Source organism: Rhizobium azibense (genome assembly GCF_004342325.1).
Lineage (GTDB): Bacteria > Pseudomonadota > Alphaproteobacteria > Rhizobiales > Rhizobiaceae > Rhizobium > Rhizobium etli_B.
In genome coordinates, this window is record NZ_SMBJ01000005.1 from 1 (window position 1) to 54,414 (window position 54,414).

55 protein-coding genes and 1 pseudogene (1 of these 56 only partly in view) are annotated in these 54,414 nt (G+C 60.4%); 22 read left to right on the top strand and 34 right to left on the bottom strand.

Going from position 1 to position 54,414, the window contains the following annotated elements:
• Positions 1–273 precede the first annotated feature (273 nt).
• From EV130_RS13210 to EV130_RS34220, 3 genes and pseudogenes are all read left to right on the top strand, one after another.
• Complete coding sequence (locus tag EV130_RS13210; RefSeq protein WP_074061880.1) at positions 274–1,458, top strand: benzoate/H(+) symporter BenE family transporter; 1,185 nt, start codon at positions 274–276, stop codon at positions 1,456–1,458.
• A gap of 322 nt (positions 1,459–1,780) precedes the next feature.
• Positions 1,781–3,496: a 2-isopropylmalate synthase gene (gene leuA, locus EV130_RS13215; protein ID WP_074061879.1), complete on the top strand. Its 1,716-nt coding sequence runs from the start codon at positions 1,781–1,783 to the stop codon at positions 3,494–3,496.
• A gap of 257 nt (positions 3,497–3,753) precedes the next feature.
• A pseudogene (locus EV130_RS34220) lies at positions 3,754–3,878 on the top strand (zinc-binding alcohol dehydrogenase family protein); the annotation flags it as partial.
• Between the two features lie 61 nt (positions 3,879–3,939).
• On the opposite strand, the gene EV130_RS13230 reads toward EV130_RS34220, so the two are convergent.
• The 4 genes from EV130_RS13230 to EV130_RS13245 all read right to left on the bottom strand — a co-directional run bounded on the left by EV130_RS13230 (position 3,940) and on the right by EV130_RS13245 (position 7,077).
• Entirely contained in the window at positions 3,940–4,785 is an 846-nt protein-coding gene (locus EV130_RS13230) for an anti-sigma factor family protein (protein WP_074061878.1), read from the bottom strand.
• 3 nt (positions 4,786–4,788) lie between these two features.
• On the bottom strand, positions 4,789–5,295 hold the full coding sequence (locus EV130_RS13235) for an RNA polymerase sigma factor (RefSeq protein ID WP_132660524.1): 507 nt from the start codon (positions 5,293–5,295) through the stop codon (positions 4,789–4,791).
• 168 nt (positions 5,296–5,463) lie between these two features.
• Positions 5,464–6,024 (bottom strand): tetratricopeptide repeat protein, encoded by a 561-nt coding sequence (locus EV130_RS13240; protein WP_132550564.1) that lies wholly within the window; start codon positions 6,022–6,024, stop codon positions 5,464–5,466.
• A gap of 144 nt (positions 6,025–6,168) precedes the next feature.
• On the bottom strand, positions 6,169–7,077 hold the full coding sequence (locus tag EV130_RS13245; protein ID WP_132660526.1) for a metallophosphoesterase family protein: 909 nt from the start codon (positions 7,075–7,077) through the stop codon (positions 6,169–6,171).
• Between the two features lie 71 nt (positions 7,078–7,148).
• Here EV130_RS13245 and EV130_RS13250 point away from each other — a divergent pair, with 71 nt between their 5' ends.
• Positions 7,149–7,628, top strand: a complete 480-nt coding sequence (locus EV130_RS13250; RefSeq protein ID WP_074061874.1) for an NUDIX domain-containing protein — start codon at positions 7,149–7,151, stop codon at positions 7,626–7,628.
• Between the two features lie 3 nt (positions 7,629–7,631).
• On the opposite strand, the gene EV130_RS13255 is transcribed toward EV130_RS13250, so the two are convergent.
• Complete coding sequence (locus tag EV130_RS13255; protein ID WP_132660528.1) at positions 7,632–8,621, bottom strand: glutathione S-transferase family protein; 990 nt, start codon at positions 8,619–8,621, stop codon at positions 7,632–7,634.
• A 276-nt stretch (positions 8,622–8,897) separates the two neighbouring features.
• Between EV130_RS13255 and EV130_RS13260 the strand changes: the two genes are divergently transcribed.
• Positions 8,898–9,398 (top strand): GNAT family N-acetyltransferase, encoded by a 501-nt coding sequence (locus EV130_RS13260; RefSeq protein ID WP_074061872.1) that lies wholly within the window; start codon positions 8,898–8,900, stop codon positions 9,396–9,398.
• Positions 9,399–9,627: 229 nt separating this feature from the next.
• Here the strand turns inward: EV130_RS13260 and EV130_RS13265 are convergent, their stop codons facing one another.
• From EV130_RS13265 to EV130_RS13280, 4 genes are read right to left on the bottom strand one after another with little or no spacing between them, the layout of a single operon-like run.
• Positions 9,628–11,697, bottom strand: a complete 2,070-nt coding sequence (locus EV130_RS13265) for a hypothetical protein (RefSeq protein ID WP_074061871.1) — start codon at positions 11,695–11,697, stop codon at positions 9,628–9,630.
• A 1-nt stretch (position 11,698) separates the two neighbouring features.
• On the bottom strand, positions 11,699–14,512 hold the full coding sequence (locus EV130_RS13270; protein WP_132660530.1) for a DUF4159 domain-containing protein: 2,814 nt from the start codon (positions 14,510–14,512) through the stop codon (positions 11,699–11,701).
• Positions 14,509–15,429: a DUF58 domain-containing protein gene (locus tag EV130_RS13275; RefSeq protein WP_074061869.1), complete on the bottom strand. Its 921-nt coding sequence runs from the start codon at positions 15,427–15,429 to the stop codon at positions 14,509–14,511. Before EV130_RS13275 ends, EV130_RS13270 begins: the two co-directional genes overlap by 4 nt.
• A 13-nt stretch (positions 15,430–15,442) precedes the next feature.
• The gene (locus EV130_RS13280) at positions 15,443–16,453 is read right to left on the bottom strand and encodes an AAA family ATPase (RefSeq protein ID WP_074061868.1); all 1,011 of its coding nucleotides are present in this window, start codon (positions 16,451–16,453) and stop codon (positions 15,443–15,445) included.
• A 158-nt stretch (positions 16,454–16,611) separates the two neighbouring features.
• Here EV130_RS13280 and EV130_RS13285 point away from each other — a divergent pair, with 158 nt between their 5' ends.
• From EV130_RS13285 to EV130_RS13295, 3 genes are read left to right on the top strand one after another with little or no spacing between them, the layout of a single operon-like run.
• Positions 16,612–17,235, top strand: a complete 624-nt coding sequence (locus EV130_RS13285) for a DUF1285 domain-containing protein (RefSeq protein ID WP_074061867.1) — start codon at positions 16,612–16,614, stop codon at positions 17,233–17,235.
• On the top strand, positions 17,232–17,882 hold the full coding sequence (locus EV130_RS13290; RefSeq protein ID WP_074061866.1) for a CoA pyrophosphatase: 651 nt from the start codon (positions 17,232–17,234) through the stop codon (positions 17,880–17,882). The genes EV130_RS13285 and EV130_RS13290 overlap by 4 nt, the downstream gene beginning before the upstream one ends.
• Complete coding sequence (locus EV130_RS13295; protein WP_074061865.1) at positions 17,879–19,132, top strand: CCA tRNA nucleotidyltransferase; 1,254 nt, start codon at positions 17,879–17,881, stop codon at positions 19,130–19,132. The genes EV130_RS13290 and EV130_RS13295 overlap by 4 nt, the downstream gene beginning before the upstream one ends.
• Here the strand turns inward: EV130_RS13295 and EV130_RS13300 are convergent, their stop codons facing one another.
• The 3 genes from EV130_RS13300 to hemF all read right to left on the bottom strand — a co-directional run bounded on the left by EV130_RS13300 (position 19,133) and on the right by hemF (position 20,742).
• Entirely contained in the window at positions 19,133–19,318 is a 186-nt protein-coding gene (locus tag EV130_RS13300) for a DUF1059 domain-containing protein (RefSeq protein ID WP_074061864.1), read from the bottom strand. It abuts the gene before it with no gap.
• Positions 19,319–19,429: 111 nt separating this feature from the next.
• On the bottom strand, positions 19,430–19,711 hold the full coding sequence (locus tag EV130_RS13305) for a hypothetical protein (RefSeq protein WP_074061863.1): 282 nt from the start codon (positions 19,709–19,711) through the stop codon (positions 19,430–19,432).
• 116 nt (positions 19,712–19,827) lie between these two features.
• Positions 19,828–20,742, bottom strand: a complete 915-nt coding sequence (hemF, locus tag EV130_RS13310) for an oxygen-dependent coproporphyrinogen oxidase (protein ID WP_074063245.1) — start codon at positions 20,740–20,742, stop codon at positions 19,828–19,830.
• 178 nt (positions 20,743–20,920) lie between these two features.
• Here hemF and EV130_RS13315 point away from each other — a divergent pair, with 178 nt between their 5' ends.
• Positions 20,921–21,181 (top strand): hypothetical protein, encoded by a 261-nt coding sequence (locus tag EV130_RS13315; RefSeq protein ID WP_022714201.1) that lies wholly within the window; start codon positions 20,921–20,923, stop codon positions 21,179–21,181.
• A gap of 3 nt (positions 21,182–21,184) precedes the next feature.
• On the opposite strand, the gene EV130_RS13320 is transcribed toward EV130_RS13315, so the two are convergent.
• Positions 21,185–22,831, bottom strand: coding sequence for a Na/Pi cotransporter family protein (locus tag EV130_RS13320; RefSeq protein ID WP_074061862.1), 1,647 nt, complete (start codon positions 22,829–22,831; stop codon positions 21,185–21,187).
• 188 nt (positions 22,832–23,019) lie between these two features.
• Complete coding sequence (locus EV130_RS13325) at positions 23,020–23,481, bottom strand: tRNA (cytidine(34)-2'-O)-methyltransferase (protein WP_074061861.1); 462 nt, start codon at positions 23,479–23,481, stop codon at positions 23,020–23,022.
• Positions 23,482–23,862: 381 nt separating this feature from the next.
• Between EV130_RS13325 and EV130_RS13330 the strand changes: the two genes are divergently transcribed.
• Complete coding sequence (locus EV130_RS13330) at positions 23,863–25,719, top strand: ABC transporter ATP-binding protein (protein ID WP_132660532.1); 1,857 nt, start codon at positions 23,863–23,865, stop codon at positions 25,717–25,719.
• 160 nt (positions 25,720–25,879) lie between these two features.
• Here the strand turns inward: EV130_RS13330 and EV130_RS13335 are convergent, their stop codons facing one another.
• Positions 25,880–26,104, bottom strand: coding sequence for a ribbon-helix-helix domain-containing protein (locus tag EV130_RS13335; protein ID WP_074061859.1), 225 nt, complete (start codon positions 26,102–26,104; stop codon positions 25,880–25,882).
• Between the two features lie 163 nt (positions 26,105–26,267).
• Here EV130_RS13335 and EV130_RS13340 point away from each other — a divergent pair, with 163 nt between their 5' ends.
• The 5 genes from EV130_RS13340 to EV130_RS13360 all read left to right on the top strand — a co-directional run bounded on the left by EV130_RS13340 (position 26,268) and on the right by EV130_RS13360 (position 31,829).
• A complete protein-coding gene (locus EV130_RS13340) occupies positions 26,268–28,157 on the top strand; it encodes an ABC transporter ATP-binding protein (protein ID WP_132660774.1) in 1,890 nt (629 codons plus the stop codon).
• 241 nt (positions 28,158–28,398) lie between these two features.
• Complete coding sequence (petA, locus tag EV130_RS13345; RefSeq protein WP_074061858.1) at positions 28,399–28,977, top strand: ubiquinol-cytochrome c reductase iron-sulfur subunit; 579 nt, start codon at positions 28,399–28,401, stop codon at positions 28,975–28,977.
• Positions 28,978–28,991: 14 nt separating this feature from the next.
• Positions 28,992–30,263: a cytochrome b gene (locus tag EV130_RS13350; protein WP_074061857.1), complete on the top strand. Its 1,272-nt coding sequence runs from the start codon at positions 28,992–28,994 to the stop codon at positions 30,261–30,263.
• 21 nt (positions 30,264–30,284) lie between these two features.
• Complete coding sequence (locus EV130_RS13355; protein ID WP_074063243.1) at positions 30,285–31,169, top strand: cytochrome c1; 885 nt, start codon at positions 30,285–30,287, stop codon at positions 31,167–31,169.
• A gap of 117 nt (positions 31,170–31,286) precedes the next feature.
• Complete coding sequence (locus EV130_RS13360) at positions 31,287–31,829, top strand: adenine phosphoribosyltransferase (protein ID WP_074061856.1); 543 nt, start codon at positions 31,287–31,289, stop codon at positions 31,827–31,829.
• Positions 31,830–31,838: 9 nt separating this feature from the next.
• Here the strand turns inward: EV130_RS13360 and EV130_RS13365 are convergent, their stop codons facing one another.
• From EV130_RS13365 to ychF, 3 genes are read right to left on the bottom strand one after another with little or no spacing between them, the layout of a single operon-like run.
• Positions 31,839–32,306: a MaoC family dehydratase gene (locus EV130_RS13365; protein WP_132660534.1), complete on the bottom strand. Its 468-nt coding sequence runs from the start codon at positions 32,304–32,306 to the stop codon at positions 31,839–31,841.
• Complete coding sequence (locus tag EV130_RS13370; RefSeq protein ID WP_074061854.1) at positions 32,303–32,764, bottom strand: MaoC family dehydratase; 462 nt, start codon at positions 32,762–32,764, stop codon at positions 32,303–32,305. The genes EV130_RS13365 and EV130_RS13370 overlap by 4 nt, the downstream gene beginning before the upstream one ends.
• A gap of 33 nt (positions 32,765–32,797) precedes the next feature.
• Positions 32,798–33,901, bottom strand: a complete 1,104-nt coding sequence (ychF, locus tag EV130_RS13375) for a redox-regulated ATPase YchF (protein ID WP_074061853.1) — start codon at positions 33,899–33,901, stop codon at positions 32,798–32,800.
• 341 nt (positions 33,902–34,242) lie between these two features.
• On the opposite strand from ychF, the gene clpS reads away from it, so the two are divergent.
• Together clpS and EV130_RS13385 are read left to right on the top strand one after the other, a co-directional pair.
• On the top strand, positions 34,243–34,554 hold the full coding sequence (gene clpS, locus EV130_RS13380) for an ATP-dependent Clp protease adapter ClpS (RefSeq protein ID WP_074061852.1): 312 nt from the start codon (positions 34,243–34,245) through the stop codon (positions 34,552–34,554).
• A 74-nt stretch (positions 34,555–34,628) separates the two neighbouring features.
• The gene (locus tag EV130_RS13385) at positions 34,629–35,027 is read left to right on the top strand and encodes a hypothetical protein (protein WP_132660536.1); all 399 of its coding nucleotides are present in this window, start codon (positions 34,629–34,631) and stop codon (positions 35,025–35,027) included.
• Here the strand turns inward: EV130_RS13385 and EV130_RS13390 are convergent.
• The 5 genes from EV130_RS13390 to EV130_RS13410 all read right to left on the bottom strand — a co-directional run bounded on the left by EV130_RS13390 (position 35,011) and on the right by EV130_RS13410 (position 40,176).
• Positions 35,011–35,466 carry a GNAT family N-acetyltransferase gene (locus EV130_RS13390; RefSeq protein WP_074061850.1) on the bottom strand — a complete coding sequence of 152 codons (456 nt, stop codon included), beginning with the start codon at positions 35,464–35,466 and terminating at the stop codon, positions 35,011–35,013. The genes EV130_RS13385 and EV130_RS13390 overlap by 17 nt on opposite strands.
• A gap of 5 nt (positions 35,467–35,471) precedes the next feature.
• On the bottom strand, positions 35,472–36,188 hold the full coding sequence (gene pth, locus EV130_RS13395) for an aminoacyl-tRNA hydrolase (protein ID WP_074061849.1): 717 nt from the start codon (positions 36,186–36,188) through the stop codon (positions 35,472–35,474).
• Positions 36,189–36,273: 85 nt separating this feature from the next.
• A complete protein-coding gene (locus EV130_RS13400) occupies positions 36,274–36,993 on the bottom strand; it encodes a substrate-binding periplasmic protein (protein ID WP_074061848.1) in 720 nt (239 codons plus the stop codon).
• 24 nt (positions 36,994–37,017) lie between these two features.
• On the bottom strand, positions 37,018–39,375 hold the full coding sequence (locus EV130_RS13405; RefSeq protein ID WP_132550549.1) for an EAL domain-containing protein: 2,358 nt from the start codon (positions 39,373–39,375) through the stop codon (positions 37,018–37,020).
• 186 nt (positions 39,376–39,561) lie between these two features.
• Positions 39,562–40,176: a 50S ribosomal protein L25/general stress protein Ctc gene (locus tag EV130_RS13410; RefSeq protein ID WP_074061846.1), complete on the bottom strand. Its 615-nt coding sequence runs from the start codon at positions 40,174–40,176 to the stop codon at positions 39,562–39,564.
• Between the two features lie 372 nt (positions 40,177–40,548).
• On the opposite strand from EV130_RS13410, the gene EV130_RS13415 reads away from it, so the two are divergent.
• Complete coding sequence (locus EV130_RS13415) at positions 40,549–42,018, top strand: hypothetical protein (RefSeq protein WP_132660538.1); 1,470 nt, start codon at positions 40,549–40,551, stop codon at positions 42,016–42,018.
• A 132-nt stretch (positions 42,019–42,150) separates the two neighbouring features.
• Here EV130_RS13415 and EV130_RS13420 read toward each other — a convergent pair whose 3' ends face one another.
• From EV130_RS13420 to lgt, 7 genes are all read right to left on the bottom strand, one after another.
• Entirely contained in the window at positions 42,151–42,639 is a 489-nt protein-coding gene (locus tag EV130_RS13420) for a Kazal-type serine protease inhibitor domain-containing protein (protein WP_081377081.1), read from the bottom strand.
• Between the two features lie 103 nt (positions 42,640–42,742).
• The gene (locus EV130_RS13425; RefSeq protein ID WP_074061844.1) at positions 42,743–43,675 is read right to left on the bottom strand and encodes a ribose-phosphate pyrophosphokinase; all 933 of its coding nucleotides are present in this window, start codon (positions 43,673–43,675) and stop codon (positions 42,743–42,745) included.
• Positions 43,676–43,780: 105 nt separating this feature from the next.
• The gene (locus tag EV130_RS13430; RefSeq protein ID WP_074061843.1) at positions 43,781–44,602 is read right to left on the bottom strand and encodes a hypothetical protein; all 822 of its coding nucleotides are present in this window, start codon (positions 44,600–44,602) and stop codon (positions 43,781–43,783) included.
• A 98-nt stretch (positions 44,603–44,700) separates the two neighbouring features.
• Positions 44,701–45,852 carry a M24 family metallopeptidase gene (locus EV130_RS13435; RefSeq protein WP_132660540.1) on the bottom strand — a complete coding sequence of 384 codons (1,152 nt, stop codon included), beginning with the start codon at positions 45,850–45,852 and terminating at the stop codon, positions 44,701–44,703.
• Positions 45,853–45,856: 4 nt separating this feature from the next.
• Positions 45,857–46,651: a peptidoglycan editing factor PgeF gene (pgeF, locus tag EV130_RS13440; protein ID WP_132660542.1), complete on the bottom strand. Its 795-nt coding sequence runs from the start codon at positions 46,649–46,651 to the stop codon at positions 45,857–45,859.
• Between the two features lie 99 nt (positions 46,652–46,750).
• Positions 46,751–47,851, bottom strand: a complete 1,101-nt coding sequence (locus tag EV130_RS13445) for a class I SAM-dependent methyltransferase (protein ID WP_132660544.1) — start codon at positions 47,849–47,851, stop codon at positions 46,751–46,753.
• Positions 47,852–47,872: 21 nt separating this feature from the next.
• Complete coding sequence (gene lgt / locus EV130_RS13450) at positions 47,873–48,721, bottom strand: prolipoprotein diacylglyceryl transferase (RefSeq protein WP_132660546.1); 849 nt, start codon at positions 48,719–48,721, stop codon at positions 47,873–47,875.
• Positions 48,722–48,915: 194 nt separating this feature from the next.
• Here lgt and EV130_RS13455 point away from each other — a divergent pair, with 194 nt between their 5' ends.
• The 4 genes from EV130_RS13455 to EV130_RS13470 all read left to right on the top strand — a co-directional run bounded on the left by EV130_RS13455 (position 48,916) and on the right by EV130_RS13470 (position 51,240).
• Complete coding sequence (locus tag EV130_RS13455; RefSeq protein WP_022714228.1) at positions 48,916–49,176, top strand: accessory factor UbiK family protein; 261 nt, start codon at positions 48,916–48,918, stop codon at positions 49,174–49,176.
• 392 nt (positions 49,177–49,568) lie between these two features.
• Positions 49,569–50,069, top strand: coding sequence for a type III secretion system chaperone family protein (locus EV130_RS13460; RefSeq protein WP_022714229.1), 501 nt, complete (start codon positions 49,569–49,571; stop codon positions 50,067–50,069).
• A 1-nt stretch (position 50,070) separates the two neighbouring features.
• Entirely contained in the window at positions 50,071–50,889 is an 819-nt protein-coding gene (gene proC / locus EV130_RS13465; protein WP_132550541.1) for a pyrroline-5-carboxylate reductase, read from the top strand.
• Between the two features lie 9 nt (positions 50,890–50,898).
• A complete protein-coding gene (locus EV130_RS13470) occupies positions 50,899–51,240 on the top strand; it encodes a tRNA-binding protein (RefSeq protein ID WP_132550539.1) in 342 nt (113 codons plus the stop codon).
• 43 nt (positions 51,241–51,283) lie between these two features.
• On the opposite strand, the gene EV130_RS13475 is transcribed toward EV130_RS13470, so the two are convergent.
• The 4 genes in view from EV130_RS13475 to EV130_RS13490 are tightly spaced (at most 28 nt apart) and all read right to left on the bottom strand, a layout consistent with a single transcriptional unit that may run on beyond the window.
• The gene (locus EV130_RS13475; protein ID WP_074061837.1) at positions 51,284–51,865 is read right to left on the bottom strand and encodes a DUF1349 domain-containing protein; all 582 of its coding nucleotides are present in this window, start codon (positions 51,863–51,865) and stop codon (positions 51,284–51,286) included.
• 7 nt (positions 51,866–51,872) lie between these two features.
• Complete coding sequence (locus EV130_RS13480; RefSeq protein ID WP_074061836.1) at positions 51,873–53,249, bottom strand: ATP-binding protein; 1,377 nt, start codon at positions 53,247–53,249, stop codon at positions 51,873–51,875.
• Between the two features lie 28 nt (positions 53,250–53,277).
• On the bottom strand, positions 53,278–53,976 hold the full coding sequence (locus tag EV130_RS13485) for a response regulator (protein WP_074061835.1): 699 nt from the start codon (positions 53,974–53,976) through the stop codon (positions 53,278–53,280).
• Positions 53,977–54,414 carry the 3' portion of a MarR family winged helix-turn-helix transcriptional regulator gene (locus tag EV130_RS13490; protein ID WP_074061834.1) on the bottom strand. 6 nt of this gene lie beyond the right edge of the window, so only the last 438 of its 444 coding nucleotides appear in the window; its start codon lies beyond the right edge, outside the window; the stop codon is at positions 53,977–53,979. It lies immediately after the preceding gene.

The window sequence follows — 54,414 nt, forward strand, 5'->3', positions numbered from 1 at the left end:
CAAGGCCGCATAACCAGCCGAACCGCCCTGTACGGACCCGTACGCAGGGTGGTGTGGGAGGGGCGGAACCGCAAGGCTCCCCCCTATCCCGATTGGTAGCAGCTGGTGTTTGCGACAAGTTCAAAGATCGTCGGCTAGGGCGGCCGCGCTCACGTGCCCTGACGAGCATCTTCTCTTCTAGGGCAAATGAGGGAACCGTAAGGCGGACACCTGGACTTGCGCGACCCCATTCGATGGGGCTCCATGCGGTCGTTCAGTCATCCGAGACTCACCATGCTCAAAGACTTTTCCATCCAGGCGCTGTTCATGGGCGTCCTCACAGCCTTTGTCGGCTTTGCCAGTTCCTTTGCCGTCGTGCTGCAAGGATTGCAGGCAATGGGCGCAACGGATGGGCAGGCAGCCTCGGGTCTTATGGCGCTGTCGATCTCGATGGGCATCTGCGGTATCGTGCTGAGCGCAATAACACGGCTTCCGATCAGCATCGCCTGGTCGACGCCGGGTGCAGCACTTCTTGCCAGTACCGGAGCGATCGAGGGTGGGTACAATGGCGCAGTAGGTGCCTTTGTGATGTGCGCGGCGCTGATCATCGTCGCCGGCCTCTTCAAGCCGCTTGGCCGCGCAGTCGCCGCGATTCCGGCGCCGCTTGCCAATGCCATGCTTGCCGGCGTGCTGCTCGGCCTCTGCTTCGCGCCGGTGAAGGCAATCGCCTTCGATCCGCTTCTCGGGCTGCCCATCGTTCTCGCCTGGATCGTCGTCGGCGCCTTCAGGCGTCTCTGGGCGGTCCCTGCCGCCCTCGGCGTCTTCGCGCTGGTTTTGACATTCGGCGTCGATATTGCGGACGGAGCGCTGGCCTCTATCGGGCGGTCGCTGGTGCCGACAATCGAGATCGTCCGTCCGGCGATCAATCTTGAGGGCCTCGTTTCGGTCGCGCTTCCGCTCTTCATCGTCACCATGGCATCGCAGAACATTCCGGGAATCGCGGTGCTGAAGGTCAATCTTTATGATCCAAAGCCGGGGCCGCTCTTTGCCGTCACCGGCTTCTTCTCAGTTCTTTCCGCGCCTTTCGGCGGTCATGCCGTCAATCTGGCGGCGATCACGGCGGCGATGTGTGCGGGCCAGGACGCGCATCCAGATCCGAAGCGCCGCTATTGGGCCGCGTTGATCTCTGGCGCCGGCTATGTGGTGTTCGGCCTGCTTGCCGGTGTCGTGACAGCCTTTGTGGCGCTGGCGCCGCCGATCCTGATCCAGGCGGTCGCAGGGCTGGCCCTCGTGGGCGCCTTCTCCGGATCGGCGATGGCCGCCTTCCAGGCGCCAGAATCGCGCGAGGCTGCGGCGATCACCTTTCTGGTGACGGCATCCGGCGTTTCCTTGGCCGGTATTTCCGGAGCGTTCTGGGGACTGGCCGCCGGCGGGCTGATGCTTGCTCTATCGCGTATCGTTCAGGTGGCAAGAAAATAGGGGGGGTTGCCGTTTTTTTGTTCGGCAGCTATAAGCGCGGGCATGAAGACCACTGGCGCAAAGATTTCCGACTCGATTGTCCGCGGCCGCGTTGCCCTGCGTGACAATACGCGCGCCCTGACGTCGCTTCTTCTCCTCGGCCTTACACGCGGTTGCCGGGTCCTTTGAGGAGCGCCCGGCGGCCGAAAGCCGCTGGCCCATCGCTCCTCGCGACGAATTCCCTGAATTCCAACATAGACCAACAAGGTCCGCATTTGCTGTCGCCAAGCCCGTTATGTTGGGCTAAGACGCGGGGTAAATTGCCGGGACGAGGAAGAAGACAATGGACGCGAAGACGCAAAATCCCGCAAAAGGCATGCAATCCGCAGGCGTGAAATACCGCCCGTACCCGCAGGTGAACCTTCCCGACCGCACCTGGCCCACGAAGACGATCAGCAAGGCGCCAGTCTGGTGCTCTGTCGATCTTCGCGACGGTAATCAGGCGCTGGTGGACCCGATGGGCCACGACCGCAAGGCTCGCATGTTCCACCTGCTGCTCGACATGGGCTTCAAGGAAATCGAGATCGGCTTTCCATCCGCCTCGCAAACGGACTTCGATTTTGCGCGCTGGTGCATCGAGGAAGGAAATGTGGCGGCCGACGTTTCGCTGCAGGTCCTGGTTCAGTGCCGCCCTGAGCTGATTACCCGTACCTTCGAGGCGCTGCAGGGTGCCAACAGGCCGATCGTGCATTTCTACAATTCGACGAGTGAGCTGCAGCGTCGCGTGGTTTTTGCCAAGGACGTGACGGGCATCAAGCAGATCGCCGTCGATGCGGCGAAGATGATAACCGACATGGCGGCGAGAGCCGGCGGTGGCTACCGCTTCGAATATTCGCCCGAAAGCTTCACAGGTACCGAGCTCGAAGTGGCCCTGGAAATTTGCAATGCCGTCATCGACGTGATGAAGCCGACGTCCGACAACAAGCTGATCATCAACCTGCCGTCCACCGTCGAGATGGCGACGCCGAACATCTATGCCGACCAGATCGAATGGATGTGCCGCAATCTCGACAATCGCGAGAACCTGATCGTCTCGCTGCATCCGCATAACGACCGCGGCACCGGCATTGCGGCAGCCGAACTCGGTCTGCTGGCCGGCGCCGACCGCGTCGAGGGCACGCTCTTCGGTAACGGCGAGCGCACGGGCAATGTCGATGTGGTGACGATGGCGCTCAACATGTTCACGCAGGGCGTCGATCCGCAGATCGACTGCTCCGATATCGAGCGCATCAAGAGCGTCTTCGAATATTCGAACCAGATGACGATCGGCGAGCGCCACCCTTATGTCGGCGAACTGGTCTATACGGCCTTTTCCGGCTCGCATCAGGATGCGATCAACAAGGGTATGAAGGCGATCAAGGTTGCCAACCATCCGCTGTGGGAAGTGCCCTATCTGCCGATCGACCCGCAGGATGTCGGCCGCTCGTACGAGGCGATCATCCGCATCAACTCGCAGTCCGGAAAGGGCGGTATCGCCTATATCCTGCAGCAGGACTATGGGCTCAATCTGCCGCGCAATCTCCAGGTCGAGTTCCGCGAGGACATCCAGCGCATCACCGACGAGGAAGGAAAGGAACTGCCGTCGCGCCGCATCTATGACCGCTTCATCGAGCGCTATGTGACGCAGCCCGAGGGCCGCATCAAGTTCGTCGATCATCACACCTTCGCCGATCCAGAACGCAAGGGAGTGCGTGTCGTGGCCGCGGAGATTACCGACAATGGCAAGACGAAGCGCATCGAAGGCCGCGGCAACGGCCCGATCGACGGCTTCATCAACGCGCTCTCGCACTATCTCGGCATCGAGATGTCGGTCGAAGACTACTCCGAGCACTCCCTGCAGCACGGCTCGAATGCGGCCGCCATTTCCTACGTCGAGACCGCTTATCCCGGCGGCAAGCTCTTCGGTGCCGGCATCAGCACCAATATCGTCGGCGCCTCGCTCGAAGCGATCGTCTCGGCGGCCAACCGCGTGCTGGATGTGAGAGCCGGGAAGAACTGATCGAATTGCGCAGCCGGCTTCGCGTTTCGTCTCAGGCGGCGAAAGATGCCTTGCGCGGGTGGACCATATAGTCGGCAATGTCAGCGATTGCATTGTGCGCCTCGGCGTGGCGCTGGACCCATTGGCAGAGCGCCAGCAGCACCGGTGGCCAAGCCCAAGCTCCGTTGGCGGCAGGCGAGGGAGTTGATCGCGCTTTCATCGGTGCATGCGTTGCCGTTCGGCTTTTCGCGCCCGGGGCGGTGTGAAGGCTATGCGCAGTGGTGCAAGGCCTGACGGCGCTACATATGGTGCGGCTTCTCCGCTCGGTAAAACCATTATTGTCCACGCAGCGGCCGGGGGCGTTGGTTCGCTGCTGGTGCATCTGGCCAAGCGCGAGGGCGCATGCCCATCGCGCCATCGAAAGCCGGGGCGTCAGCGGCAAGGTCGTGCTGGTGCCGTAAGGCTCAGATCGCGGTTGCGACTTCCATGGCGATCTGGCTGAGCGAGGCTTCGGCGGAAGGGCCGGCCAGAACGTAGGAGGTGCCGGCATTGTGCCAGGTGATCAGGCCGATTTCGTCCCTGATCGTTTCCTTGAAGTCTTCGGACTCGGGTGGCTGGGCATCCTTGCGAAAGCAGATGGAGATGAGATCGCCGTCCGTGCTCGTATAGACAAGTTGGCCGACCGGTTTTCCGTCGCCAAGAAGCACGCGGGCGCCCTGGAAGGCCCAGCCGTCGGCCGACAAATCGGGCACACGGAATGCAACGCCGACCGTGGACGTCAACCAGTTGGATATCTCCTCGGCCTGGGTAGAGGGTACTTCGACGATATGCCGCGGCTGGCGGATCATCAGGCGCTGGTAGGCGGTGATGTCGTTAAGCCAGTTGTTGCTGCCGGCATTGTCGTCCACGATCTGTGCCGTGCCATTGACAGTGGGAGCGCCAGGGCTCGTGCCGGCGAGATAGCCGATGCCGCAGCCGACGACAAAAAGGATGATCGCTGCGGCCAGCGCCTGCGTGCCGCTCGGCGCGAGCTTCATCGACGGGCGGGTGGTTCGTGGCGCGATCGGCGCCTTGGGTGGCTGGACGCTCTTGATCGAGCGTACGAGCGCCAGCGGAACCGGCTCCTTAAGGATATCGTCCAGACGGTGGCGGCCGAAATCTGTGCCGTGCCGCAGCTTGTCGTAAAGCCGGCGCGCACCTTCGTCGGTAGCGAGGCGCTGCTCCAGCTCATGCTTCTGTTCCGGCGTCGCTTCGCCGTCGAGGAGGGCAGTCAGCTGGGCGTCAAGCGATAGTTTCTTGAAATCGGACAAAGTTCAGTACCTGTGAGGATGATCGTCGGCGAGGCTTGCAAAGTGCAGCCGCGCCGCGGCAAGCTGCGCGGGCACGCTACTGGCCGATATGCCCATGATGTCGGCGGCCTGCTGATAGCTATGTCCTTCGACGGCGACGAGCAGGAAGAGGCTCGAAATGCCTTCGGGCATCTGGGCGAGCATGCGATGTATGGCATCGGTATCGGCAGCGGTTGCGCGGTCGCGCACCGCATCGCGGATATCCGTGACGTTGCTCTTGGAAGCCGGCCGCACCTTGCGTCTGCGGCCATCGTCGCTCCACTGTCGGCGGGCGAGCGCGTAAATCCAGCTTTCGAGCCGGCCTTCGCTGCTCCACTTTTGGCTCTTTGCCACCGCACGTTGACAGACCGCCTGCACCAGATCGTCGGCAGCGGCCGCATCGCCTGCAAGCGTCATCGCGAAGCGCCGCAGCCGAGGGAGCAGGCCCACCAGGTCGCGTCGGATATCGATGGTCGTTACAGGCTGACGCATAGTCTCATTTCATGAAAGTGTTGGGCGAAGCACCCGATGTGGGTCGAGCTTTTTTATATCGTGGAAGTGACCTTTATGAAACAATTTTGCACTGCCGCGCAAGAAGAAGACGGCGCGGTCGAAGAATTCCCAAAGGTTTCTCTCTCAGTGGCCGGAGCTGACCCCGCTTCAATAGGTCCGGTAGCCGTTCAGGCTCTGCAACAGCGCCTTGTAGGCCCAGGTGTTTTCGCCGCCGCGGTCGCGGATTTCGACAAGCTGGACACGCGCGCCCTGGATGTCACCTTCTTCGGCCAGGGCCTGGCCCATATATGATCGCGCGAGGATATAATTCTCGTCGGCCTGCAGCGCCTTGCGGTAATAGGACATTCCGAGTTCCATCCGGCCGGCCTTGCGGTTTGCATAGCCGAGATAGTTCAAGATGCGAGGATCGTTCTTGTTACTGGCGAGATCCAGGACGACGATGGCATTTTCGTATTGGCCGGCATAGGCAAATTCGCGCGCTGCCTCGTAGAGGTCATCGTCGTTGAAGCTGCTCTTCTTCGGCGCGACGCATTCCTTGCGCTTCTTGTCCCAAACCTTGCCATCGGTGCATTTGGTCGTGGTTTCGGTCTTCGGAGGCGGGCTTGTCTCGTCGCTTTCGTCACCGACGGCGAAGGCCGGGGTCCAAATCCCGGCCGCAAGGCCAAAGGCGAGGGTGAGACGGCAGATTCGGTTTGCTGCGGCGCGCATGGCTTGCTCCCTGAACGGTAGGTTTGGGGCGGGATTGTACAGTGGGATTTGGAAATACCAAGGGACTGAGCATTGCCCGGCGGAAAATCGCAGCAGCTTCACAAAATGATTCAGGTGGCGGCGAAAAAGATTCCGCTTTTCCGTCTAAAGCTTGAAAATATCTATGCTTTCGGGCGAAACGCCATCGCCCATGTCGTTCAAGCTGAAACGTTCGCCCCTCAGTTCCCAGGCGCCGGGCGAACCGTCGATGCTGAAGAGATTATAGGCCGCACGGGGTTTTAGGCCGCCTGGTCCCTGCGAGGCGGAAGCAATGCCGACCACGGGCACGGGACCGGTCTGGCCGCGCAGCCAGTGGAGGGTGTTGAGATGCGTATGGCCGTGGAGCACGAGTTCTGCTCCTCCGGTCGAGACGACGGCGCCAAAGCGGCGGATGCCGATCATCCGCTTGTAGAACGCGGTCGCGCCGCGGATCGGCGGGTGGTGGATCATGACGACGCGAAAAAGCCCGGCTTCACCGGCTGCACGCAGCATGTTGACCGTCTCGCGGGCCTGCCGCTGGCTGAAGAAGCCGCTGGCGGCAAATGGTGGCGTGGCGACGGCCGTCGAGCAGCCGACGAGCGCGACTTTGCCGCGTATGCGGAGATAGGGAAACATGTGCTTGTCTTCCTGCCATTCGGCTGGGGCGAGGTCGCCGCGCACATACTCATACCAGGCGCGCATGGATTTCTCGTAGGCGCCGGGTACATAGGCGTCGTGATTTCCAGGAACCACGGAGGTTTCGTCCGGTTCGCCGAGCGCGCGAAGCCAGGCGGCGGCGGAGCGGATCTCGATGCCGCTTGCGAGGTTCACCAAGTCCCCGGTCACGGCCAGGTGATCGGCATGGCGCGCACGGATATCCTCCAGGAGCAGATCCAGCGTGCCGCCGAAAAGATGCTTGCGCCTGTGGCGGTGCCAGTTCACAAAGCCGGTAATGCGCTTCGAGAAAAGCTCGCGGAATGAAAGATTGGGAAGTGGTCCGAGGTGGATGTCGGAGATATGCGCGAGCTTGAACATTCTACGACACATAGACCAGGATATTTACAAATCAAACACATCCGATTGAACGAAATAGTGAAAACAGAACCATGACGCCCAAGGAAATCAGGCCCTGGCAGTCCAAGCTACTGATGCGGATCGTGCATGGCTATTTCGCTCTCGCGCGTGGCATGACCATGGGTGTTCGGGCGGCCTGTTTCGATTCGTCCGGACGGATTTTTCTCGTCCGCCACAGCTATATCCCCGGCTGGCATATGCCTGGCGGCGGGCTGGAGCGCAACGAGACGGCAGAGGAAGCGCTGATCAAGGAACTGCGCGAGGAGGGCAACCTGACGATCATCGGCAGACCGCAGCTCTTCCATGTCTATTTCAACGCATCGGCGAGCCGGCGCGATCATGTGGTCTTCTACCGCGCCGAGGTCGAGCAGACGGCGCCGCGCAAGCCGGATCGTGAAATCGTCGAATGCGGCTTCTTCGCGCTCGACGACCTGCCGGACGGCACGACTGAAGCGACGAGGCGCAGGCTGAGGGAGCTGAGCGGCGAAGAGCCCGCCGCTCACTTCTGGTAGGATTCATGCGGCGGCGGCAAGCTTGGCGCGGCCATGCGGGCGGTCGAAGTCGAGAGCCGGGCCGACCGGGATCACGCCCGTCGGATTGATCGTCTTATGGCTGCGGTAGTAGTGCACCTTGATGTGGCGAAGGTTCACCGTCTCCTTGACGCCCGGCGTCTGGTAAAGGTCGCGCAGGTAGCCCGATAGATTCTTGTAGTCTTCGATACGGCGGATGTTGCACTTGAAGTGGCCGACATAGACCGCATCAAAGCGCGCCAGCGTCGTGAACAGCCGCCAGTCGGCTTCCGTCGGCCGGTCGCCGAAGAGATAGCGGCTCTTGCCAAGACGCTCGTCCAGCACGTCCAGCGTTTCGAAGATCTTCCCGACATTCTCTTCATAGGCTTCCTGCGTCGTTGCAAAGCCGGCCTTGTAGACGCCGTTGTTGACGGTGTCGTAGATGATCGCGTTCAGCGCATCGATATCGGCGTGGAGATGGGCAGGATAAAAATCCGTCTTCGAATCGGTCAGGCCGTCGAAGGCGCTGTTGAACATGCGGATGATTTCGGCCGATTCGTTGTTGACGATCGTGCCGGTCTTCTTGTCCCAGAGCACGGGAACGGTGACGCGGCCGGAATAGTGCGGATCGGCCTTCACATAGATCTCGAAGAGGGTCCTTGCACCGTAAAGGTGATCGCCGGTCGCGCCGTCGCCGGTCTTGAATTCCCAGCCGTTCTCGGCCATCACGGGGTCGACGACGGATACCGAGATGATGTCGTCGAGCTTCTTCAGCTTGCGGAAAATCAGCGTGCGGTGCGCCCAGGGGCAGGCGAGCGAAACATAGAGATGATAGCGGTCAGCCTCGGCCTTGAAGCCGCTTTTGCCCGTCGGTCCAGCCTCTCCAGTGGCCGTGATCCAGTTTCGGAACTGAGAGGCCGCGCGTTTGAAATGGCCCTTCGTTTCCTTCGTATCGTACCAGACATCCTGCCAGACGCCGTCAACCAACATGCCCATTGTTCGCTTCCTCAAATTCGCCGTTGATAGAGACATATTGCACGCGGCCGACCTTTGCAGGAGTGCAAAGACTGAACAGTGCGTCGCAAATGTTTGTCCGGTGGCGTCACTTTGGGTTGGACGCGGGAAATTTTTCCTGCTATCGGCCTTTTCACATTTTTCTCAGGAACCCGACTTGATTTACGCATCCAGAAATCTGCGACGACGCTGATGCTCCCGAACGCCTAGGCGCGTGCTCGAAAATCATCACTTCCGCTATCCGGTTTCTGTCTCATCATGCACAAGCACGATCTGGTCTACCTCACTGAGGATGCGTCTCACGACGCGGCTATCGAACACATCAACGAAGAAGCATTCGGCCCTGGCCGCCACGCGCGGGCCGCCGCCCGCATCCGCGAGCAGGGGCCGCACGATCTATCGCTCTCCTTCATCTGTACCGATGACGGCGAAACGATCGCCTCGGTCAGAATGACGCCGGTCATGGCAGGCGATGTCAAAGGGCACCTGCTCGGACCGCTCGCCGTGCGGCCATCGCACAAAAATATGGGTATCGGCCGCGAACTCGTGCGGATCGCAGTCGAGGCGGCAAGGCGCAAGGGCTCCGAGGCCGTCATCCTTGTTGGCGATCCGCCGTATTATTGCCCGCTCGGCTTCGAGAAGGTCGCATACAACGCGCTCGCTTTTCCAGGGCCAGTCGATCCCGCCCGCGTTCTGGTCGTTCCGATAGCCGAAGATACGCATCTGCGTCTCAAGGGTTTAATCGGCTGGCGTGCATAGCCCATATGTTCTACCGCTGATTTTTCCTGAACCTTGCTATGCGCGGGGGGGCGGCGCTTAGCTCTTCGTGCTTTCACCCGACGACGTGCTGATCGGCACATCGCTTCTGATCATGAGCTTCGCGTTGCTCGGCAATTGGAGCGCGCTTTACGCCCATACGCCCGAGCTCTAGCGACGGCATTCGCGATTTATGCGGAAAGGCGGCGGGTCTCGCTTACCTGAGCGAGGCTCATCTTCCTTCACGCCACCACATGGCGCCGAAAGCGAGCAGCAGCACGCCGACACCGGCAAAACCGGCAAAGAGCGGCAGGGTATTGATCCCTTTCAGCACGGTCTCGTTCGTCAACTTGATCTGCATGCGGTCATTGTCGGCGACGCGAACCTGGCCGCGAACCGGCAGGATCGGCGGAACTTCAATCGCTCCATTCGTATCGGAAACGCGGGTGACAAGGCCGCGTGTCTTGCCGGAAATCGGTTTCAGCACATCCGTCGTCGAAATCATCGCCTTGAATTCGGGCGCATCGACGGCGCCGACATGAACGAGCGTCGTCAGGTTGCTGTTGCGGATTTCGAAGAGGCCGATCTCGTCCATCTTCTTCTCGGCCTTGAAGAGGCCGGGTTCGGACTCGTTCAACGGCAGATTTTCCGTCTTGCCTGATGGATACCGGACTGTGGCCTGGCCCGGATTGGCGCCGATCGTCTGGCGGGTTACCTCCAGCGTGCGGCCGGAGGCGCGCGCCGTCAGCGCTTCTTCCTCCAGCGCTGGCTCCTTCATCAGCCAATGCGCTATGCGGCGGTAGAGCGAGACGTGCGGACCGCCGCCCTCGAAGCCGCGGGCCCAGAGCCAGCCCTGGTCGGAGAGCAGCATGGCGACGCGCCCCTGGCCGGCACGGTTCAAGAGCAGCAACGGATGATTGTCTGCGCCAACCATGACCGTCTGGCCATGCGGAGATGCGACGTCGACGCTGCGGAACCAGCGGCCCCAATGCGGCGGCTCGTCAGCGGAGCCGTCGAGGCCGCGGGTGACGGGATGCTTGCGGCCATCCTCGGAAAGGCGGGGATAGAAGGCCTTGTCGATCATCTGGCCAGTCGGCTCGGCAGGGAGAACGGCCGAAAGCGGCGTTAGTGCGATCGAATCCTGGCCGGCGTGCTCCGGCCCGGCGGCGATCAGCAGCGCACCGCCGTTTTCGACATATTGTGCAATGTAGTCATAGTAGAGAATCGGCAGCACGCCGCGGTGCTGGTAGCGGTCGAAGATGATCAGGTCGAAGTCTTTGATCTTGTCGACGAACAGCTCGCGCGTCGGGAAGGCGATCAGCGAAAGCTCGTTGATCGGCGTGCCGTCCTGCTTTTCAGGCGGCCGCAGAATGGTGAAATGGACGAGATCGACCGAGGCGTCAGACTTCAGAAGATTGCGCCAGGCGCGCTCGCCGGCATGCGGTTCGCCGGAAACCAAAAGCACGCGGAGGTTTTCGCGGATACCATCGATGACATGAACGGCGCGGTTGTTTGCCTCCGTCACTTCGCCAGGCAGCCCGGCTACCGAGAATTCCAGCACGTTGCTGCCGCCGCGCGGAACCTTGAAGGAAAACGGCGTATCCTGCCCAGGTGTCGCCTGGAGCGCGGCGATCACGTCGCCGTTCAGCTTCACAGTGACATCGGCTGTGCTGCCAGGGCTCGGACCGTCGTCGAAGACGCGCAGGACCAGTTGCTGCTCTTCATTGACGATGCCGAAGCGCGGCGCCTTGATCACCTCGATGCGGCGGTCAAATTCGTTGGCCTTGCCGGTGATCAGGCCGTGCACCGGCGCCTCAAAGCCGAGGGCCTGATTGACGCCCGGCGCATCATGTACTTCGCCATCCGTCAACATGATCGCGCCGCCGATGCGTGCCGGAGGCACGTCGGCAACGGCCGCCGAAAGTGCGGAAAACAGGCGCGTGGACGGCGTGTCGGAATTTTCCGGCTCGTTCGCATCCACATAGCGCGGTTCAATGTTCGGGAAACGCGAGAGGCGATCCTTCAACTGCGCCAGCGCCTCGTCGGTCATCTTGATACGATCCGGCGTCTGCTGGCTCTGGCTCCGATCGACGATGACGGGAACGACCGTCGAAAGCTGCTCGCGATCTTCCTGCATGAGCAGCGGATTTGCCAGCGCTGCCAGCAATGCAAGGGCGGCGAGCGTGCGGATCCAGGCGCCGCGGATGCCGCGCCAGATGGCGAAGACCGCGACGAACGCGACGACGGCTGCGAGCGCTGCAAGAACCGACCAGGGAATAAAGGGCGAGAAATCAACCGTCATGTCATTGCCCCAGCCGTTCGAGGAGCGCGGGGATGTGGACCTGATCAGTCTTGTAGTTGCCCGTCAGCATGTACATCATGATGTTGACGCCGGCGCGATAAGAGTATTCGCGCTGCATCTCATCCGGCGGAACGGTCGGCAGCATCGGTGCGCCGTTCTGATCGACCGCCCAGGCCCCGGCCAGGTCGTTGCCGGTAATCAGGATTGGCGAAACGCCGTCGGCCGAAGCCGTCGATTTGGTGTCCGATGAGCGATTGTCCTGCCTCGACTCGATCCAGAGCGGGCTTCCGGAATAGCGGCCCGGGAAACTGGAGAGCAGGTAGAACGACTTGGTCAGAACATGGTCCGAAGGAACCGGCTCCAGCGGGGGGATATCGAGATTGGCGAGGATTTGCTGCAGGCGCTCGCCGTTGGCGCTTGAGGCACCGCCATTGTTATCCAGCGAAGAGAACTGGTCGCGTGTATCGAAAAGCACGGTGCCGCCGGCGCGCATATAGGCGTCGATGCGGTTGATCGCAGCCGTCGACGGCATTGGCGCGGAGGCAGAAACCGGCCAGTAAATGATAGGATAGAAGGAAAGCTCGTCCTTCGTAAGGTCAAGGCCGACCGGCGGCGCCGGCTCCAGTGTCGTGCGGAATGTCAGGAACTCTGTCAGGCCTTCGAGGCCGTGCTCGGAAATATTGTCGACATCCTGCTCGCCGGTGACGACATAGGCAAGGTGGGTATTGTCCAATCGCTGGAAAATCTGGTCGTCGCCGGGCTTGGAATCGTCGGCGCGCAATTGCAATGGTTGCAGGAAGAAGGTCGTGGCTGCGGCGACTGCGATGATTGCCGCAGGCCGGGCCGCCGAACGCAGCCGGGAGAAGGCGCCGCCCATGAACATGACGATGAGGCTGTCTGCCAGGAGCAGCAGGAAGGCGACGAGGAAGAGCGCGGGCTTGGCAGACCAGGTTTCACCGCCGATCAGGCCTTCGCGCAGGACATTGGCCCCGGCTGTGTCGAGCGGCGTCAGCCTGGCGTTATTCGGCAATACATTCAATGCGGTAAAGCCGTCTTCCGAACCATAGAGTCCGGGCGGGTTGTCGAAATTGGAAACAGGCTCGGTCTTTGCGTTCTGGATCAATGGCCGTGCCGTGCCGGTCTCTGTCGTGAGCACGCCCTTCGCCGTCAGCAGGCGGAAGGGCGGCAGGGCCTCAGCCGTCGTTGCAGCACCGGCTTCCGAGGTAACGCCGCCTGAGCGGGAGAGCTGGACGATGCGACGCAGCATCTCGACGAAATTGCCCGAGATCGGCAAGTTGGACCAGGTTGCCTCGGCGCTGACATGGAAGAGCACGATACGGCCTGCGTTGATCGGCTTGGTCGTTACAAGCGGCGTGCCATCGGCAAGGCTTGCCCAGGTGCGCTCGGCAAGATCGGGCGTCGGCTCGGCCAGAACCTGGCGCTTGACGGTCACGTCAGTCGGCTTGGCCATGCCGGCGAAAGGACCGAAACTGGGAAAATCCGCCAGCGGCTGCGGCTCGGCCCAGGAAAGCGCGCCGCCAAGCGCACGCTCGCCCTGGCGCAACGTCACAGGCACCAGCGGATCGTCGGCGGGAGCGGCGGCAAGGCGCGGCCCGGCGAAGCGGATCAGCGTGCCGCCGTTGGCGATCCAGCGCTGCATCGGCTCATAGGTTTCCTGCGGCAGCCGGCCGATATCGGCCATGATGATCACGGACGGATTCTGCGACAGCAGATCGGGGATGGAAGCAGCGAGATCCGGTGTGTTCGGCTGAATCAGGTCGGCATAGGGCTGCAGCGCGCGCTGGATGTAGTAGAGAGGCGATAGCAGCGGCTGGAATTCATCGCCCGCTTCGCCCGATAGCAGCACCACGCGGCGGCGCTTGAAGCCATCGTCGAGCAGATGCACCGAACCTGCCGTCGCATGATTGTCGATGCTGACGCGGGCGAAATCGTTGCGCATCTCGAAGGGGGCGGGGATCGAGCCGGAGGCGACTGACTGCCCGGGCTGGAAATCCACCGTGCCTGCGGCAATCGCACGGCCCTGTGCATCCTGCGCCGTCAGCGGCAGCGATGCGGCGCCCGCGCTGTTGAGGCGCGTCGCAGTCACGCTCATTGCGTCGGCGGCATTCGTGGCGCCGGTGATTGCTATCGTCCGTGTGGAATCGCCTTCGATGAGACGGAGCTCGGCAGGATTCAGATCGGCGAGCTGGCGGACGGTCGCATCGTTTTCCTTGGCTGCAGCGCCGTCGGAAAGGAAGGCGAGCGTACCGGGTCTCGTGCCGTTGAGGGCAGCGCGCAAGGCGTCGAAGGCGCGTTCGCGATCCGGAACGAGCGGCTGCGGTTCTGCGGCGCGCAACATGTCGCGGGCCGCCGTCGTGGTGCCCGGCACGGCATTGTTGGTGGCATCGGCGGTGAAGGCGACCGCGACAGGGGCGCCGGCGGATTCGGCGTCGTCGATCAGCGCCTCGGCGGTCTGCACGCGACGTTGCCAGTCCGGCGCCGTCGCCCAGCCATTGTCGACGAAAAGAACGAGCGGGCCGCCTGCGGCGAGCGAATTGGTACGCGGATTGAAAACCGGATCAGCGATCGCAAGGATCACGGCTGCGGCGAGCAGCATTCGAAGCAGCGTCAGCCACCAGGGGCTCTGAGCAGGCGTTTCCTCGCGCTTCAGCACGGCGGCCAGGATCTTCAGCGGCGGAAAGACTTCGGACTTCGGACGCGGCGGCGTCAGCCGCAGCAGCCACCAGATGACCGGCAGGGCGACGAGCGCGCCGAGGATTGCAGGATAGGCAAAAGCAAAGGGAAGGGCGCTCATAACAATCCCCCATGTGTCGCCTTGGCCGGCATTCCCGACAGATACATGTGCACAGCAACCAGCGCTTCGGATGCCAGGTGATCGGTGCGATGGGTGACGAACGTCCAGCCGAGATGTCGAAGCGATTGGCCGAGACCGTCGCGGCGGGCCACATAGGCGCGGCTATAGGCCTCGCGGATGTTCTCCGCGCGGCCGGAAACGAGTCTCGAGCCGGTTTCCGGATCCGTGAATTCGGTACGGCCGGTATAGGGGAAAAGCTCCTCGGCGGGATCGGCGATCTCGACCACGTGGCCGCGAAGGCCACGACGGGCAAGCGGCGTGAGGCGGGCCATGATCGCCGGCGCATCGTCCAGGAAGTCGCCGATGAGCACGAGGTCGCTCCAGCCGCGGATCATGGCGATTTCCGGCAACCCGCCCGGTAGCGGCGCATGCATGAGCGCGGTCGCAAGCCGCTCGGCGGCGTTGCGGGCGGCGATCGGTTCCATGACGCCCGGGCACCCGATGCGTTCGCCGGAGCGGGCAAGGATTTCGGCGAGCGCCAGCATGATGACGAGCGCGCGGCTTTCCTTCGAGACACTGCCGAAGGTCGACTTGTACATCATCGAGGGTGACATGTCGGCCCATAACCAGATGGTGTGGGCGGCTTCCCATTCGCGCTCGCGAACATAGGTATGGTCGTCGCGGGCGGAGCGACGCCAGTCGATGCGCGATAAGCTTTCCCCCTCGGTATAGGGGCGGAACTGCCAGAAATTCTCGCCGATACCGCGCTTGCGGCGGCCATGCCAGCCGGCAATCACGGTGTTGGCGATGCGCTTGGCCTCGACCAGGCAGTCCGGCACCAGAGAGGCCCGCTGCCTTGCGCGGGCGAGGGCATCGCTGCCAGGGGTCGGATTGACGATCTGTCCAATAGATGCCACGCGTCCGGCTTCCTTATCCTTTGGCCTGCTTGACGAGACCCGCGATGACGTCGCGGACCGACATGCCCTCGGCACGTGCGGCGAAGGTAAGCGCCATGCGGTGTTCGAGGACGGGTTCGGCAAGCGCATGGATATCGTCGAGCGACGGCGCCAGACGGCCCTCATAGAGCGCGCGGGCGCGGGCGCAGAGCATCATTGCCTGGCCGGCGCGCGGACCCGGGCCCCAGGCTACATTCTTGTCGGTCGCGGCGTTGCCCTGGCCGGGGCGGGCGGAGCGCACAAGATTGAGGATCGCATCGACGACCTTGTCGCTCACCGGCATCTGGCGGATGAGCTTTTGGATCTCCATCAGCCGCCCGGCGTCGAGTACGGCTTGCGGCTTCGTTTCGCTGATGCCCGTCGTTTCGAGCAGGATCTGGCGCTCGGCGGCAAGCTCGGGATAGTGCACGTCCACCTGCAGCAGGAAGCGGTCGAGCTGGGCTTCCGGCAGCGGGTACGTGCCTTCCTGCTCCAGCGGGTTCTGGGTGGCAAGAACGTGGAAAGGCGTCGGAAGGTCGTAGCGCTGGCCGGCGATGGTGACGTGATATTCCTGCATCGATTGCAGCAGCGCCGATTGCGTGCGCGGTGAGGCGCGGTTGATCTCGTCTGCCATCAGCAGTTGGGCAAAGACCGGACCCTTGACGAAGCGGAAGGAGCGGCGCCCGTTCTCGTCCTGGTCCATCACTTCGGAGCCGAGAATGTCCGACGGCATCAGGTCCGGCGTGAACTGGATGCGGTTTGCGCCGAGACCGAGAACTTCCCCGAGCGTCGTCACAAGCTTGGTCTTTGCCAGGCCAGGTACGCCGACGAGAAGTGCATGGCCGCCCGAAAGAACAGCAAGGAGGGTGTTTTCGACGACGTTTTCCTGACCAAAGATCACCTTTGATACTTCTTCGCGGACGAGGGCGATATCGGCGAGTGCCTTTTCTGCGGCAGCGATGATTTCCTTCTCCCCAAGGCTGTCTTCGGTCTTCATCATACCCATCAAGTATCTCCAACGGCTGAATCATTCGTCGCGAATCGGCGGACTTACGCCTGTGGCTCGTACCCTATAGAGTTATGGATATGTTGCGGGCTGACAAGTTCGTTCCAAATGACTATCTCGTGACTATTCTATCGTTAGGGGCAAACCGGGACAGAACAATGGCAGCGCAAGAAATCGGGGCGAGTGAAGATGCCGCAGGCCTTGCCGCGCTGATTTCGCGCGCTGCAGGCGAAGCCGGCGCCAAGAGGGGCGGACTTCCACCGGTCGAGAAATGGAATCCACCCTTCTGTGGCGATATCGACATGGAAATCCGCGCCGACGGCACCTGGTTCTACATGGGAACGCCGATTGGCCGTGCGCCCCTGGTTCGCCTGTTTTCCACCGTCCTGCGCAAGGACGAGGACGGAAAGACCTATCTGGTGACTCCCGTGGAAAAAGTCGGAATCAGGGTCGCCGACGCGCCGTTTGTCGCCGTCGAGATGAGCGCGACGCACCGCAATGGTCAGCAGGTGCTGACATTCCGCACCAATACCGGCGATGTCGTCGAGGCCGGCAAGGAGTATCCGCTGCGCTTCGTGATTCATGGCGAAAACAGCGAGTTGAAACCCTATCTGCATGTGCGCGGACGCCTCGAGGCTTTGGTATCGAGGGCCGTGATGTATGAGCTGGCGGACCTCGGCGAGATTGCAGATATTGAGGGCAGGGAAATGTTCTGCGTCCGCTCCGGCGGCTGCATTTTCCCTATCATGGCCGCCGATGAACTGGATATGCTGTCGCGATGAGCAATGCCCCGACCCAAGGCTACCCACTTTATTCCGCAGCCGAATTCCGCCGCCGGGCGCTCAATCAAAACGGCGGGCCGGTCGATCATTCCTGGCGGGATCACGGCGACCACATCCTCAATCCGGATATTGTCGCAATGGTCGAAGGCTTCCGCCTGCGCGATGCCGCTGTGCTGGTGCCGGTGGTCGACGACGGCGACGAGGCGCGGGTCATCTTCACCAAGCGCACGGCCAACCTGCGCAAGCATTCCGGCCAGATATCCTTTCCCGGCGGGGCGATCGATTCGACTGACATTTCTCCGGAAATGGCGGCGATCCGCGAGACACAGGAAGAGATCGGCATTTCCGGCTCCTTCGTGGAGACGGTGGGACGCCTGCCGCACTATCTGGCCGCGACCGGCTTCCGCATCACGCCAGTGCTCGGTGTCGTCCGGCCGGGGTTCGAGCTGAAGCCCAATCCCCGCGAAGTCGACGACGTCTTCGAAGTGCCCCTTTCCTTCCTGATGAACCCGCAAAACCACACGCGCGACAGGCGCCTGGTCGAGGGCATCGACCGGCATTTTTACCGCATGCCCTATGAAAGCTGGATGATCTGGGGCATCACCGCGGGCATCGTGCGCACCCTTTATGAGAGGCTTTATGCATGACCAGCCTTGCTGATGAAGCATGGTTCAAGGATCCCCGCCTTCAGCGCGTCTTTAGGCTCTTGAACGCGGATGGCGGGGAGGGGCGCGTCGTGGGCGGCGCCGTGCGCAACAGCCTGATGGGGCTTCCAGTCAGCGATATCGACATCGCAACGACGCTGACGCCGGACGCGGTGATGGAGCGGGCGAAGGCGTCCGGCTGCAAGGCGATCCCAACCGGCATCGAGCACGGCACGGTGACGCTGGTGATCGAAGGAAAGCCGTTCGAAGTGACGACGCTGCGCACTGACGTGGAGACCGACGGGCGCCGCGCCAAGGTCGCCTTCAGCACCGACTGGCAGGCGGATGCGGAGCGGCGCGACCTGACGATCAATGCCCTTTACATGAATTTCAAGGGTGAGGTCGTCGATCTCGTCGGCGGGCTGGCCGATATCCAAAAGCGCAACATCCGTTTCATCGGGGATGCGGCGACACGGATTGCCGAAGACTACCTGCGCATCCTGCGGTTCTTCCGTTTTTTTGCTCACTACGGCTCCGGCCGGCCTGATGCGGAAGGACTGCGGGCCTGTTCGGCGGCGCGTTCGAAACTCACTACTCTTTCGTCCGAAAGGGTCTGGTCCGAACTTCGCAAGCTGCTTGCTGCCGGCGATCCGGGCCGGGCGCTGCTGTGGATGCGGCAGGTTTCGGTGCTGACCGAAGTCCTGCCGGAGACGGAGAAATGGGGCATCGACGCCATCCCGGGGCTGGTTGCGACCGAAAAGGCGCTCGCCTGGAAGCCCGATCCACTCCTGCGGCTCGCTTCGATCGTTCCGCCCGATGCCGAACGGCTGGAGAAGATGGCCGACCGCCTGAGATTTTCGAATGCCGAAGCGGCCTATTTGAGGAGCTGGGCGGCGGCTCCCGCAGTCGATGACGAAATGTCTGCCGCGGCCATCGACCGGCTGCTCTATCGCAGTGGTGCGGAAGGCATCGTCACTCGCCTGAAGCTCGCTCTCGCCGTTGCCCGCGGCAAGGCAGATGGCGACATGAAGGAAATGAGCCGGTCGGCAAGACTGGGCAAGCTGTTGGACCGGGCTTTGGCGTGGAAGAGACCGCAGTTTCCAATCGGCGGTGGCGATATCATTTCCACCGGTATCCCGGCAGGTCCGCGTGTCGGCGAGCTGCTTGCCAAGCTCGAGAACCAGTGGGTCGACGAGAACTTTGCCGCCGACCGGGCGACGCTGCTCGCCCGGCTGGATGAAATTTCAAGGTGATCAGGCCGCTGTCGCTTCGTCGCGGATGCGGGCCTTGATGTTGTCGACCATGTTTTCGCGAATGGTCGTTTCACCATGGGCGGACTTCATGTGCTCGACCGCGCGGCGCACGACTTCGGCGTCCTCATCGGCGCGGGTGTGCCAGGTGCACCCCGGAACGAGCGTACCGCATTCGAAAAGTCGCATTGTCTACTCCTTTGTCCGGAACGAGATTGGATGACCGCGCTGACACGCGGTCTATTTCAATGTGCGAATCGGAGAGAAGGTTCCGGCCGATGATCCACATCGGCCGGCAAATCACATGCGATAATCCGGCATCGCCCAGGCGCGGAAGCAGTCGGACGACTGGTACGGCGCATTCGAGCTGGCGCGTTCTCTTGCCTGTCTGCGCAGTTCTTCGAGCGATTTTCCGGCAGCGAGTTGCAACCTCACCTGCTCGATGAAGCAGGAAAGGGGCAGGTCCGAGCCGCTCGTGGCTCGCATTTCTTCGGCAATGCGGTTCAGGAAATCCGGGGTTTCGATTGCGCGGGATGCCTCCCGAACATCCTCAGGCGCCGGCGAACCGCTCTGTATCATCATGACAATCCTCCTCCGATTGTTACGCAACACAAGCTCAGTTTAGCACGTTAGTTTAGCGCATGCTCACGCTTCTTGAAGGCCATGTAATGTATTTTTACCCGTACGCTGTCGTACAGTCATGGCCACCGGACGACCGGCGGCATCGACGAGAGTATCGACTCGATATTGCCTCCCGTCTTCAACCCGAAGATTGTACCGCGATCATAGAGCAAATTGAACTCGACATAGCGCCCGCGCCTGATCAATTGTTCATCGCGGTCGGCTTCGGTCCATTCCTTGTTGAAATTGGAGCGGACGATTTTCGGATAAACCATGGCGAAGGCCCGGCCGACATCGCGGGTGAATGCGAAGTCGGCATCCCAGCCGCCGGCTTCCTCGCTCGAATGCAGCCAGTCATAAAAGATGCCGCCGATGCCGCGGGGTTCGTTGCGGTGTTTGAGGAAGAAGTACTCGTCGCACCATTTCTTGTAAGCGCCGTAGTCGGCGACGGCCGAATGGCTGCGGCAGGCAATTTCCATCGCCTTGTGGAAGAGGCGACTATCGTCGTCTTCCTGCGTGCGGCGCCGGTCGAGCACCGGCGTGAGGTCGGCACCGCCCCCGAACCAGCGGCTCGAAGTGACGACCATGCGGGTGTTCATATGCACTGCGGGTACATTGGGGTTCACCGGATGGGCGATCAGCGAAATGCCCGAGGCCCAGAATCGTGGGTCTTCGCTGGCGCCCGGCATCTGGGCGCGGAGGTCGGATGCGAATTCTCCATATACGGTGGAGGTATGGACGCCGACCTTTTCGAAAACACGGCCGTGCATCATCGACATCCGGCCGCCGCCGCCGGCGCCATTTTCACGCGACCACTCCTTGCCGACGAAACGGCCGGGCTCCTGATCCGAAAGAGTGCCGGTCAGCTCGTCTTCCAAGGCCTCGAAGGAGGCGCAGATCGTATCGCGCAATCCTTCGAACCAGGTGCGGGCGGCGACCTTCTTTTCTTCGATGTCATCCGGCAGGCCGATCGGCAGGTCTGGTCGTTCCATCATTGTCCCCAGCAGTCGTTATTGCATCACAAGCGACTCGATGATCGCTGATTGCTGTTTCGTGGTATCAGGTGCCTCGGTGCCTTTCCAGCCGGCGGAATGCTGCATCGATCCGGCAAAGAATCGACTCGCAAATTGATATTTTCAATACTACCTTTCCAGGTCAGAGGTAGGTTTCATGACTAAAATCCCGGGACCTCCGTCGTTTGACGGCTTGAAGCGCAGGATCGAACGGCATCGGGCGGAAGGCACTGCCCGCAAGGGTGATCACTTCGTGCGCCAGACCTATCGGCTTGGCCTGCTTGACGCGCGGGCAAAGGCGCGCGAATGGTTCGCCGAATACCCGAAGGCGGCCTATTGGACCGAAGTGGAAAGCTGGCGGCAGCTCGACAACGACCAGATCGAATTCACCATGCGCCGGCTGCCTTCCGCCGACTGACCGTCATTGCGCTGGCGTGCGCAGGCGGCTCTCGATGAGTAATCCGCTCTCGTCGAGGATCGGATGTGCGACCGAGACGATGTGGGCATTGATGCGTTTTAAATCGCGCAGCATGTCGAGATGCAGCGAGCTCGTCTGCAGGCTGTCGGCGTGGCCCTCGCGCAGGCGTTCAAGGTGGCGTTCGGCGGATTGCTTCTCCATCCTGCGGACTTCGACTTTCACTTCCATCATCTGTTTGGCGAGATTGAAGTCGCGCGTCACGAAAATCGTTTGCGCGATCCGCAGGTTGTCGATCGTCAAATGGAAGAGCTTCTTGAGCTCTTGGTAACCGTCGTCGGAAAACCGCAGGCCGAGCGACGCCTTTTTGCTGATCTGCGGCAGCAGGCCCTTTTCGATGATATCTCCGATATGCTCGAGGTTGATCGCGTAGTCGATGATGACGATCGAGTGGCGACCGTTCTCTTCACTCAGGCCCTCGCGGCCGAGCTTGGAAAGATAGACCTTCACTTCCTGCTGCAAGCGATCGACCCGCTTTTCGAGCGTGGGAATTTCCTTGAGCTTCGTCAGGTCGTTCTGCTCGAAGGCGTCGGAGGCTCGGATCAGCATGCGTTCTATGAGGTCGCCGACGCCGAGGACTTCGCGAGTGGCGCTCGCAAGCGCCACGATAGGCGTCGACAGCTCGTGCTGGTCGAGGTATTTCGGCGCATTGTCGGCTTGTGCTTCCTCCGGAACGAGACGCAGCATCAGCTGCGACAACAGGCGCGAGAACGGCCAGGCGACAGCGGCGAGGAAGAGGTTGAAGCCAAGATGAGCGTCGACCGGCAGCTTGGCGGGATCGAGCGGCAGCATTCCCAAAAGCTCGGCGCCGTAACCGGCAAGCGGAAGGGCGATCACGCAGCCGGCAGCCCGCACGATCAGGTTGCCAAGCGTAACGCGCTTTGCCGAGGCAGGTCCGCCAAGCGAAGCGACGACCGGGGGAATTGCGCCGCCAAGATTGGCACCCAGGACGAGAACGATCACCAATCCCGCCGAGAGGATGCCCGTCGATGCCAGGGAAAGTATGAGGACAACGGCGGCAAGGCTCGACGACGAAATGAAGGCAATGCCGGCGGAGAATGCAAGGGCAACCGGCCAAGCGTTGTCGAGCAGGCCGATGAAGGCGGCAAGCGCGGGAGATTGGCGCATAGGCTCCGTTGCCCCGCTCAAGAGATGCAGAGACAAGAGCATCAGGCCGATGCCTATCAGTGCGGTGCCACCACCTTGGCGTGCGCTCGAGCCACTACGATAGAGGATGATACCCGCGAGGATGACGAGCGGCGACAGCCATTCGATGCCGGTCGCGACGATCCAGGCTGTGACGGCCGTGCCGACATTTGCGCCGAGCAGGACGATCTGCGCCATGCGAGGCTTCACCAGCTCGCGCTCGACGAAGGAGGCGACCATCAGCGCCGTCGCCGTAGAACTTTGCAATGCCAATGTGGCGACGAAGCCTGAAACGAAGGAGCGCAACCCGCCACGCGTGCCCGTCGCAAGACCTGTTCGCAGCCGCGCACCGAAGGCCCGCGATACGCCGTCCTTCACCTGCGCGAGGCCAAACAGCAGCAGGGCTACCGCGCCGAACAGGTTTATCATGACGATCGTGGATTCCATTCTGTGCGTGCTTTTCTTCCCGATTAGGCCGGCGCAATCTGCGCCTCAGCGCATTGCCATGTCTTTGAAATCGCGGCCTAGTTCTCACTTTATGATTGCCGGCTAAGTATAATACGCCTGTTCCTGGATAGCACAACGCCGTTTGCGACATATCATGGCGGGCCTCGCGATGCCGCTCAGTAGCGAAATCAACGCCAAGCGGTCTGGCGCATCGCCTCGCCGGTGATCATGGCAGCCGATACCGCGACATTGATCGAGCGCTGGCCCGCAACCATCGGGATCAGGATGCGCTCGTCGGCCCTTTCATGAACATGATCTGGAACGCCTGCGCTTTCGCGGCCGAACAACAAGATGTCGTTCGGCGCGAATGCAAAGTCCGTGTATCGGACAGATGCCTTGGTGGAAGCGAGCACGATGCGACGACCCGTCGGAGCCCGCCATTCCTCGAAGCGATCCCAACTGACATGACGGGTCAGCGCAACGGTTGCGATGTAGTCCATGCCGGCGCGCTTCAGATTGCGGTCGGAAATGTCGAAGCCGGCGGGCTCGATGATGTCGACGCTAACGCCGAGGCATGCGGCAAGGCGCAGGATCGTGCCGGTATTGCCGGGGATGTCGGGCTGGTAAAGCGCCAGTCTGAGATCAGTCATCCGAAGTTCCATCTTGCTGCCTGGGGCGAGGAGACCTAGTCCAACTGTGATTTCGGTGCAACAGGCGCCTTTTGACCCCGAATTGTTCAGTCTGTGCCGATTTTGGACTGGAAATTTCGCAGTTTTCGCGTTATTGGTGCGTATCTTCAATCGCCAGCTAGGGAGGGCCAACATGAATATTCTGATGCTTACGCGCCTTCCAGCCGCAATACCAAGCGTGGCGATCTCGCGCTTCTGAGCGCAAGCTTTCTAAAACTCCCCATTTTTGATCCATTGCGCGGCTGTCGTGGCCTCGCCCCTCGAACGTCCGGTTCCCATATGTGCCTCAGCGCGTTTTGCGCAGGCTGGGAGGTGGAACGGTGAAGTTCCGGAGCACTTTTCATGTTTAGCTGGTTCGAACAGCGACTGAACCCCTTTCCGAGTGAGGAGCCTGTCGTTCCGCCCAAGGGTCTTTTTGCCTTCTGCTGGCATTACACGAAGCCTGCGGCGCCCTGGCTTGCAGCCATGGCCGTGCTGACGGCGCTGATTGCCATCGGCGAAGTGACACTCTTCCAGTTTCTCGGCGATATCGTCGACTGGCTGACAAATGCCGACAAGGCGACGTTCCTGCAGGCCGAATGGCACAAGCTTGCCTGGATGGCTGCCTTGATCCTCGTCGGCCTGCCCCTGGCGGCTGGGCTCGATTCGCTTATCATGCATCAGGTCCTGCTCGGCAACTACCCGATGATCGCGCGTTGGCAGATGCACCGCTTCCTGCTGCGCCATAGCATGACCTTCTTCGCCAACGAGTTTGCCGGACGCGTTGCGACCAAGGTGATGCAGACCTCGCTTGCCGTTCGTGAAACAACGATGAAGATCCTCGATGTCTTCGTCTATGTCGTCACGTATTTCCTGACGATGATCATCGTGATCGCCGCGGCAGACTGGCGGCTGATGGTTCCGATCCTGGTCTGGCTCGCCGTCTATGTCAGCATCGTGTCGTATTTCGTGCCCCGGCTGCGCAGGATCGCGGCGCAGCAGGCAGATGCACGCTCGATGATGACGGGCCGGGTTGTCGACAGCTACACGAACATTGCGACCGTCAAGCTCTTCTCGCATGCAGGCAGAGAGGAAAGCTATGCCAAGGCCGGCATGGACGAGTTCCTGCAGACAGTGCATCAGCAGATGCGTCGCGTCACGCTGTTCCATGTGTGCGTCTATATCAACAACTGCGTGGCGCTCTTCGTCATCTCGGGCCTGTCGATCTGGTTCTGGCTGAATGGCCAGATATCGGTCGGCGCGATTGCCATCGCGATCGGCCTTGCGATGCGCGTCAACGGCATGTCGCAATGGATCATGTGGGAGGTATCCGCGCTCTTTGAAAACATCGGCACCGTCTATGACGGCATGGAGATGATGACGAAGAACCATGACATCACCGACAAGCCCGACGCGCCGCCGATGCAGGCCAAGAAGGGTGCGATCCAATACGAGCGCATCCGCTTCCATTACGGCAAGGGCAAGGGCGTCATAGACAACCTGTCGCTCGACATCAAGGCGGGTGAGAAGGTCGGTCTCGTAGGCCGCTCAGGCGCCGGCAAGACGACGCTGATGAACCTGCTGCTGCGCTTTTATGACCTGGAAGCCGGCCGCATCACCATCGACGGCCAGGATATCTCGCAGGTATCGCAGGAAAGCCTCCGCTCGCTGATCGGCGTGGTGACACAGGATACGTCGCTGCTGCACCGCTCGATCCGCGACAACATCGCCTATGGCCGTCCGGATGCGACGGACGCGGAGGTGATCGAGGCGGCGAAGCGGGCAAATGCCTTCGAGTTCATCGAAGGGCTTGTCGACTTGCAGGGCCGCAAGGGATTCGACGCGCAGGTTGGCGAGCGCGGCGTGAAGCTCTCCGGTGGCCAGCGCCAGCGGGTTGCGATCGCCCGGGTGTTCCTGAAGGACGCACCGATCCTGGTGCTCGACGAGGCGACCTCGGCACTCGATTCAGAAGTGGAAGCGGCGATCCAGGAGAACCTTTTTGCGCTGATGGAAGGCAAGACGGTGATCGCGATCGCCCATCGCCTGTCGACGTTGACGGAGATGGATCGCCTGATCGTGCTCGACAAGGGCCGCATCGTCCAGGCCGGCTCGCACGCCGACCTCGTCAGTCAAGGCGGCATTTATGCAGATCTCTGGACCCGCCAGTCCGGCGGCTTCCTCGCCGATCATTCGCAAGAAGCCGAGGAAGCGGCGGAATAAAGAAAAACCTCCCTGCGAAAGCGGGGAGGGAATTTGCTGGGCCAGTTAGGCAATAGGGCGATAAGGTAGACTGTTAACCTTGCAGATCGTGCCACCTGCGCGCTTGGTCGACGCAAGCTGCCGCCTGCACTGGATGATTCCTAACGGAGCCGTTGCCGGTTCACAGGCTGTCTGCCCAGTCTCTTACCCTGTGACGCTCGACCACGACGATGGCGCCTGCCATCGTGCCGAGGGCCGTCAGGCGGCGCTCTTCCTGGTTGTCGAGCCATGCGGCAACCGCCTCGCTGACGATGGTGTCGCGCGATATGCCGAGTTGGGCTGCGGTTTCATCGAGTCTGTCCGCAAGCGGAAGCGGAATATGCGATGCGAGCACCCTTGTTTCCATGACGGTATTTCTCCGTTAAGCACTCATTGTACTCCGAGATCGTGACGAGGTCAGCGACATTCAACACGGATGCCGCCGATGTTACCGAAAATTACCAAAATATAAGGTTGCGTCCGTACTCCATTCCCTTTGCCGCAGGGTTGTCTCGGACTATAACGCAATGATGCTCCTGCGCCCGATACTCAATTTGTTTGAAAGCTGGATCGATCCGTTCCGCCGGCGCGGCAATATACAGCCGCCGCGTTCGACGGCCGGCTTCATCTGGTTCTACATCGGTCAGGCGAAATGGCCCTTCGTCGCGATGCTCGTTCTCGGCGGCATGTCGGCGGCGATCGAGGCGGCGCTTTTCTGGTTCGTCGGTCGATTGGTCGATATTTTGAGCACGGTAAGGCCGGGTGTTGGCTGGAGCGAGATACTTGCTGCACACGGCAACGAGCTCTTCGGAATGCTCGCTTTGATCGGCTTTGTCCGTTTTCTTGTGGTCTTCCTCATCGCGCTGGTCGATCAGCAGGTCATCACGCCCGGTTTTTACAATCTCGCGCGCTGGCAATCCTATCTCCACGTCTCGCGCCAGTCGCTGCATTTTTTCCAGAGCGATTTTTCCGGGCGGATCGTGACGAAGGTCTGGTCGGCCGGCCAGGCGGTGGGTGATCTCGTGACCTCGCTCATGGAGAGCGTCTGGTTCGTGGGAATCTATGCGGCGACGACACTGGTGCTGGTGGCTCAGCTCGATCTTTCGCTTGCCGCCGTGGTGCTGTTTTGGCTCGCTGCCTTCGGCGTGCTTGCCCGCTATTTCGTGCCGCGCATCCGCTATCACTCGCGCGAGACTGCTGAAGCTGCCTCGATGCTCAATGGACGCATGGTCGATTCCTACAGCAACATCCAGACACTGAAGCTTTTCGCTCGTCACGAGGAGAGCGACCGCTACATGCGCCAGGGTTTCGATATCTATCAGGATACCGTGTTGCGCTTTACCCGGTTCATTACCGGTGTGCGCGCCTCCATGGCGCTGCTTTCCGGCCTGATGATCGTGACGATGGGCGGTTTAAGCGTCGACTTGTGGCTGCGCGGATTGGTGAGTTCCGGTTCCGTGGCTTTTTCGCTGGCCCTCGTCCTGCGCCTCAACTTCCTCCTTGGGCGCCTGATGACGCAGTTCAACGGCATCATGCGCAATCTGGGCACGATCCAGAATGCTGCCGAATTGATCTCGCAGCCGCTCGGTCTCGTCGACCGGCCCAATGCTCCCGATCTCGTCGTCCGGGAGCCCGGCATCCGCTTCGAGAACGTCTCCTTCCATTACGGCCGGGGCAAGGGCGTGATCGAAGATTTCTCGCTCACCGTCGCACCTGGCGAAAAGGTCGGGATCGTCGGGCGCTCCGGCGCCGGCAAGTCGACCCTGGTCAATCTGCTGTTGCGCCTCTACGATCTTGAAGGCGGGCGCATTCTCGTCGATGGCCAGGATATTGCTGCGGTCAGCCAGGAGTCGCTGCGCATGCAAATCGGCGTCGTCAGCCAGGACACATCGCTGCTGCACCGTTCGGTCCGCGACAACATCCTGTTCGGCCGGCCCGATGCGGAGGAAGAACGGCTGCTCGATGCCGCACGGCGGGCAGAGGCGCTCGACTTCATCGAGCGTCTGCACGATCAGCAGGGGCGCAAGGGTTTCGACGCGCATGTCGGCGAGCGCGGCGTGAAGCTTTCCGGTGGGCAGCGGCAACGCATCGCAATCGCGCGCCTCATGCTGAAGGATGCGCCGATCCTGGTGCTCGACGAGGCGACCTCGGCGCTCGATTCGGAGGTGGAAGAGGTGATTCAGTCCAATCTCAGCCGGATCATGGAAGGAAAGACTGTGCTGGCTATCGCTCACCGCCTTTCGACCATTGCCGCGCTCGATCGGTTGATCGTTGTCGACCACGGCAGAATCATCGAAGAAGGCACGCATAAATCCCTGGTCCAAAGAGGCGGGCTTTATGCCGAGCTATGGGCGCGCCAGTCCGGCGGCTTCCTTGGTGCAGACGCAGATTTGCCCGGGCGCCAGGCGTGGGCCGTTTAGTCAAGCGTCCGCCAGCTGGGCTCCGATGCGCTGAATCCAGGGGATTGCGGTAAAAAGATCATCTGAAAATACCCGCGACATTGTGCCCTCATATTATTGTCAAGGCTGGACATAATTTGCGATCAAGCATAGAACGCGCCGGATTGGCGGGGAATCTAAGGCCGAATTGTGTCTATGTCGATTCGCCGCTTAGAGGGGCAGTGCGGAATTCCGCGAAAATTGCGCAGAGGATGGTTTAGCCGTGAGCGAACACGAAACGACAAGCGAGGCTCCAGGGGAGCCCACGCGCCGTGATTTCCTTTATCTCACTACTGGTATGGCAGGCGCGGTCGGCGCTGCGGCCGCCGCTTGGCCGTTCATCGACCAGATGCGCCCGGATGCGTCCACGCTCGCTCTTGCTTCCATCGAAGTCGACGTATCGAGCCTTGGGCCGGGCATGTCGCTGACTGCCAAATGGCGCGGCAAGCCGGTCTTCATCCGCAACCGTACGCCCGAGGAAGTGAAGGCTGCCGACGAGGTTCCCCTTTCGGATCTCAAAGATCCGATCGCGCGCAACGAGAACCTTCCGGCCGAAGCGCAGGCAACCGGGGTCGACCGTTCTGCAGGCAAGGACAAGGAAAACTGGATCGTCATGATCGGTTCGTGCACCCATCTCGGTTGCGTGCCACTCGGACAGGCCGGCGAATACAACGGTTGGTTCTGTCCCTGCCATGGCTCGGTCTACGACACGGCCGGCCGCATCCGTAAAGGTCCGGCGCCGACGAACCTGCCGATTCCGACCTATTCGTTCGTTTCCGATACAGTGATCAAGATCGGTTGAGGGGAGACTGATTTATGAGTGGCCATTCCAGCTACGAGCCATCAACCGGCCTGGAGAAGTGGATCGATGCGCGCCTGCCGCTGCCGCGCATGGTCTATGACAGCTTCGTGGCATATCCGGTTCCGCGCAACCTGAACTATGCCTACACTTTCGGCGCCATGCTTTCGGTCATGCTGGTCGTGCAGATCCTGACAGGCGTCGTGCTCGCCATGCATTATGCTGCCGAGACCTCTGTCGCATTCAACGCCGTCGAAAAAATCATGCGCGACGTCAACCATGGCTGGTTGTTGCGCTACATGCATGCCAACGGCGCATCCTTCTTCTTCGTCGCGGTCTACCTGCATATTGCCCGCGGCCTTTACTACGGCTCCTACAAGGCGCCGCGTGAAATCCTCTGGATTCTCGGTGTCCTCATCTATCTGCTGATGATGGCGACCGGCTTCATGGGTTACGTTCTGCCCTGGGGCCAGATGTCCTTCTGGGGCGCGACCGTCATCACCGGCTTCTTCTCGGCCTTTCCGCTGGTCGGCGAATGGGTTCAGCAGTTTCTGCTCGGCGGTTTTGCCGTTGAAAACCCGACGCTCAACCGCTTCTTCTCGCTGCACTATCTGCTGCCCTTCATCATCGCAGGCGTTGTGGTGCTGCATATCTGGGCGCTGCACGTGACGGGTCAGACGAACCCGACAGGCGTCGAGGTCAAGACTAAGACGGACACCGTCCAGTTCACGCCCTATGCGACCCTCAAGGACGCACTCGGCGTTTCGATCTTCCTGCTGGTCTACGCCTACTTCGTCTTCTACATGCCGAATTTCCTCGGCCATCCGGACAATTATATCCCGGCAGACCCGCTGAAGACGCCGGCGCACATCGTTCCGGAATGGTACTTCTTGCCGTTCTACGCGATGCTGCGCTCGATCACGTTCAACATCGGTCCGATCGATTCCAAGCTCGGCGGCGTTCTGGTGATGTTCGGCGCCATCATCGTGCTCTTCTTCCTGCCATGGCTCGATACGTCGAAGGTCCGTTCTGCAGTCTACCGCCCCTGGTACAAGATGTTCTACTGGCTGTTCGTGATCGATGCGATCATCCTCGGCTGGCTCGGTTCCCAGCCGGCGGAAGGTGCCTTCGTCCTGATCTCGCAGATCTGTACGCTGCTTTACTTTGCTTTCTTCCTGGTCGCCATGCCAGTGCTTGGCCTCGTCGAGACGCCGCGCCGCATTCCAAACTCGATCACCGAAGCCGTGCTGGAAAAGCGCAATCAACAAACTGCTACGGTCAAGGCATAGGCGAGCGGAAGGAATAGAATGATGAAAAAGCTTATTGCAAGCATTCTGCCGCTCGCAGTCGTAGCTATCCTCGGAACTGCTGCATTTGCACAGGAAGCGACGCCCGGCGAGGGCGCCGCTCCGGCCGAGCACGAGGAAGGCGCCACGCCGCACTATCCGCTGAAGCACCCGCGGGAGCAGGACTGGAGCTTCGCCGGCCCGTTCGGCCATTATGACAAGGGCCAGCTGCAGCGCGGCCTGAAGGTCTACGCGGAAGTCTGTTCGGCCTGCCACTCCATGAGCCTCGTTCCCTTCCGCATGCTCGGCGAGCTCGGTTACTCCGAGGCGCAGGTCAAGGCCTTTGCCGCGAACTACGAAGTCCAGGATGGTCCGGATGCTGCAGGTGAGATGTTCACCCGCAAGGCTATCCCTTCGGATTATTTCCCCTCGCCATACGCCAACGCTCAGGCCGCTGCCGCCGCGAACAATGGCGCGGCCCCACCGGATTTCTCGCTGATCGCCAAGGCCCGCGGGATAACCCGCGGCTTTCCGCAGTTCGTCTTCGATATCTTCACCCAGTATCAGGAGGGCGGACCGGACTATATCTACTCGCTGCTGACCGGCTATGAAGAGCCGCCGGCGGGCTTCCAGGTTCCGGAGGGTGCGCACTACAACCCCTACTTCAACGCTGCCGCGGCTTTCGCGATGCCGAAGCCGCTCTCAGACGATCAGGTGACCTATGACGACGGCACGCCGCAGACCGTCGATCAGTATTCCAAGGACGTCTCGGCCTTCCTGATGTGGGCCGCAGAGCCGCACCTCGAGGATCGCAAGAGCACCGGCTTCATGGTCATCGTGTTCCTGCTGATCTTCTCCGGTCTCATCTTCCTGACGAAGCGCTCGGTCTATGCCAACAAGGAGCACTGAGCGGTTCTAGCTCGACAAGCAAATGGCGGCTTTCGGGCCGCCTTTTTTGTTGGTTCCATGTCAGCCAGTTGATAGGGTGCAACCGACTAAACGCCCTCGCATACACACGGACCTCCCATGAACAATATTGCCTCGGAGCTTGCGGCTAGCATCCGCTCCATCCCGGACTATCCGAAGCCTGGCATTATCTTTCGCGACATCACGACGCTTCTTGGCAATCCACGGGCGTTTCGCCGCGCAGTGGATGAGCTGGTGCAGCCCTATGCGGGCCTGAAAATCGACAAGATCGCCGGCATGGAAGCGCGCGGCTTCATCCTGGGCGGCGCCGTTGCGCATCAGCTTTCGTCCGGGTTCGTGCCAATCCGCAAGAAGGGCAAGCTGCCGCACGATACAGTGCGGATCGCCTACAGCCTCGAATATGGCGTCGACGAGATGGAGATGCACCGGGATGCCGTTCAGCCGGGCGAGAAGGTCATCCTCGTGGACGATCTGATTGCAACCGGCGGGACGGCAGTCGGCGCGACGAAGCTCCTTCGCCAGATGGGTGCGGAAGTCGTCGGTGCGTGCTTCGTCATCGATCTGCCGGATCTCGGCGGCCGCAGGAAGCTCGAGGAGCTTGGCGTGAACGTCCACACGCTGGTCGAATTCGCCGGGCACTGAAGCCCGGCTTTATTCGAATTCGAGCACGCTGCCCTCGAAACGGATGACAGGCGTGCCGTCTTGGTTCACGCCTTCGTTGAGGATCGAGTTCAGGAACCAGCCCGGCCTCGATGTGAGAGGCCGGCTGGCAAGCAAGGTCACCGAATAGCTGACCGTCTCGTCGACGAAGACCGGACGCAGCCATTGCAATTTCTGGAAGCCGGGCGAAGGGCCGAGTTTCGGCGGTGCAAGGCCCTGCCTGGCAAGTCGCGCGGTTTCCTTTTCCCAGTAATCGAGGAAAGTTCGCATCCAGGCGGCGCATGTATGCCAGCCCGAGGCGCAGAGATTGCCGAAAAGTGTCTTCCTGGCGGCTTCCTTGTCGATATGGAAGCGCTGCGGGTCGAAGCGTGTGGCGAAATGGACGATCCGCTCCTCGGTAAAGGTATAGCCGCCGATCGAGGCCTTTTCGCCAATCGTATAAAGCTCCGCCATCCTCATGGGTTTATCTCCACGGTGTCGCGCATGCTGAACATAATCCAGTTTTCGCAATAGCAGACCAGATGGCCGTGCTGATTGTGAACCTCATGCTTGAAACGGGCGATTCCGATTCCGGGCCGCGAGCGCATTGCACGCGATTCCAGCACCGTCGAACGCCCGGACAGTGTGTCGCCGGCAAGCACGGGCTTCTTCCATTCCATCACGTCGATGCCGGGTGCGCCCTGCGAATGCGAGTTGAGCAGAAAACCATAGGCCATCATACGCATGAAAAGCGCAGACGTATGCCAGCCGGAAGCCGCGAGCCCGCCAAGGATGCTGGCGCGTCCGGCCATCTCGTCCATGTGCATTGGCTGCGGGTCGAACTCGGTTGCGAACTCGATGATTTCCTGCGCCGTCACGGCGACCGGGCCCAATGCAAAGCTGCGGCCCGGCTCGAAGTCTTCAAAAACTAGCTTCATCTGGCCTCGCCCTTTCTCGGCCGTGCGGACAAATCAGGTATTGAAGCGGAAGTGGATTACGTCGCCGTCCTGAACCACGTATTCCTTGCCTTCATCCCGGGCTTTGCCCGCGTCCTTGGCGCCTGTTTCGCCGCCGAACGCGATGTAGTCGTTATAGCCGATAGTGAAGGCACGGATGAAGCCGCGTTCGAAATCGGTGTGGATCACGCCGGCAGCGGCCGGTGCCTTGGTGCCGCGCACGATCGTCCAAGCGCGGGTCTCCTTGGGGCCGACCGTGAAATAGGTGATCAAGTCGAGCAGGTGATAGCCTGCGCGGATTAGCCGGTCGAGGCCGGCCTCTTCGAGACCGAGTGCGTGGAGGAATTCCTTGCTTTCTTCTTCGGGCAGTTGAGCCACTTCGGATTCGATCGCAGCCGAGATGATCACGCATTCGGCGCCTTGGGCTTTCGCCATCTCGGCAACGGCCTCGGTATGTTCGTTGCCCGTTGCTGCATCGGCTTCCGCGACGTTGCACACGTAGAGCACCGGATGCGAAGTCAGAAGGTTCAGGCTCTTCAGGACTTCGATCTCGTCGGCGCCGAGCGTCTTCAGCAGTATACGAGCCGGCTTGCCTTCGTTGAGAAGCTTGATCACCGCTTCCATGACGGGAAGCTGCGTCAGCGAATCCTTGTCCTTGGAGGCGGCGCGTTTGCGGGTTTGCTCGACTCGGCGCTCAAGACTTTCAAGGTCGGCAAGCATCAGCTCGGTTTCGATGGTTTCGGCGTCGCCGACCGGATTGATACGGCCTTCGACATGAGTGATGTCGTCATCCTCAAAGCAGCGCAGCACATGCACGACGGCATCGACTTCGCGGATGTTGGCGAGGAACTTGTTGCCTAGGCCCTCGCCCTTCGAGGCGCCGCGCACCAGACCGGCGATATCGACGAAGGAAATGCGGGTAGGGATGATTTCCCTGGAGCCGGCGATCGAGGCGAGCTTGTGCATCCGGGGATCGGGAACGGCGACTTCGCCGGTGTTCGGCTCGATCGTACAGAAGGGATAGTTCGCCGCCTGCGCCGCTGCCGTCTTGGTGAGCGCGTTGAAGAGTGTCGACTTGCCGACATTCGGCAGACCGACGATACCGCATTTGAAGCCCATGACTGGATGTCCGTATTCGCTGAAATCGTTGCCTTGCCTATGGGATAAAGGAGCCATGCGGTCAAGTCTTCGGCCGCTTTTACCGCCGCTCACTTGCCGATCGGGCGACACTGGCCTATTTTTCCGCAGGCGGAGATTTCGAGACCTGTTGCGGATTTTACTGAAAGGGCAAGTGACCTCGCCCAGGAGATCCTGGACCATCTCGGTGTCAAACCCGGCGACTGGCTTGAACTTCGGCTCTTGCCTGATCGGGCGCGCAGCCGACACAGTCGAAATTTCCTCGCCGACGATAATTGTCTGATTGAGAACTCGTTCTCATGTCATCAACGGGTGGATTTCCGATGAGTGACAACGACGTTGCAATAAAACCGAAAACCAAGGTCAAGCTGAAGCTGGATAAGCCGAAGCTCTACAAGGTTCTTCTCTTCAACGATGACTATACGCCACGTGAGTTCGTCGTCATGATCCTCAAAGCCATTTTCCGGATGAGCGAGGAGACGGGATACAGGGTGATGATGACGGCGCATAAAATGGGCTCCAGCGTGGTCGTCGTCTGCGCCAAGGACATTGCCGAGACCAAGGTCAAGGAGGCGATGGACTATGCCAAGGAGGCAGGCTTTCCGCTGATGTTTACGGCAGAACCCGAAGAATAGGCCGTTTCTTAACCAATCTTCTTAAGCCGCCATCCGTCAATTTTCGCTACATTGCGCCGAGGACGGAGGCCCGCATGCATGCTGAGGCAGCGACTTGGCATTATTTCGTAGCCGCGGCGCTCTTTGCGATCTTCGGGGCAATGGGTCATGTCGTGCGTGCGCTGTGCAACGTCTATCCGGACAGGCTTTCGGACAAGCCGATCATCGATCTTGCCATTTCGGACGGTTATGATCTTTCCGACATGCTCTTCGGAACGGAATATGACGATGCCGGCTACTATCGGCTCGACAGCCTCAAGAACCTGCGCATTGCCTGCTCCATTGCCGTCGTTGCCGGCATTGGCACCATGCTGTTCGTAGAGGATGCCTCGATCCTGATGGCAACGGCGATCGACGACGGAGCCAGCGCGCTTCGGGAACTGCTCGTCAACCGCTTTCAAGAGCTGCAATTGCTGATCAGCCGGGGCGTCTGATCTGATAACCTGTCTTATCCCGCATGAAGCCGCAGTTTTCGTAAAAAAGCAGCGTCGCGGGGTTCCTTGAACCGGTAAGGAGCATCACTTTATAGCAATTCTCCTTCCAGGCCGTTGCGCAGGCATGACGGATCAAGGCGCCGGCATAACCCTTCCTGCGGTGATCGGCGTGCGTGACGACATTCTCGACAAGAGCGTATGAAGCGCCGTTTCGCGTCAGATTGGGCGAAATGATCAGTGTGGCGGATGCAACGGGCATGTCGCCGGCCAGCGCGACAAATATGGTCATGCCCGGTTGGGCAAGGATGGCTGAGAAGCGGTCGCTTGCCCGGGCGGGATCGATCGCTGGATCATCGGGATTGAGGTGGCGGTAGAGCTCAAGAAGCGTCTGCAGATCGCCAGGACCGGCATGCCGGATCATGATGTCCTGCTTCGACATCGTGCTTACTCGCCCTTGCTGCCAAACATCTTCTTCAGCATTTCCGCCATGGGCCCGGTCGCAGGCAGCTTGGGCTGCGTGTGATTGCGCGCCTGATGGATGTGGGATTGGGCTGCAGACTTCCTTTCGGCCTTCGGCTTGTTTTCCTCCGCCTTGGCGCCGACAGCAAGCGCCAGCTTGTTCATCAGCTGCGAATCCTCGTTGCGCACCAGCATGTCGGCATTGTCGGCAAGCGTTTCCAAAAGCGGCTGCAGCCAGGCCTGGTCGGCCTTGGCGAAGTCCGCGAGGACGTGGTGCTGCACAAGTTCTTTGACGCCAGGGTGGCCGATGCCGAGGCGAAGGCGCCGGTAATCCTTGCCGCAATGGGCATCGAGCGACCTGATGCCGTTGTGGCCGCCATTGCCGCCGCCGATCTTCAGCCGGGCCTTGCCGGGCGGCAGGTCGAGCTCGTCATAGATGGCGACGAGATCGCAAGGCTGCAGCTTGTAGAAGCGCATGGCTTCGCCGACGGCTTCGCCGGAGAGGTTCATGTAGGTTTGCGGCTTGACAAGCAGTACCTTCTCGCCACCGAGCTCGCCTTCGGAAATTTCCGCCCTGAACTTCTTGGACCAGGGGGAAAAGCTGTGGCGCCTGTGGATGGCGTCGGCCGCCATGAAGCCGATATTGTGACGGTTTCCGGCATGTTTGCTTCCGGGATTGCCGAGACCCGCTATGATCAGCATTTGGCCAGTCCGTTTGTTGAATGCCTGCTGTCGCTTCACCACCGCGAAATGGGCAGGAAGTCAAGCGCAAAGGCACGGCGCGGCGCTAATCGCCGAGATCCAGTCCATACTTGAAGAAGATCTCCTTCTGGATTCCGTTGGAAATCAGCTTGTCGAGGGCGGTCTGCATCCGCACCTGAAGTTCGGATGGAAAATCCTTGTGACAGGCGATACCCATCGGCTGTGAGGAGAGCATGGTGACCATTTCCACCGGCTGATCCGCCTTCAGCTTTTCGAAGTAAAGCTCTGAAATGGGCATCATGTCGATACGGCCGCCGAGAAGCTTGCGAAGCGTGGCGTTGAAGTCGCTAGCGATATCGAGCTTGGTAAAGCCCTTCTGCCTCAACACCATCTCGGTATAGTCCTCGCGCTGCGTGCCGACAGTATATTTCTTGGACGCCTCCAGGTCACTCGCAACCACGCCCGATCCTTTCCTTGTGATCAAAATATTACGATCGACGAGCAGGGGCTCGATCCATTTGAAAAGGGGATCGCGCAGGCCATTGTGTGCCGTGGCAAAAACGCAGGTCATCGGCCTTGATTGCGCGAGGCTATAGGCGCGCGCCCAGGGCATCATCTCGATGGTATAGTCGACGCCGATATCGGCCATGACCTTTTCAACTTGTTCGACGGTCGCGCCCTTGATCACCTTCCCGTCGCGATAATTGAAGGGCGCGTATTCTTCAGTCGTGAAATTCACCGTCTGTGACTGTGCCGGCGCTGCGCAAGGAAGCGTCAGAAAAGCAAGAAGCAGGAGCTTTTTCATCTATTTCCACCTTCAATGCGCCGCTCACGAGGCTTGGGCGACCTCGTTTTCCGCGGCTGTGAGGTCCTCGATCAATTTCAAGGCATTTTGCGGACGACGGAAGAGGTAGCCCTGACCGTAGTCAAGCCCCATCTGGTGTAGGGTGCGGCATTCTTCCTCGGTTTCTATGCCTTCCGCAATCACGGTGCAGTCCATCTTGTGCGAGAGCGTGGTGATCCCTTCGATGAGCATCCTGCTCTTGTGACGGACGTCATCATTCGTGTCGTTGATCGACCGCGTGAAGGATTGGTCGACCTTGATGATGTCGACCGGGAAGCGGTTGAGATAGCTCAGCGACGAGTAGCCGGTGCCGAAATCATCAAGGGCGATGCGGCATCCGAAGCGGCGCAGTTCGGTGAGCACCATGCGTATTTGCGGATTGTCGTCCATCAGAACGGCTTCCGTGATTTCGACGACGATGCGATCAGAACGGATGCCGTGCCGCCCGACGAGCCCGGCGAGGCGGGAGGGCAGGGCGGCTTCGAACTGCAGCGGCGAGAAATTGATCGCGAGATAGGTATCATGCATGCCCGGGATCCGGGAGATATTCGCCAGATGCCCGATCGCTTTTTCCATGATGACGTTGCCGACGCGGACGATCTTGGCGGTCTCCTCGGCGACGTGGATGATGCCAGCCGGCGGCATCAGCCCCTTCTGGGGATGATTGAGGCGCAGGAGCGCTTCAAATCCGGCGATCCGGTGATCGTCGAGGCCCACGATCGGCTGCAGATAGGCCTCGAACCAATCCTCGGCGAGGCCGTTTTCGATGTGGCTTTCGATCTCGGCGCGCGCCCTTGCGCTGTCCAGCATACTGTTGTCGAAAATCTGCGCGCCATTCTTGCCGTCGCGCTTTTTCGCATACATCGCCATGTCCGACTTCTGCAGCAGTTCGGCTGCATTCGAGGCATGGCGCGGATAGATGGCGATGCCGATGCTGGCGCTTAAATGCAGGTCGGGGCCGAAAGGTGCCTCGAAGACGCTGGCAATCTGCTCGCACATCGCCCTGGCGCGCTTCTCGCCGTCCGTGGCCGGAAGCAGGACGGCGAATTCGTCGCCGCCAAGGCGCGCTGCCTGATCGGAGGGCGCGAGATGTCTGTTAATCCGCTCGACGAGCTCGCGCAGTGCGCGATCGCCTTCGGCATGGCCCATATTGTCGTTGATCCACTTGAACCGGTCGAGATCGATAAACAGGCAGGCAAGCTCCTGACCGGCGGCATCGGCTTCGGCGATCTTGCCGTCGAGGGCCGTCTCGAAGCCTTGGCGGTTCAGCAGACCGGTGAGATGGTCGGTTATCGCCTGACGATGGTTGCGGTCTTCCGAGGCCTTCAGTGCGGTCACGTCGGTCATGACCGACAGCAAGAGCTGGTTAGGTCCGGTGGCCGTCTTGGATTCCAGGATCAGCACGTCCATGATGCGGCCGCCTGCGCACAGGAACTTGACGGTCACGTCAAGTGCCGCGCCGTTCTCGAAACCTTCCTTGCGGTGTTGAAACGCGTCGCGGGTGTCGGGCGTCACGAGTTCGGAAAATCTGCGTCCGATCACCTCAGTCCTGCCATAGCCCGTTGCGACAAGCCAATAGTCACTGACCGCTATGATGCGATCCTCGTTGTCCAGAGAGAAAAGCATGGCTGGCGTGAGGTTATAGATATCGGTTGCGAGGCGGTGGGCGAGTTTCAGTTCCTTCTCCTCGCTCTCCAGCTTCGTCTGCATCTCGTTGAAGCTGCGGGCAAGGCGGCCGATCTCATCGCTCGACTGCCAATCGACGTGATGGCGCGATCCGAGCTGACGGGTGGCCTCTATGGCTGCGATAAGCCGCATGAGCGGCTGTATGACGAAGAGGCGGTTGCCGATCAATGCGGTGCCGAAGACGGTGAGAACGGCGAAGATGAAGATAGATATGAAGACGACTTCTTCATGCTTCAGGCCGGAGAAGAGGCCAAGCTTGGGATAATAGACCGCGATGCTGCCGAGGTTCTTCGGACCGTCGACCGTGTTGTAGATGATTGCACGGGAAACCTGAACGAGCTCACCGTCAAAAGATTTCGGGATGGTCGATTGCGTCACGTTGAGCTGACTGGATTGATCACGAACCTCAACCTTCACGATGGCGCCCTGCGAAACCATCGTTGCGCTGATCTGTGTGACGCTGTCTTCGTCCAGATCCCAGAGCGGCTTTGCGAGCGCCTGGGAATTGGCAACTAGAAGAATGGAGATGTGGTCGCGTATTTCCCTGTCGGCGCGCTCGGAAGAAAGGAAGAGAAACAATACAAAAAGCGGAGCGACAAATATGAGAAGCGCCCCGCAAACAATCGCAAAAAATCTGTTCTCAACGGAATTGTTCATCGTTCCGTTTCTCCCGGGGCTCTCATTTACGCAGCCAAAACGGCAAAGAGCGGCAAGTTTAGAAATGCTTGGGGAATGCTTTCACGAATGTGTTAAATGTTGCTGAAGTGAGCTCGCGCTAAAATTGATAAAGGCCCGCCTTCCAGTGGAAAGCGGGCCTTATAATTACGAATTGGTGTATGCGGATTATGCTTCGGCTTCGCCTTCGCCTTCAGCGGCAGCTTCTTCTTCAACGCCAGCAGCCGGAGCAACGATCGTTGCGATCGTGAAGTCGCGGTCGATAACCGTTGTCACGCCCTTCGGCAGTGCGACTTCGGAGATATGGATGCTGTCGCCAATCTTCTTGCCGGAGAGGTCGATGTCGAAGAATTCCGGGATCGCATCAGCCGGGCAGTGAACTTCGATTGTGTGGCGAACGATGTTCAGCACGCCGCCGATCTTGACCTGCGATTTCTCTTCGTTGATGAAGTGAACCGGGATTTCGACGGTGACCTGCGTGTTGCCGGAGACGCGGAGGAAATCCACGTGCATCGTGAAGTCGCGAACCGGATCGAGCTGATAGTCCTTCGGCAGAACCTTGTACTTCTCGCCGCCGACGTCGATCGTCGCAACAGTGGTCATGAAACTACCGGCATGAATGCGCTTCGTCACCTCATTGGTGCTGAGAGCGATAGAAATGGGGGCCTGCTTGTCACCATAGATGACAGCTGGAATCAAACCGTTGCGGCGAAGTTCACGGGCGGACCCCTTACCAACCCGTTCGCGCGCCTCGGCCTTGAGCTCGTAAGTTTCCTGGCTCATGGCTATTCCTTTCGAGGTTATTTGGAGAGTCTCCGGCGGTATCGTCCTTCCGGTGACTGGAGGGGCCGTTTGGCCTTCCTCATCCGCGTTGCCTCCAAGGGTGTCTGCGCGGACGCGTGCGCTATAGTATAAGTGAAGCGGAAACGCAAGGCGAGGCGGCTCCGATTCCTCGGGTTGCCGGTCGGTAGCAGGCGGCTGTGAACTAATACAAACCAACGCGGGAGCAATAGGGACGGGACCGGATATCAAACCGGGTTTCTAATTATTGCGATTCAGCAGCTACAGGGCTTGCCTTTTGGGCAAGCCTGAGATGACATCCGGCCGCCTACATTCTCACAAGGCCGCCGATCGACGAGGCGGAGGAGCACATTAATGCGCTACAGGCTGATGACGGCGACGAGCGCCGTTGTTTTCGGATTGATGACGGCGTGCCATGCGGCCGGGATCGATCAGGATGGTGCAAACGCCATTCGTGACAATCTCAACAGCCTGCTGCCCGAAGACATTGCCAAGAGCGGCGTCGTCGCGGTCAATCCGGCCGGTGCGCGCTACGAGATCACCTACGACCTGGCCAAGCTGCTTTCCAAGTTCAATCCGGCGGATCTTGCAATCAACGGCCTGAAACCGATCTCGATGTTCGCCACGCCACGAGACGACGGGCTTTGGAATGTCGAAGGCGACAGCAGCCTGAATATTTCCGGACACTTCAAGGCACCGGACAAAAAGCGCACCGATTTCACCTATTCCATCGCCTCAATGGTCCATACTTGGGTCTTCGATCCGGCGATCAGCTATTTCCGCTCCGGTGATTTCAGCGCCAAGGATATCAAAGTCACGACCGCGACCGATACCGAGCAGGTCGATGCCAGCTTCGGCGACATGAAATACAAGCTCACCTCAGCTGATGGCGCTTCCGCCGACAGAATAGACTTTGCGGCGAACGGTACTTTGACAGCGTTTGCCGAGCAGGTGCACGGGAAGGATATGCCGCCGATCCGGATCACGGCCGATACCATCGATTTCGAAGCCAAGGTCGCCAGCCTGCCGGCAAAGCAATTGAGGGACATTGTCATCTTCGCAGTCGACCATGCCGATGAAAAGCAGATGAGCAAGGAGAGCGAGGAAAGGCTGAAGGGCATGCTACGCGCCGCTTTTCCGCTGGTCTCTTCGTTCGAGGAAGTCATCACCCTCAACAATCTTGCAGTGACGAGTGCTGCGGGCGGCGGCAGCGCCCAGAGCTTCGCCTACCGCCTGGCTGTAAATGGGCCGAGCAACGCAACGCAGTTTGACGTTGCAATGAATGCTGCCAACATCACATTCGACAGTCCGATGATTCCGGCCGCCTATTCCGCCTTTGTGCCTCAGGCAGTCGATGTGCAGTTGGCCATCCCGGGCATGGATTTTGCGGCTTTCGGTGATGAATTCATGAAACTTGACCTCACCAAGCCGCCGGAGGGCAGGGAGGACGCGGGCAAGAAGGCCGTGGAGCGGCTTTTCCGCAATGGCAGGTTTGTAATCGACATTCCGAAGGTCAGCGCCAAGTCCGGCGTCTACGACATCGACATATCCGCAAGGGTAGAGAGCCGCATCGACGTGGGCAAGCAGGACTATGCGCTGCAAGCCTCGGTTCTGGCGCGCGACTACGACAAGACCATCGCGGCAGTTCAGGAGCTTGCCAAGACCAATCCCGAGCTCAATCAGGCGTCGTTCGGAATGCTGATGGTCAAGGGTTTCGCCAAGACCGATCCGGATGGGCGGCAGCGCTGGGACGTGACGGTCACGCCCGATGGAACCGTGAGCGTCAATGGCCAGCAGATCAAGGGGCCGGATAAGCCGGAATGATTTTGCTGGGCATCAGGCGACACCGACTGTCACTGCCACTCTTTGGCGCCTAAGAGTGGCCGACAGCTTGGCAAGTCGGGTGGCGCGCGCGGGGACTTCAGGCCAACATCATCGCCGCCATCGGCCAGATGATCATAAGCGGCATTCGCCGCCGCTGATGATCCGGAAGCCTGCATTGCCAGCCTCGCAGGAGTTCGGGAAGGTCTGTGTCTGACGGCCGCGCTGACCGCAGACCGGCGCATATTCGCGCGTACAGATGCCGCCCGGGCGTTCCGGACGGTCAGGCCTGTTCGGGCGATCCGGCCGGGGCGGGCGTCCGGGACGATCCGGCTCGGGAAGCGCAACCGGTGGGGCGCGGCGGCATTCGCCGCGGCCGACGATCATGAAGCCGCTGTTGCGAGCCTGGCAGGCATTTCCGAAGGTTTGAAGCCGGCCCCCGCGTTCGCCGCAGACCGGCGCATATTCCATGGTGCACATTTGCTGCTGCGGTGGCCACGGGCGGGGCGAGGGTCGCGATGGACCTGGATCGACATCCATCGTGCAGGCACAGAGCAGGGGAACAAGCGCAAGAAGCGCAAGGCGTTTGAAGGCTACTGAACGTTTCATCCTGATGGCGGTCATAGGGCTTCTCATGCAAATCGCTTGCGCGAAAGTAGCCGAAAGCGCGCTGCCGAAGAAGAATAAAATACAACCCTGCCTAATATTTTGTGGGCGCGGAGAACTTTCAGTCGAAGAGACTTGAAACAGATTCTTCCTGGCTGGTGCGGTTGATCGCTTCGCCGATCAGGGTTGCGGTCGTAATCACGCGGATATTGTGGGCCGACTGGACGGCGGTGGTCGGCTGGATGGAGTCGGTGATCACCAGTTCGCGCAGCTTCGACGACGTGATGCGGGTGACCGCGCCGCCGGAAAGAACGCCGTGGGTGATGTAGGCGGTGACGCTTGCCGCACCTTGGGCCAGCAACACATCGGCGGCGTTGCAAAGCGTGCCGCCGGAATCGACGATGTCGTCAATCAGCAGGCAATCCTTGCCTTCGACGTCGCCGATAATATTCATGACTTCGGATTCACCTGGGCGGTCGCGGCGCTTGTCCACGATCGCCAGAAGACAGTCGAGGCGTTTTGCGAGCGAACGGGCGCGGACGACGCCGCCGACATCGGGCGAGACGACCATGACGTTGCTGATGTCGTAATTGGCCTTGATATCGCGCGTCAGCACCGGAACGGCGTAGAGGTTGTCCGTCGGAATGTCGAAGAATCCCTGAATCTGGCCGGCATGCAGGTCGAGCGTCAGAACCCGGTCGGCCCCGGCCTCGGTGATGAGGTTGGCAACCAGTTTCGCGGAGATCGGCGTGCGCCCTGAGGCGCGGCGATCCTGGCGGGCATAACCGAAATAGGGAAGAACTGCCGTGATGCGGCGCGCCGACGAACGTCGCATCGCATCGATCATGATCAGCAGTTCCATCAGATGATCGTTCGTCGGAAAGGAGGTCGACTGGACGACGAAGACGTCTTCGCCGCGAACGTTTTCCTGGATTTCGACGAAGATTTCCTGATCGGCAAATCTTCTGACGCTGGCCTTGCCCAAGGGCACATTGAGATAGGTGCAGATCGCTTCGGCGAGATGCCGGTTCGAATTGCCTGCGAAAACCTTCATTTTGGCCCGCCTGTTGTCTGCCGATAGCCGCGCTTTTTAGCCAGCTTGCTTCCGAATGCAAGCGCAAAGGCGCCACAGGCTTTGATATTTGTAAAAAGCCTGTTGCTAACCGTTGCGCGCCTGCCGCCAGGAATCGAACTCGGTGATCGTTTTCCTGGCGATCTGCTGCATGACGGAGGCCGGAACACCGACCCAGGGATCTTCTGCTGCGGAAGGAACCTTTTCCTGTCCCTGAATGCGGTGCAGGCGGGTACCACTGCCGTCGAGGATATCCCAGACGTAAACCACGGTCACGTTGCCGTCGTCGGTAAAGGCCGAGAGGTAACCCTTCAGGATATAGTCGCTGCTGGTGTCGTTCGAACTCTTGATCGACAGACCGTGCGAGCGCGCCTCGGCGCCGAGCTGGCGGGAAAGCGGCGTCACTGCCTGGACGGGAGCGCCGATAATCGGCAGGAAGCGAACGGTGTTGCCGCCGATTGCAGACGAGGCGGCAGGATCGATGGCTGCGACCCGTTTCTGCTGGCTGCCAGGGGCCAGATTGCCCATGTCTTCTTCTTCCGCCTGCGCGTTGGAAACCGGTTCGGCAAGCGTCCTCGCGTCGACAGGCTGCGAAGCCGCGGGCGAGGGTCCGCGCCGAGCAAGCGCATCGGCCTGCGCCTGCATTGTCGTCGGCGGCGCGCCGGGACCGGATCTGTAAGTCTGATTGTTGTATGCCGGATGGTAGCCTGCCTGCCTGGATTCGCCGGCAAAGGCCCGCAAAGGCTCTGAACCCGCCATGCGCTCGACTTCGCGCTGGGTGACGGGTGAGGTGCGACCAAGCGACGAGTCGCCGATATCGACTTGCGGCGTTAGCGCGTCGGTGGTGTTGCAAGAAGAAAGCGCGGCCAGGCAGACAAGGAGTATCGGCGCAGTCTGAGCTCGCGTCATCGCTGTCGTCGTCCTTCCCTCATTCGCATCAGCCCGCCTGATTTATGGGGGCGGGGGCTGTCGGCTGTCAATTCCGGAATCTTGCCGGTGATTGCCCATCATGCGCCGATGAAATCGAGCGAGTGGCGGGAAAGCGTGCGCGGCGCATCTGCCGTCGTTAGGTAGGTCTGGCCCAGCGTCATGGCCGTTCCGGTGTCGGAATCGGCTATGATCATGTGCACGAAGAGCGACATGTTCGGCTCGATCGGCTGCGGATTGCCGACATGAAACATCTGATGTTCCATCCAGGATGGCGAGAAGCGGGCGCCGAGCGAATAGCCGCAGGCGTTCAGCCGATGCCGGGCAAGCCCGCGCTCGTCCATGATCTTCGCATGCATGTCGAAGACGTCGCCGAAGGTGTGCCCCGGTTTCAGCACGGTTTCGATCGCCTGCAGGTTTTCCAGGCAAGCGTTGTAGAGTTCGCGGTGGCGGTGCGTCGGCTCGCCGATGACGATCGTGCGCATCATGGCGGCGTGATAATGGGCATAGGTGCCTGCCCATTCGAGCGTAAGCTGGTCATTTGCATCGAGCTTGCGGCGGCCCGCCTTATAGCGGCAGAGCAGGGCGTCCGCGCCGGAACCGATGATGTATTCGTTGGCGGGGTAGTCTCCGCCACCCGAAAAGACCGCGCCCTGCATGGCGGCAAGGATGTCCGCCTCGTCGGCGCCGGGCTTCGTCAGCTCGACAGCGGCATCCAGAGCATCGTCTGCAAGGGCTGCGGCACGCTCGACATAGACCACCTCTGCCGGGCTTTTCACGAGGCGCAAGCGGCTGACGAGATAGGAGACATCGACGATCTGGCCGAAGGTGGAAAGCTGGGCGTCTAGCAGGCGGGCGATTCGCCCGGTCATGCCGTGGGTGTCGTATTCGACACCGATGCGCCCACCGAGCAGGTCCATGTCGACCAGCAGGTTTCTGAGGTCGAGGGTCGGGTCGGCATTGACGCGGTCGACCCAGATGTGGATGTCTTCGAGGATCGACGTGTGCCTGGCCTGACGAAGGTCTGCCGAGCGGGTAATCAGCGACATCGTGCCATCGGCCTTGACCACCAGGGTCTGGAAGAAGCAGTAGCCGAACGTGTCGTAGCCCGTCAGCCAGTACATGCTTTCCTGCGCGAAAAGCAGGATGGCATCGAGCTTTTCTGCGCGCATCTGGTCAGTAAGGCGCGTGAGGCGGCTTGCGAATTCGGCTCTTTCGAAATGCAGTGCCATGCGGTCAAAACTCCCTGATGCTGATCGCTGAAATCTGGCGGCCGTAGTCCGGCTCCTTATTATGTGTGGTGCGCCGGTACGAGAAAAAGCGCTCGCTGTCCGGATAGGTGCAAATGCCAAGGCTTTCGGCGCGCACACCCGCGTTCAGCAACCGGTCGATGGTCAGGGCCGGAAGGTCGAACATGGCATGGGCCGACGTCTTCGAAGGAATGAAATAGCGCTCGTAAGTCGAATCGTATGTGACGAAGCGCTCGACGAATTCCGGGCCGACTTCATAGCTTGTCTGGCTGATCGAGGGGCCGAGGCAGGCAATCATGGTCCGGCGCTTTGCGCCAAGCCTTTCCATCGCTGCAACGGTGTTTTCCAGGACGCCGGTCAGTGCGCCTTTCCATCCGGCATGTGCCGCGCCGATCACCCGGTTTTCCGGGTCGGCGAACAGGATCGGGCCGCAGTCGGCAGCGAGAACGCCAAGGACGATGCCCGGCGTTGCCGTGACCAGCGCGTCGGCCTCAGGGCGCGTGCCGTCATAGCTGCTGTCGACGGTGACCGCATCTGGCGAATGAACCTGATGGACTGTCGCGAGCCTTTCCAAGGGCTGGCTGAACCAGGCGGCGACGCGACGGCGGTTCTCCATTACCTTTGCGCGGTCGTCGTTCGAGCCAAGCCCGACATTCAGGCCGCGATAGAGCCCCTCCGAAACGCCGCCCGCCCGTGTGAAATAGCCGTGGCGGATCACTTCGCCGGCCGCTTCGTTCAATAGAGCGCTTTCGATCGGTGCGGGGAAGGCCGCGTCTTGCATCGGTGATTCCGGGGTGTTTGAACGGAGCCATTGTCCGCCGGCCCGCCCGGCGAAGCATTCTCGATTGCGCCGGATGTTGGCCCAGGGCCGCGCATCCTGTCAATCCACCGGACGGAACGGCATGAGATCGACGGCCGGATAGGAGACCGCCATCGCCTTGAAAAGCTCGCCCATTCGGCCTTCGCCGGAGCCGGCCAGACGGTCCACCGCATCCTGAATGATCTGCCGGGTGCGCGGTTCACGATCGCGGCCGAGAGCGGCAGCGCGCTCGAGAATGCCGAGGCCGATCAGGAAATCGCCCTGGTGCAACGCGCCGTTGAGATGCAGCCCGGCGCCGACGGCCGTTTTTGCAAGGTCCTCAAAATCCACATGGCTTGTCAGGTCCGCTTCACCGGGATGGCCAAGCGGCGGATCGAACTCGTGCATGCGCACGGCCTGTAGCGTATCGCCGAAGCCGGTGACGAGATGGCCGTAATCGATCGCAAGCGCCGTGCCGCCGAAAGCCTTCAAGCGATCGCAGATCCTCATCATCACAGCCTGCCGGGCCGGCGATATTTCAAACAGCGTGCCTGCCGGCGCTGCCTGCGGTAATCCAGGCAGCAGTGCCGGATCGATGCCGGCGATCCCGGCGGCGAATGTCAGCTCGCCATCGATGTCAAGGCCAACCATGCGCTCGCGAAAGCCGGTTGGCGTCTTGACGAACTGACGGATCGGAATGGCGTCGAAAAGCTCGTTTGCCGCAATCAGCGTGAAACCCGGTGGCACTTCCTCGAAATCGGAATGCCAACTGATCTTGCCCTCATGTGCGTGAAGTGTCTGTTGCTGGATATCGCGCAGGCGCTCGCTCGTCTCGACGAGATGAACCGTCATATTCTCGAAAAGCGGCGCGGCGAGACGCTCGATGACGCGCAGCATGTCAGCCATCATCGTCCCACGCCCGGGGCCGATTTCAACGAGGCGCGCGCCTGCCGGCGCGCCATGGCGCTGCCAGGCATGCACGACGAACACCCCAATCATTTCGCCGAAGAGCTGGCTGACTTCGGGCGCAGTGACAAAATCGCCGGACCGGCCGAAGGGCTCGCGAGTGCGATAGTAGCCATATTGCGGATCAGCGAGGCAGAGGGAAAAATAGTCCGTGACGCTGATCGGCCCGTTCGCCTGAATGATCGCCTTTATCTTTTCACCGAGTGCGGTCGTCATGATCGTAGCGTCCTGACGGGCTCAATGCTGCAAAGCGGCCTGGCGGCGGGCACGCGCCATCGCCCAGATGCCGAGCAAGATCATCGGGAAAGAAAGGACCATGCCCATGGTCAGCCAGTTCGTGTCGAGTAGGTAACCAAGCTGCTGATCCGGCTCGCGGAAGAATTCGACGAATATGCGTGACAGCGCATAGCCGCAGACGAAGAGACCGGTAACGAGCCCTGGTGATTTCAGCGCGCGGAAAGCGTAGACGACGAGGGCAAGAAAAAGCAGCAGCACGATGCCTTCAAGGCCTGCTTCATAGAGCTGGCTCGGATGCCGCGCAAACGGCCCGCCCGTCGGGAATACGACTGCCCAGGGCACATCCGTAAGCCGCCCCCACAGCTCGCCGTTGACGAAGTTTGCAATGCGGCCGAAGAAGAGGCCGATCGGCACCACTGTGGCGACGATGTCGAAAAGGCTCCAGATCGGAATGCTGTTCTTGCGCGCAAAGAGGATCATGGCGATCGTCGTGCCGATGGTTCCGCCGTGGAAGGACATGCCGCCATTCCAGATCTCGATGGCACGGAGCGGGTCCTCTATCACGGCCGGCAGATCGTAGAAAAGGATGTAGCCGATGCGGCCGCCCAGAACGATGCCGATGGCTGCCCAGACGATGAAGTCGTCGATCTGCGCCTTGGTGATCGGCGAGGCATTGCCCGGCCAAAGCGCGTGATTGCCGGCGATCTGCCGGGCATAGAGCCATCCGAGCAGGATGCCTGCCACATAGGCAAGCCCGTACCAGTGAACAGCCAGAGGACCGATCGAAATGGCGATCGGATCGATATCCGGAAAGGGCATGATCGAAAGAAGATTGGCTGCAGTCGGCAAGGCTTTTCCACCCGTTGTTGTGCGCGGAACATGGCGTTGCGATACGAAGCGGTCAAGTCGATTGTGAGGCAGACCAAATGCCCGCAGCCGATTATCCAGAGCAAAGCGCTTGCATCCCACACATCAAAGCCCTACCTCATTCCTCAGGGCTTTTCGCCGATCAAAATCATGTGGTGGGAAGGAGAACAACCGCCATGACGAGTGGAACAAACCGCATCATGGACGAATTCGCCAAGCTGATGACGGATGCAGCGGGCGCTGCCCAGGGTGTGCGCAAGGAAATCGAGACCGCCTTCAACGCCCAGGCCGAGCGCTGGCTGAATACAATGGATGTGGTCAAGCGCGAGGAATTCGAGGCTGTCCGCGAAATGGCGATCAAGGCGCGCGACGAGAACGAGGCGCTGCTTGCCCGAGTCGCCGCGCTCGAAGCAAAACTTGCTGCAAAAACGAAGTAAATCTCATTCAGGCACAGGGCACGGTGTGGCGCTTGAGCGGCACGCCTCTTCATCGACAAAAAAATCAGGTGTCGTTTTCCACCTGTGGACACTGCCAAAAAAGCCAATACGCAGAGTCGCTTACAACCTCCTTCTGAAATCAAATTCCGAACGGCTGTCCACAGTGCCTTTCCGGAAATGACCGGAGAGGGGCTGGCTTGTCACCGGGGGCGTTATACACTGATTTTAAATGATGATTCGAAGCGGACATTGTAGGCTCCGGGCAGGTTCACTGCGTTAGGTCTGGCAGCGGTTCAACGAACATCAAGTGGTGGTTCCGGTTTTGCGTGTGTCTGTTCTTGTGTTCGTAAACTCAAGTTCAGTCGCATTCATTCCGGTCAAGAAGGTGCTGCATGAGCCTTATGGAATTGGAATTCGAGCGTCAGTCGAACCCGGTCGACATGATCGAGTACGTCGCCGCCAATAACGACTGGTCGTTTGAGCGGTCGGGCGAGGACGAGATCGCAATGACGGTCGAGGGGAAGTGGGCCGATTACCACGTTTCCTTCTCCTGGATGGAGGAATTCGAGGCGCTGCATCTCGGCTGCGCGTTCGACATCAAGGTTCCAGAAGCTCGCGTCAACGAGGTCACCAAGCTTCTGGCGGCGATCAACGGGCAGGTTCTGATGGGTCACTTCGATCTGTGGCGGCAGGAAGACGTGATCATCTTCCGGCAGTCGCTGCTTCTGGCGGGCGGTGCCGAGCCAACGAACCGTCAGGTGGAAGTTTTGCTTTCCAGCGCTCTCGATACCTGCGAAGCTTACTATCAGGCGTTCCAGTTCGTCATATGGTCCGGCCTGGATGCCGCCAAAGCTATGGAAGCAGTCCTCTTCGAAACGGTCGGCGAAGCGTAAGATGTCACCATCGTCTTCCGAAACAGTCGTTCTCGTCGGCGCCGGCAATATGGGCGGTGCGATGCTTTCCGGCTGGCTGAAGAGCGGAATTCCGGGATCCTGCGTTGTCGTGGTCGATCCGGGTCCGTCGCCGGCGATGATGAAGGTCATCGGCGATGCGGGCGCGACCCATGCTCCAACCGTTCCCGCCGGCATGAAAGCGGATGTCATTTTCCTCGCGGTTAAGCCGCAGGTGATGGAAACAGTCCTGCCGCCGGTGAAGAGCGCCGTCGGGCCGAAGACGGTGGTCGTGTCGGTGGCTGCCGGAAAGACGCTGGCGTTCCTCGAAAAGCATCTCGGCAAAGCCGCCATGGTCCGCGCCATGCCCAATACGCCCGCCATGATCGGCCGCGGTGTCACCGGCGCCTTCGCCAATCCGCGCGTCAGTGCCGGGCAGCGTGATCGCGTTCATGCGCTTCTTAGCGTCTCGGGTCCTGTCGAGTGGGTTTCGGCCGAATCGGACATCGATGCCGTAACGGCATTGTCCGGCAGCGGCCCGGCCTATGTGTTCTATCTCGTCGAGTGTATGGCAGAAGCGGGCCGTAAACTTGGCCTGCCGGCGGACCTTGCCATGCGCCTTGCACGGGAGACTGTCGCGGGGGCTGGTGAACTCCTACACCAGTCCCCCGACGACGCCTCGAAGCTTCGCCAGAACGTAACTTCGCCAGGCGGCACGACGGCCGCGGCGCTTTCGGTGCTTATGGCAGAAAAAGGCATGCAGCCGCTGTTCGACGAGGCTCTTGCGGCTGCACGCGCGCGTGCCGAAGAGCTTGCCGGTTGAGGATGCGCGATGACTGAAGAAATCACCTACGCCGATTTCGAGCGTGTGGACATTCGTGCCGGCACGATCATTGAGGCCGAGCCCTTTCCGGAAGCCCGCAAGCCGGCGGTCAAGTTGCTGATCGATTTCGGGCCGGAAATCGGCGTCAAGAAATCCTCGGCGCAGATCACCGTTCACTACACGCTGGAAAACCTCGTCGGCCGCCAGGTACTCGGAGTGGTGAACTTCCCGCCCCGCCAGATCGGACCGTTCCGCTCGGAAGTGCTGACGCTCGGCTTCGAAGACGAATCCGGTGCGATCGTTCTTGCTGCAACCGACAAGCCGGTGCCAAACGGCAGGAAGCTGATGTAGTCCGAGTTTGAGACGTAATCTGTTCCATGCGCCGTGCTGATGATCAGTGAATGTCGCGCGAGGCAGGATCAGTCAGTTCGAAATCATGAAAGATGGCTTCAAAACCGGAGCGCTGCGGCGAACAGAATGCCGGGCCGACCATAACCTCCTCAATCGACGGGTCGAACCAGGCGAGGCGCGCCATTCGCCATTCGCTGATCCGATCGCTCCGGTACTGAATGAAAAGTGCATCCTTGTTGCGGGTAACGCGCAGGGACAGCAGCTCGAAATCGTGCTCGACGCGAAAGGCCGACCAGTCGGAATTGCCATTGGTCACGACGGTGCTGAAATGCTTTGCGCCGTCGGTATATTCGATTCCGCATTTCATCCAGTGTGCTGAATCTGCGCGGACCATCATGCCGGCCTGGTCGTACAGCATTTGATAGCGTCCGGAAAATGTCACCTGTGCCGTGAAGTCGCCCTTGCGCCGGAGATACAGAAAATGGCCGTCATCACGGTGGAACCCGTAATAGGTACCTTGCCAGAAGTCTGTCTTGTGGCCGGACCGAACATGCAATGCACCCTCGTGAAGCTCTGCCAAGGGCGGAGGATTGAGCCAGGTCATCCCGTTCAGGTCGATTGCCATCTGGAACTCACGCTGGGATGCGGATGGTGGCGCGCAGGCCGCCGAGCGGGCTGTCGCCGAGAGTGACATTGCCACCATGGCTACGGGCAATGTCGCGCGCGATCGCAAGGCCGAGCCCGGTGCCGGAATCGTCCAGATTGCGTGCCTCATCCAGACGGAAGAAGGGCTTGAAGACATCCTCGCGGTTCTTTTCGGGAATGCCAGGGCCATCGTCGTCAAAATTCAGAGTCAGCCATTTTGCGCCGTGCTTCGCTTCTATGTTCAGCGAATTGGCATAGCGACGGGCATTGGACGCGAGGTTGGTCACCAGGCGCGTAAATGCGTTCGGCCGAACCGAGATCTTGTCTTCGCCTTCGATCGAATAGGTGAGTTGCTTTTCGTGCAGGGCGAAGTCCGTTGCGATCTTTCCGAGCAGTTCTGTGAGCTTTAATTCTCCGACGTCTTCCTCGATCTCGCTGCGCGCAAAGGCCATGTAGGCTTCGAGCATCGACTGCATGTCGTTGACATCGTCATTCAGTCCTTGGAGTTCCGGGCTGTTGCCGGCAAGGGCAAGCTGTAGCTTGAAGCGCGTGAGCACCGTGCGTAGGTCGTGACTGACGCCTGTCAGCATCGCGGTTCGCTGTTCGATCTGCCGTTCGATGCGTTCGCGCATCAGGATGAAGGCAAGCCCCGCGCGCCTGACCTCATCGGCTCCGCGCGGATAGAAATCATCGTGTTTGTGTCCCTTGCCGAAGCTTTCGGCGGCTTGCGCGAGCGTCAGGATCGGCCGAATCTGGCCGCGCAGAAAGAGAATCGATACTCCGATGAGCACGAGAGAAGCTCCGACCATCCAAACGATGAAGATGTGCGTGTTCGACGCGTAGGTCTGGTTGCGCTTGGTCAAAACGCGCAGGATCTTGTCGTCCAGCTTTATGCGGATTTCGACGAGGCTCGAGTCTCCAACCGTGTCGATCCAGAAGGGGCGTTTGATCTGGTCGCGGATCTCATCACTCAGGATACCGTCGAGGATGGAGAAGAACGGCTTTTCGCGCGGTGGCGGCAGATCTCCGTCGGGCTCGATCGAAATCTGCAGGTTCAACTGCTCGCGAGCGATGCGAGTGGCCTCGCTGTAATCGGTATCCTGCGGATAGGTTTCGATGATCTGGATGATCGCCGCAATATCTCGGGTGACGGCCATCGACAGGCGTTGCGTCACCATTTGCCAGTGACGCTCCATGAAGACCGCGGCGACGACTGACTGCAGGAGCACCATGGGAATGATGATGATCAGCAGCGAACGGACATAGAGACCGGTCGGCAGGCGGCGGCGCAGCCAGCGGCCGAACCCTTTCCATCCGGAGGCCGGCGATCGTTCTTCGCGGCGCAGGGATTCGAAAGTTACCATGACTGTCGCGATCCTGACGTTGAGGCCATCAATCGATGCTCAGCCTATATCCTATACCACGAACCGTCTGGAGCCAGACAGGATTTGCTGGATCGTCCTCGATCTTGCGGCGGAGGCGATTGATCTGCACATCGATCGTGCGCTCGCCGACATCCACGTCGCTGCCGATGAGCTCGTGCCGCGGAATCGTGTCGCCGGCGCGCTTGGCAAAGAGCAGCATGATTTCCTGCTCACGGTCCGTGAGGCGGATCACTTCCGTTGCCTTCTTCAATTCCTTTCGGGTGAGCGAGAAAGTGTATGGGCCGAACATGATCTGCTCGATCTTGGGCGCGTCCGAGGCGTTGCGGCGCAGGATATTATTGACGCGCAGTACCAGTTCGCGCGGATCGAAAGGCTTCGAGAGATAATCGTCGGCGCCCGCTTCAAGGCCCGCAATGCGATTTCCGGATTCCGCGAGCGCAGTAAGCATGATGATCGGTACGTTCTTGATGGCGCGCAGGCCGCGCGTCACGTCGATGCCGGATTCGCCCGGCATCATCACATCCATGATGATGAGATCGAAGTCGAGCCCGGCAAGCTTGCGTTGCGCCTCGGCACCATCTGCAGCCACAGTCACCCGGAAGCCGTTCTCTGTCAGGTAACGGTTCAAAAGAGCGCGTATTCTGGTGTCGTCATCGACCACCAGCAGATGCGCCGCGTCATCAGAAATGATTGTTTTCCCCGCCATTCAACCCGCTTTCGTTGTTTGTCTGTCCCTCATACCCCTCAGAAATGCCTTCACGCTTTCGCGCACGTCCGGAGCGGCACCGTCGAATGCTCTCTCAATGCGGCGCGATTGCGGCTCCGCCAGAGCGAGCGCGAGCTCGCGCCCGGTCTTAGTCGGATAAAGCTTACGCTGGCGCCGGTCTTCAGGCCCGGCAACCTGACGAATATACCCCGAATCGATCAGTTGTTTGAGTACTCGAGCAAGGCTCTGCTTGGTAATTTTCAGTGTATCCAAAAGATCGGCAACGGTCATGCCCGGTTCACGGTTAACGAAATGCACTACCCGATGATGAGCCCGGCCGAACCCGCTTTTTTCGAGGATCGCATCCGGATCAGATACGAAATCGCGATAAGCGAAGAAGAAGAGCTCGATGATCTCGAAATCGATGATGCCGGTGTT

Excerpts from the sequence above, each read along its gene's own strand:
- EV130_RS13445 (WP_132660544.1), bottom strand. The coding sequence starts at position 47,851 with ATGACGACCGCACTCGGTGAAAAGATAAAGGCGATCATTCAGGCGAAC.
- EV130_RS13385 (WP_132660536.1), top strand. The coding sequence starts at position 34,629 with ATGCATGCTGAGGCAGCGACTTGGCATTATTTCGTAGCCGCGGCGCTC.
- EV130_RS13330 (WP_132660532.1), top strand. The coding sequence starts at position 23,863 with ATGTTTAGCTGGTTCGAACAGCGACTGAACCCCTTTCCGAGTGAGGAG.
- EV130_RS13290 (WP_074061866.1), top strand. The coding sequence starts at position 17,232 with ATGAGCAATGCCCCGACCCAAGGCTACCCACTTTATTCCGCAGCCGAA.
- EV130_RS13270 (WP_132660530.1), bottom strand. The coding sequence starts at position 14,512 with ATGAGCGCCCTTCCCTTTGCTTTTGCCTATCCTGCAATCCTCGGCGCG.
- proC (WP_132550541.1), top strand. The coding sequence starts at position 50,071 with ATGTCACCATCGTCTTCCGAAACAGTCGTTCTCGTCGGCGCCGGCAAT.
- EV130_RS13425 (WP_074061844.1), bottom strand. The coding sequence starts at position 43,675 with ATGAAGGTTTTCGCAGGCAATTCGAACCGGCATCTCGCCGAAGCGATC.
- EV130_RS13335 (WP_074061859.1), bottom strand. The coding sequence starts at position 26,104 with ATGGAAACAAGGGTGCTCGCATCGCATATTCCGCTTCCGCTTGCGGAC.
- EV130_RS13365 (WP_132660534.1), bottom strand. The coding sequence starts at position 32,306 with ATGAGGATGGCGGAGCTTTATACGATTGGCGAAAAGGCCTCGATCGGC.
- EV130_RS13260 (WP_074061872.1), top strand. The coding sequence starts at position 8,898 with ATGCACAAGCACGATCTGGTCTACCTCACTGAGGATGCGTCTCACGAC.
- EV130_RS13280 (WP_074061868.1), bottom strand. The coding sequence starts at position 16,453 with ATGGGTATGATGAAGACCGAAGACAGCCTTGGGGAGAAGGAAATCATC.
- pth (WP_074061849.1), bottom strand. The coding sequence starts at position 36,188 with ATGCTGATCATAGCGGGTCTCGGCAATCCCGGAAGCAAACATGCCGGA.
- EV130_RS13285 (WP_074061867.1), top strand. The coding sequence starts at position 16,612 with ATGGCAGCGCAAGAAATCGGGGCGAGTGAAGATGCCGCAGGCCTTGCC.
- clpS (WP_074061852.1), top strand. The coding sequence starts at position 34,243 with ATGAGTGACAACGACGTTGCAATAAAACCGAAAACCAAGGTCAAGCTG.
- EV130_RS13320 (WP_074061862.1), bottom strand. The coding sequence starts at position 22,831 with ATGGAATCCACGATCGTCATGATAAACCTGTTCGGCGCGGTAGCCCTG.
- EV130_RS13485 (WP_074061835.1), bottom strand. The coding sequence starts at position 53,976 with ATGGCGGGGAAAACAATCATTTCTGATGACGCGGCGCATCTGCTGGTG.
- EV130_RS13430 (WP_074061843.1), bottom strand. The coding sequence starts at position 44,602 with ATGACGCGAGCTCAGACTGCGCCGATACTCCTTGTCTGCCTGGCCGCG.
- EV130_RS13410 (WP_074061846.1), bottom strand. The coding sequence starts at position 40,176 with ATGAGCCAGGAAACTTACGAGCTCAAGGCCGAGGCGCGCGAACGGGTT.
- EV130_RS13250 (WP_074061874.1), top strand. The coding sequence starts at position 7,149 with ATGACGCCCAAGGAAATCAGGCCCTGGCAGTCCAAGCTACTGATGCGG.
- EV130_RS13415 (WP_132660538.1), top strand. The coding sequence starts at position 40,549 with ATGCGCTACAGGCTGATGACGGCGACGAGCGCCGTTGTTTTCGGATTG.
- EV130_RS13340 (WP_132660774.1), top strand. The coding sequence starts at position 26,268 with ATGCTCCTGCGCCCGATACTCAATTTGTTTGAAAGCTGGATCGATCCG.
- EV130_RS13240 (WP_132550564.1), bottom strand. The coding sequence starts at position 6,024 with ATGCGCGCCGCAGCAAACCGAATCTGCCGTCTCACCCTCGCCTTTGGC.
- EV130_RS13355 (WP_074063243.1), top strand. The coding sequence starts at position 30,285 with ATGAAAAAGCTTATTGCAAGCATTCTGCCGCTCGCAGTCGTAGCTATC.
- EV130_RS13245 (WP_132660526.1), bottom strand. The coding sequence starts at position 7,077 with ATGTTCAAGCTCGCGCATATCTCCGACATCCACCTCGGACCACTTCCC.
- EV130_RS13360 (WP_074061856.1), top strand. The coding sequence starts at position 31,287 with ATGAACAATATTGCCTCGGAGCTTGCGGCTAGCATCCGCTCCATCCCG.
- leuA (WP_074061879.1), top strand. The coding sequence starts at position 1,781 with ATGGACGCGAAGACGCAAAATCCCGCAAAAGGCATGCAATCCGCAGGC.
- EV130_RS13305 (WP_074061863.1), bottom strand. The coding sequence starts at position 19,711 with ATGATGATACAGAGCGGTTCGCCGGCGCCTGAGGATGTTCGGGAGGCA.
- EV130_RS13295 (WP_074061865.1), top strand. The coding sequence starts at position 17,879 with ATGACCAGCCTTGCTGATGAAGCATGGTTCAAGGATCCCCGCCTTCAG.
- pgeF (WP_132660542.1), bottom strand. The coding sequence starts at position 46,651 with ATGCAAGACGCGGCCTTCCCCGCACCGATCGAAAGCGCTCTATTGAAC.
- EV130_RS13405 (WP_132550549.1), bottom strand. The coding sequence starts at position 39,375 with ATGAACAATTCCGTTGAGAACAGATTTTTTGCGATTGTTTGCGGGGCG.
- EV130_RS13325 (WP_074061861.1), bottom strand. The coding sequence starts at position 23,481 with ATGACTGATCTCAGACTGGCGCTTTACCAGCCCGACATCCCCGGCAAT.
- EV130_RS13435 (WP_132660540.1), bottom strand. The coding sequence starts at position 45,852 with ATGGCACTGCATTTCGAAAGAGCCGAATTCGCAAGCCGCCTCACGCGC.
- EV130_RS13255 (WP_132660528.1), bottom strand. The coding sequence starts at position 8,621 with ATGGGCATGTTGGTTGACGGCGTCTGGCAGGATGTCTGGTACGATACG.
- EV130_RS13210 (WP_074061880.1), top strand. The coding sequence starts at position 274 with ATGCTCAAAGACTTTTCCATCCAGGCGCTGTTCATGGGCGTCCTCACA.
- EV130_RS13475 (WP_074061837.1), bottom strand. The coding sequence starts at position 51,865 with ATGGCAATCGACCTGAACGGGATGACCTGGCTCAATCCTCCGCCCTTG.
- EV130_RS13300 (WP_074061864.1), bottom strand. The coding sequence starts at position 19,318 with ATGCGACTTTTCGAATGCGGTACGCTCGTTCCGGGGTGCACCTGGCAC.
- EV130_RS13350 (WP_074061857.1), top strand. The coding sequence starts at position 28,992 with ATGAGTGGCCATTCCAGCTACGAGCCATCAACCGGCCTGGAGAAGTGG.
- hemF (WP_074063245.1), bottom strand. The coding sequence starts at position 20,742 with ATGGAACGACCAGACCTGCCGATCGGCCTGCCGGATGACATCGAAGAA.
- ychF (WP_074061853.1), bottom strand. The coding sequence starts at position 33,901 with ATGGGCTTCAAATGCGGTATCGTCGGTCTGCCGAATGTCGGCAAGTCG.
- EV130_RS13400 (WP_074061848.1), bottom strand. The coding sequence starts at position 36,993 with ATGAAAAAGCTCCTGCTTCTTGCTTTTCTGACGCTTCCTTGCGCAGCG.
- EV130_RS13370 (WP_074061854.1), bottom strand. The coding sequence starts at position 32,764 with ATGAAGCTAGTTTTTGAAGACTTCGAGCCGGGCCGCAGCTTTGCATTG.
- EV130_RS13460 (WP_022714229.1), top strand. The coding sequence starts at position 49,569 with ATGAGCCTTATGGAATTGGAATTCGAGCGTCAGTCGAACCCGGTCGAC.
- EV130_RS13480 (WP_074061836.1), bottom strand. The coding sequence starts at position 53,249 with ATGGTAACTTTCGAATCCCTGCGCCGCGAAGAACGATCGCCGGCCTCC.
- EV130_RS13420 (WP_081377081.1), bottom strand. The coding sequence starts at position 42,639 with ATGACCGCCATCAGGATGAAACGTTCAGTAGCCTTCAAACGCCTTGCG.
- EV130_RS13235 (WP_132660524.1), bottom strand. The coding sequence starts at position 5,295 with ATGCGTCAGCCTGTAACGACCATCGATATCCGACGCGACCTGGTGGGC.
- EV130_RS13265 (WP_074061871.1), bottom strand. The coding sequence starts at position 11,697 with ATGACGGTTGATTTCTCGCCCTTTATTCCCTGGTCGGTTCTTGCAGCG.
- EV130_RS13455 (WP_022714228.1), top strand. The coding sequence starts at position 48,916 with ATGACGAGTGGAACAAACCGCATCATGGACGAATTCGCCAAGCTGATG.
- EV130_RS13470 (WP_132550539.1), top strand. The coding sequence starts at position 50,899 with ATGACTGAAGAAATCACCTACGCCGATTTCGAGCGTGTGGACATTCGT.
- EV130_RS13315 (WP_022714201.1), top strand. The coding sequence starts at position 20,921 with ATGACTAAAATCCCGGGACCTCCGTCGTTTGACGGCTTGAAGCGCAGG.
- EV130_RS13390 (WP_074061850.1), bottom strand. The coding sequence starts at position 35,466 with ATGTCGAAGCAGGACATCATGATCCGGCATGCCGGTCCTGGCGATCTG.